Source organism: Rathayibacter sp. VKM Ac-2857 (assembly GCF_013205025.1).
Classification (GTDB): Bacteria; Actinomycetota; Actinomycetes; order Actinomycetales; family Microbacteriaceae; genus Rathayibacter.
Genome location: NZ_JABMLE010000002.1, coordinates 1189163 through 1246833 on the forward strand (window position 1 = coordinate 1189163; position 57671 = coordinate 1246833).

The window sequence follows — 57671 nt, forward strand, 5'->3', positions numbered from 1 at the left end:
TGGTCTTCCTCTCCACCTTCTCCGGCGGCGAGGTCTTCCGCTCCGGAATGACCTGGAAGCGCGGTCACGGGAGGATCTTCTTCTTCTCGCCCGGCGACCAGGACTTCCCCGTCTATCACCACACCGACGTCCGCCGCGTGATCGCGAACGGCGTCGAGTGGGCGCGCTCCGACCGGCCCGAGCGCTCGCTCCCGGTGCTGCAGCGCTACGAGTCCGGCGAGTTCTTCGCCGGCGAGGACTACCAGGGGGCGCTCGTCCGATGACCGTCCGTCTCGTCCAGGTCGGAGCGGGCGCCATGGGGCGCGCGTGGATCCGCACCATCCGCGATCACCCCGACGCCGAGCTGGTCGGCCTCGTCGACCTCGACGTCGAGCTCGCCGAGCGGGCCGCCGAGGAGGAGGGGGTCGGCCCGATCGCGGTCGGCAGCTCCGTCGCCGAGGTCGCCGCGCGCTCCGGCGCGGACGCGGTCGTCAACGTGACCGTGCCGCGCGCGCACCTGCCCGTCAGCAGCGAGGCGCTCTTCGCCGGGCTGCCGGTGCTGTCGGAGAAGCCGATCGCGCCGACGATCGCCGAGTCGCTGATCCTCGCCGCGACGAGCGAGGTCGCCGGGCGGCTGCTGATGACCAGCCAGTCGCGGCGGTACTACCCCGCGATCGCCGCGTTCCGCGAGCAGGTCGCCGGGCTCGGGCAGCTGGGGACGGCGTCGGTGACCTTCGCGAAGGCGCCGCACTTCGGCGGCTTCCGCGAGGAGATGCCGCACGTGCTGCTCGTCGACATGGCGATCCATGCGTTCGACGCGGCGCGCTACGTCCTCGACCGCGACCCGGTCGCCGTCTACTGCGAGGAGTACAACCCGGGCTGGAGCTGGTACGCCGACGGCGCCGCGGCGAGCGCCGTCTTCGAGTTCGGCGGCGGCGTCCGCTTCAGTTACACCGGCAGCTGGTGCGCCGACGGGCTCGAGACGTCCTGGAACGGCGACTGGCGCGTGACCGGCGCGGGCGGCACCGCGCACTGGGACGGCGAGGGCGCCCCCTCGTGGCAGGCGCGCGAGTCGGAGCCGGTGCAGACCGCGGCGCTCGAGCCCGGGCCGCAGGAGATCGCGGGCTCGCTCGCCGAGTTCGTGCGGGTGCTCGGCTCCGGCGCCGTGCCCTCCGGCGAGGTGCACGCGAACGTGCGGAGCCTCGCGATGGTCGAGGCCGCGGTGCGCTCGTCCGAGACGGGCGCGCGCATCCGGATCGACGACGTCCTCGAGGAGGGCTACGCCGAGGCCCTCGGCCTCGCGCGCGACGAGCGCGTGCGCGCGGCCCTGGCCGGCTGGGGCTCGGCGGCGGCGGGCCTCGCGGCCCGCTGAGCTCTGACGGCGAGGGCGCGCCGACCCATGCTGGTCGAGTAGCCGCGGCACGCGGCGTATCGAGACCCACCGTCACCAGCAGGGCGGCTCTGCAGACCTCACTTCTGACGCCTGTGGATCTACTTGGAAGAGACGCCCGCAGACATGCTGGTCGAGTAGCCGCGAAGCGGCGTATCGAGACCCTCCCACCCCAAGGACGTCGGTCTCTTCCCCGCCCTGCGCTGGCGCCGAAGGCGCCCCCTCCGCTCGATACGGCCGCTCCGCGCCCTACTCGGTCAGCATGCATCCGCCAATGGACCCGCGACGGGGCTCGAGCTCCGAGCAGCCCCCCGCACGCGTCCAGTCGCGAGCGCCGCCCCCCGCGAGTGGACGCACATCGGGCCCTGCGCTTCGGCCGGACCCCGTCCCGGGTCCACTCGCCCATGCTGGTCGAGTAGCCGCGGCACGCGGCGTATCGAGACCCACCGTCCTCAACAGGGCGGCTCTGCAGACTCCCCTTCTGACGCCGGTGGATCTCGATACGCCCGCTCCGCGGACTACTCGCCCGCGTCGGCAAGATCGGCATGCCCCCGCTCCATGCTGGTCGAGTAGCCGCGGCACGCGGCGTATCGAGACCCGGCGTCCTCAGCAGGGCGGGTCTGCAGACCACTGTTCTGACGCAGGTGGATCTCGATACGGCCGCTGCGCGGCCTACTCGATCAGCATGCTGGCGCCCGCGTCGGCAAGATCGGGATGCCCCGCTCCATGCTGGTCGAGTAGCCGCGGCACGCGGCGTATCGAGACCCGCCGCCCCCGGGCGTTCGCCCGCCGGACACCTGCGCGCGTCGGCGCGTTCACCCGGGGCGGCCAGCGTGGGCGGGTTCCTTCGAAACCGCTCAGGAGATCCGTGCCCCGTCACTTCGCCCCCCGCCGCACCGCCGGCGCCGCGCTCACCCTCGTCCTCGCGAGCTGCACGCTCGGCGCCGCACTGCCCGCCAGCGCCGCCGCCGGCGACTCCTTCTTCACCCGCGTCGCCACGGTACCCGCGTACCTCAACGCCGCCGACCCGGCCGTCGACTCCGCCGTCGCCGAGATCTCCAGCGCCTCGCCCGACGGCCGCCTGGTCTACTCCACCGACTCCGCGGGGCAGCGGATCACCGTCCTCGACATCAGCGACCCCGACGCACCGAAGCCCCTCGGCGGCGTCGGTGTCGGCGGCGAGCCCACCTCGGTCTACGCGACCGGCGAGTACGTGCTCGCGGTCGTCGACACCTCCGACGGCGACTTCGCCAACCCCTCCGGCCACGTCAGCGTGCTGCACGCGAGCGATCTCGCCCCGGTCGCGACGATCGAGCTCGGCGGCCAGCCCGACTCCATCGACGTCACAACCGCCGGCGACCTCGCCGTCATCGCGATCGAGAACCAGCGCGACGAGGAGTTCACCCCCGAGGGCGCCGAGGAGGGCGACCTCCCGCAGGCCCCCGCGGGCGAGCTCGTCGTGATGGACCTCACCGCCGACCCGTCCGCCTGGGTCGCCGAGCACATCGCGCTCACCGACCTCGCGGGCCTCGACACCCCGAGCGACCCGGAGCCCGAGTACGTCTCGATCAACCCGGCCGACACCGCCGTCGCGGTGACCCTGCAGGAGAACAACGCCGTCGCGATCCTCGACCTGGCCACCCGCACCGTCACCGCGTCCTACTCGGCCGGCACCGCCTCCGTCTCCGGCATCGACACGCTCGACGACGACCACATCGCGCTGACCGACTCGATCACCGACGTCCCCCGCGAGCCCGACGCGATCGGCTGGGTCGGCGACGACCACGTCGCGATCGCGAACGAGGGCGACTGGAAGGGCGGCACCCGCGGCTGGTCGATCCTCGACGCGGCCTCGGGCGACGTGGTCTGGGACGCCGGCAACACCTTCGACCACCTCGCGGTGAGCCTCGGCCTCTACCCCGACAAGCGCTCGGACGCGAAGGGCTCCGAGCCCGAGGGCCTGCTCTCGGCGACCTTCGACGGCGTGCCGTACGTCTTCGTCGGCGCCGAGCGCGCCAACTTCGTCGCGGTCTACGACGTCTCCGACCCCACCGCGCCGCGTCTCGTGCAGGCGCTGCCGTCCACGCCCGGGCCGGAGGGGCTGCTCGCCCTGCCCGAGCGCGACCTGCTGGTCGTCTCGAGCGAGACCGACGACGTCGAGGCCGCGGTGCGCGCGAGCGTGCAGCTCTACGCGCTCGGCGCCTCCTCCCCCGCCTTCCCGACGATCGCGTCGGCCGACGTCGACGGCTCGCCGCTGCCGTGGGGCGCGCTCTCCGGCCTCTCGGGCGACCCGGCCTCCGCTGATCGGCTCTACGCCGTGAGCGACAGCGCGTACGCGCCGAGCACGATCTACTCGGTCGACACGTCCGTCGTGCCGGCGCTGATCGACGCCTCGTTGACCGTCACCGAGGCGGGTGAGCCGGCCGCCCTCGACCTCGAGGGCATCGCCGCGCGCGAGGACGGCGGCTTCTGGGCCGTGACCGAGGGCGCGACCGGACCGGAGAACGCGCTGCTGCGCCTCGACGCCTCCGCCGCGGTGCTCGAGCGCATCGCGCTCCCCGCCGAGCTGGGCGACGCGCTCGGCTCGCAGGGCTTCGAGGGCGTCACCGTCGAGGCGAGCGAGGACGGCGAGATCGTCTGGACCGCGCTGCAGCGCGAGGCGTCGATCGACGCCGACGGGATCGTGCGGCTCGGCCGCTACGACGTCGCGGCCGGCACCTGGAGCTTCTTCGGCTACCCGCTGGAGGCTCCGTCCGGCGCCGAGGGCGACTGGAACGGCCTCTCCGAGATCACGCTGACGCCCGCCGGGACCCTCGCGGTCATCGAGCGCGACAAGCGCAACGGACCGGACGCGGCGCTCAAGGCCGTGTACACGGTGCCGCTGCCGACGGGGCCGGGCGCCGCGATCGGCGAGGAGCTCCCCGTGCTGGAGAAGACGCTCGCCGTCGACGTCCTGCCCGCGCTGGAGGCCGGCCACGGCTGGACGCAGGAGAAGCTCGAGGGCCTGGGCATCACCGGCGCCGGCGAGGTCTTCGCGGTGACCGACAACGACGGCGTCGACGACGCGAACGGCGAGACGGTGCTCGCGTCGCTCGGCTCCGCGGCGGACGTGTTCGGAGCGGCGGCGACGCCGACTCCGGTGCCGACGGCCGAGCCGACCGCGGTGCCGACGGCCGAGCCGACGGCGGAGCCCACGGCCGAGCCGACCGCTGCGCCCACCGCACAGCCCACGGCCGGACCCACGGCTGAGCCCACCACCGCGCCGACCGCGCAGCCGACCGTCGCGCCGACGCACCCCGCCAGTGCCGTGCCGCCGCGCGCAGGCTCGGGCTCGGGCTCCGGCTCGCTCGCCTCGACCGGCGTCGAGTCCGGCTGGCTCTCGGCCGCCGCGCTGTCGCTCCTCGCCGGCGGAGCCCTCGTGCTCGGCCTCGCCCGGAGGCGCCGCACCGCGCGCTGACCGGAGCGGATCCCGATGCGGCCGCTGCGCGGCCTACTCGATCAGCATGATTCGTCTGCTGGTCGAGCAGGCCGCGATACGCGGCCCCCATGCTGGTCGGGCAGCCGCGGCACGCGGCCCCACATGCGGGTCGAGTAGCCGCGGGACGCGGCGTATCGAGACCCACCGCCGTCAGCAGGCCGGTCTGCAGACTCCACTCGTGACGCGGGTGGATCTCGATACGGCCGCTCCGCGGCCTACTCGATCAGCATGATTCCTCTGCTGGGGAGCAGCCACGGGACGCGGCCGCACATGCTGGTCGAGTAGCCGCGGGACGCGGCGTATCGAGACCCACCGCCGTCAGCAGGCCGGGCTGCAGACTCCACTTCTGGCACGTACGGATCTCGATGCGCCCGCTGGGCGGTCTACTCGATCAGCACGCCTGCGCGGCCGCCGCTCGCCGAGGACCTCCGGCACGCAGAAACGCCTCCGGCTCGCCGGAATCCGTGGATTCGACGAGCCGGAGGTCGTTCCGCGAGCCGGAGGTCCGGCCCGGAGGTCAGCTGCCGGAGGGAGCGTCCGACTCCTCCGCGGAGGGGGCGTCGCTCGGGGCGTCGGGGGTTGAGCCGGCGTCGGGAGCGTCACCGGCGGCGGGGCCGGTGCCGGGTCGCGCGGGACCGGCGGGCGCCTCACCGGCGGCCGGCGGCGCGGGCGGGGTCGGCGCGGAGCCGTCCGCCGGGGGCGTCGGGAGCTCGCAGTCACCCGAGGGGGCAGTCGGCGGGGTCGGCGGGGTCACGGCGTCGCCGTCCGCGGGCGCGGCGGGCGGGTTCGGGAGCACTCCGTCGGCGGGCGGGGTCGCGGTCGCGCCGTCCGTGGGCGCGGCGGGAGGCGTGGGCGCCTCACCGTCAGCCGGCGCGGCGGGCGGGGTCGGCATCGCGCCGTCGGCGGGAGCGGCCGGAGGCGTCGGCGCCTCGCCGTCGGCAGGGGCGGCGGGCGGGGTCGGCATCTCGCCGTCGGCGGGAGCGGCCGGAGGCGTCGGCGCCTCGCCGTCGGCGGGCGCTGCCGGCGGGGTCGGCATCGAGCCGTCCGCACCGGGCGCCGGAGGCTTCGGCAGTCCGGCGCCCACGGGTCCGCAGGCGGCCGGGCCGGTCGAGGCCGGTCCGGTGAGGGTCGGCGCGTCGCTGGAGTCCGGGGTCGGCGTCGCACTGGCCGTCGCGCTCGGCGTCGTCTCGATCGTGCTCGAGCTCGTCGAGCCGGAGGTGGGCGCCGAGTCGGCGAAGGCGGCGGTCGAGCCGATCGCCGCGAAGCCGAGAGCGCCGGCGACGATGCAGAGCGCGATCGTGCGGGTCCGGGGGCGGCGCGGGCCGAAGCCCGAGCCCTGGGTCCCGGGGGTGCGGCTGTCGGGGGTCTTGCTCATGGGAGTCTCCTCGGTCCGGCCCGGTGCCGTTCCCGTTCGGGAGCGGTTGCGGCCGGTTCCTTTTCAGATTCCGAGCCGAGTCTGAAGCGGTCCTTAAGAACAGAGGCTCCCCAGCCGAGTGGCGGTCGACGCCGATCCGCGCCCCCTACGGTCGGAGCATGCTCCCCTCCGCCCGCGTGCTCCTCGTCGAGGACGACGACGCCATCCGCTCCTCCGTCGAGGCCGCCCTCCGCGGCGAGCGCTACACGGTGCGCGCCCTGCCGACCGGCGAGGACCTCGCCCGCGAGCTCGCCGACTTCGCGCCCGACCTGGTCGTGCTCGACTGGATGCTGCCGGGGCCGAGCGGCATCGTGCTCGCCGAGCGGATCCGGCGCACCAGCGACGCGGCCGTGATCATGCTGACCGCGCGCGACGCCGTCGACGACCGGCTCCGCGGCTTCGACGAGGGCGTCGACGACTACGTGGTGAAGCCGTTCGTGCTCGCCGAACTGGTCGCCCGGGTGACCGCGGTGCTCCGTCGGCGCGGCCGCGTCCCCTCGATCATCGAGATCGGCGACCTGGTCGTCGACCCCGACGCCGGCCGCGCCCGCCGCGGCGGCGAGCCCCTCGACCTCACCGCCACCGAGTTCCGGCTGCTCGCGTTCCTCGCCGGCAGCCGCGGTCGCACGCTCACCAAGACGCAGATCCTCACCCAGGTCTGGGGCTACGACCACGTCGACCCGAACCTCGTCGAGGTGCACCTCAGCTCCCTCCGCAAGAAGATGGAGGCGCACGGCGACCGCCTCATCCACACCGTCCGCGGCCTCGGCTACCGGGTGGAGGCATGAGCACCCCGGACGCGCGCCCCGCCGCCGCGCGCTCCACCTCCGCCCCACTGCGCACCGGCTCCCTCCGCCTGCGCACCGTGCTCGCCGTGCTCGCGCTGCTCGCGGTGCTGCTGCTGGCGCTGTCCGCGACCGTGCAGGTCGTGCTCGGCGAGCGCCTCCGCGACCAGATCGAGGAGCGCCTCGCCGATCGCGCCTCCGCCGCGGCCGCCCTGGTCGGCACGATCGCCGACGACGAGCTGGCCTCGCGGCTCTCGGCCCAGGGCGTCGCGGTGCGGATCGAGAGCCCCGACGGCGAGGCGGTCGTCGCCGGACCGAGCCCCGAGCAGCTGCGCCAGGGGCCCGGCGCGGCCGATCAGCTGGGCACGCCGCCGAGCCCGCCCGGGAGCTCCTCCGCCACCGTGCCCACCCCCCGCGACGCGACCGTCACCGTCGCGTCCAGCAGCGTCTCCGGCGACGACCGGCTGATCACCCTGCAGTCGGTCCTCAGCGACGGCACCGTGCTGACCCTCTCCAGCGAGGCGAGCTCCGTCGGCTCGACCCTCGGCTCGCTGAACGGCATCCTGCTCGGCGCCTCGGCCGCGTTCCTCCTGCTCGCCGCCGGCGCCCTGGTCCTGGTGGTGCGCGCGACCCTCCGCCCGCTCGAGCGGATGACGACCGTCGCCCGCTCGATCGCGCACGGCGACCGCGGACGTCGCCTGCGCCCCTCGCGGCCCGGCACCGAGCTCGGCCGCACCGCCGCCGCCTTCGACGAGATGCTCGACGACCTGGAGCAGGCCGAGCAGTCGGCGCTGGCCGCCGAGCGCCGGATGCGCGCCTTCGTCTCGGACGCCGCGCACGAGCTGCGCACCCCGGTCGCCGGCATCCAGGCCGCCGCCGACGCGCTGGTCCGCGCCGACGGCACCGAGGAGGAGCGCGAGCGGCTGTCGGTGCACGTGGTCCGCGAATCGCTGCGGGCCGGCCGCCTCATCCAGGACATGCTGCTGATGGCGCGGCTCGACGAGGGGCTCGCCCTCGACGCCCGGCCGCTGGACGCCGGGGCGGTGGCGGCCGCCGCGATCGAGCGGCAGCTGCTCCGCGGCGAGGGCCCCGGCTCCGGCCCCGAGATCGTCCTGCACCGCGACCCCACGGCGCCGCTCGTGCACGCCGACGCCGACCGGCTCGGCCAGATCGTCGGCAATCTGCTCGAGAACGCCGCCCGCTTCGCCCGCTCCCGGATCGACGTCACGCTCGCGCACGCCGACGGCCGGGTCACGGTCACGGTCGACGACGACGGCCCCGGCGTCCCCGAGGCCGACCGAGACCGGGTCTTCGACCGGCTCGTCCGCCTCGACGACGCCCGCAACCGCGCGGACGGCGGCTCGGGCCTCGGCCTGCCGATCGCCCGCGGCCTCGCGCGCGCCCTCGGCGGCGACCTGGTCTGCCTGCCCGGGGCCGCAGGAGCGCGCTTCCGCGTGATCCTGCCCGCCGGGGCGGGCTCGACCGCCGGCTCCGCGCAGAACGTCAGCTGAGAGCACGTCTCATCGCCCATCAGCGATGAGCGGCATTCCTGGCTGATGTTCTGCACGCAGGACCCCGCAGACCGCCCGCGTGCGCTCTCCGCGAGCCCTCCGCGCGCCCGCCGCGTGAGAACTCGCACAGCACATCCGGCGAATGCGCAAGTACGTGTTCAGGGGACGCCTCCCGCGCCACGATGAGCGGGATGGAGACGATCGACGAGCGCAACGCCCGGGTGGGCACGGTCGTCGAGCGCGAGTTCGGCGTCCGACTGGTCGACTTCCTGCCGATCATCGGCGGCCTCGACCACGGCGCCCAGGTCTGGTTCGCGACCGACGACGCCGGTGCCCCGTGGAGCGTCAAGGCCTCCCGCCGCGACGGCCGCTTCGGCCTCGCCCTCGCCTCCGCCCTCGGCGACGCGCGGGCGCCCGGCATCGCCGCGCCCACCCGCGCCCGCGACGGCCGCCCCTGGACCGAGGACTCCGGCCTCCTCGTCTCGCTCGCCCCCTGGATCGTCGGCGACGACGCGGTCGACTCCGGCGAGGACGCGCTGCCCTGGGAGCGGTTCGGCGCGGTCCTGCGCGGAGTCCACGACTCCGCCCCGCCCGCCGGCGCCGTCCCGCCGCGCCGGGGCATCCGCCGCGCCCAGCGCCCGCCTGCCGCGCTGCTCGCCGAGGTCGACGAGCACCTGACCCCCGAGCTCCGCGACCGCCTGCACGCCCTCGCCCGCGCCGAGCGGCGCCTCAAGCGCTCCCGCACTCCCACCGCCCGCGTCCCCGTGCACGGCGACCCGCACCCCGGCAACGTCGTGATCGACACCCACGGCAGCCCCTGGCTGATCGACTTCGACGAGGCCACCGTCGCCCCGCGCGAGGTCGACCTGCTCCTGGTCGAACTGGGCGTGATCTTCGCCCGCCCGATCACCGACGCCCAGCGCCGCGCCTTCCGGTCCGGCTACGGCGAGACCCTGATCGACGACGAGCGGATCGCCCGCTTCGGCTGCGTCCGCGCGATCGAGGACGTCGCGACCACGGTCCTCCGCTCGCTCGCTCCGGCTCGGAACCCGGACGAGGAGGAGGAGCGGCGAACGCTCCTCGAGGGCCAGCTCGGCCCGCACGGCCTGGTCTCGCTCGTCGAGACCGCCCTCGACCGGCTCGGGCAGCCGGCCGCCTAGACCCACCCCGCACCACCGGATCCACCACAGCACCAGCACCAGCACCAGCACCCGCAGCACCCAGCACCCGCAGAAATAAGGACCCGCCCCTCATGCGCAGACGACTCCTCCCCCTCGCCGCCCTCGCGGCCTCCACCCTCGCCCTCACCGCCTGCAGCGGCTTCGGCGGCGGCGGCGGCGACTCCGCCGACGGCGACTCGATCACCTTCACCACCTGGGCCAGCGAGTCGGAGCAGGCGGCCTTCGAATCGCTGATAACCGACTTCAAGGCCGCGAACGACGGCGCGAGCGTCGAGCTCAACGTCGTCCCCTACGACCAGATGTTCAGCAACATCGACGCGCAGCTCAGCTCGGGCGAGGCACCCGACGTCTTCCGCGTCGACTACGGCAACCTCGGCGTCTACTCCAGCCAGGGCCAGCTGCTCGACCTGACCGACCGCATCGACGAGTTCGACTCCTTCACCCCCGCCTTCCAGGAGGCCGTGTCGTTCGAGGGCACCCCCTACGGCGTCCCGCACCAGACCGACGTCTCGGCCCTGCTCGTCAACACCGAGCTGCTCGCCGCCGCGGGCGTCACCGACATCCCCACCACGGCCGCCGACGCCTGGACCTGGGAGGAGTTCGCCGACGTCTCGACCAAGCTCCGCGCCTCGCTCCCCGCCGAGCAGTACCCGTTCGCCGCCAACTGGCAGCTCGGCGGCACCCCGCGCTGGCTGAGCTGGCTGTTCGAGGCCGACGGCGCCCTGCTCGAGGAGGACGGCACCACGCCCGCCATCGACTCCGAGGCCGGCGCCAAGGCCCTCGACTTCACCAAGAGCTTCTTCGAGAACGACTGGGTCCCGCCGACCAGCTCGGTCAAGTCCGCCACCTACGCCGACTCCTTCTTCACCGAGCAGAGCGTCGCGATGTCCTTCGTCGGCTCCTTCCTCGTGCCGGACGTCAACAACCTCGCCGACTTCGAGTGGACCGCCACCCCGATGCCCGTCGACGCCCGCGGCGCGACCGACCTCGGCGGCAACGCCCTCGTCGCCACGGCCGAGACCGACAATCCCGACCTCGCGGCCGAGTTCCTCTCCTTCATGACGGAGGCCGAGAACATGGCCGAGTTCTGCGCCGCCACCAACGAGCTGCCGACCCGCACCGACATCGACCCCGCCTCGATCGACTTCGCGGTCCGCGCCGACGTGATGCCCGTCTTCGTCGAGCAGGCCGCCACGATCACCCCGCGCGACGTGCAGCAGCTCACCTCTCCCTTCCTCGCCCAGATCTCGGTCGCGATGCAGGACCAGCTCGAGGAGGCGTTCGTCGGCGGACGCAGCACCGAGGAGACGCTGTCCGGCCTGAGCGACGCGATCGCGCAGGCCACGAGCTGATGACCGCCGTCCCCCTCCGCGGGTCGCCGCCGCGCCGGCGCCGCACCGCCCGCACCCGCGAGGCGCTCGCGGGCTTCGGCTTCGTCGGCCCGAACCTGCTGCTGATGGCGCTGTTCCTGTTCGTGCCGATCCTCTGGGCGATCCAGCTGTCGTTCCAGGAGTCGCGCGGCTTCGGCACCCCGGAGTGGGTCGGCCTCGCCAACTACGCCCGGATGGGCGCCGACCCGGTGTTCTGGCAGAGCCTCGGCAACACGCTGATCTTCACCGCGGTGACGGTCCCGGTGGAGCTGCTCGGCGGCCTCGGGCTGGCGGTGCTGCTCAACTCGGTGCTGCCGGCCCGCGGGATCTTCCGCACGATCATCGTGCTGCCGCTGGTGATCTCCGGCGTCGCCTCCGGCATGATCGCGGTCACGATCTTCAGCGAGTCCTCCGGCATCGTCAACAAGGTCCTCTCCTCGCTCGGCGCCTCGCCGGTCTCCTGGCAGTCCGACGGCACCGCCGCGATGATCTCGGTGATGCTCACCGCGGTCTGGCTGCGGATCGGCTTCAACATGGTGATCTACATCGCCGGCCTGCAGGGCGTCTCGCCCGAGCTCTACGAGGCGGCACGGATCGACGGCGCGACCCGCTGGCAGCAGTTCCGCTCGCTGACGGTGCCGCTGGTCGGCCCGTCGACGTTCTTCCTGCTGATCATGAACGTGATCGCCTCGTTCCAGGTCTTCGACATCGTCTTCGTGATGACCGGCGGCGGGCCCGGCTTCTCCACCTCCGTGCTCGGCACCTACGCCTACCGCAACGGCTTCCAGGTGCGCGAGCAGGGCTACGGCGCCGCGCTCGGAGTCGTCATCCTGCTCGTCTCCCTCGCCTTCACCTACCTGCAGTGGCGCACGAGTCGCACCCGCGACCTCGTCGAATAGGAGCCTCCCGTGACGTCCTCCACCCTCACCACGCCCGCCGCCGTCGCCGCCGCGACCGTCCGCGATGCACCGAAGCGCCGCCGCTCGACCCGCGACGGCTCCCGCACAGGGCTCGTCCTGCGCATCGTCGTCGCGGTGATCGCCTCGGCGATCGTCTTCTTCCCGCTCTACTGGATGCTCGTCATCGCGTTCTCGCCGCGCGGCGAGGTCTTCTCGCCCGGGCCGCCCCGGTTCTGGCCGAGCGAGATCTCGCTGGAGAACTTCGCGACCGTCTTCGCCCGCTTCCCGGTCGGCGAGTGGTTCGTCAACTCCGTCGTCATCGGCGCCTTCGTCACCGCGTTCACGGTCGTGCTCAACCTGCTGGCCGGCTGGGGCTTCGCGCGACTGCGCTTCCCGGGCCGCAACCTGCTGTTCCTGCTGGCGCTCGCGACGATGATGATCCCCGTCCAGGCGATCATGGTCGCCCAGTTCAAGCTCGTCACCGGGCTGCAGATCTACGGCACCTACTGGTCGGTGATCCTGCCCGGAGCGGCGGCCGCCTTCGGGATCTTCCTCGCCCGGCAGTTCTTCCTCTCCATCCCGGAGGAGCTGATCGAGGCCGCGCGGATCGACGGGGCCGGCCACCTGCGGGTGTTCCTGCAGATCGTCCTGCCGCTGAGCAAGCCGCTGATCGCGGTGCTGATCCTGCTGACGCTGCTGGGCAGCTGGAACGACTTCGCCTGGCCGCTGATCGCCCTGAAGGACAACGAGCTGTTCACGCTGCCGATCGGGCTGCTCTACCTCAAGGGCCAGTCGACGCCGGACTACTCGGCGAGCATGGCGCTCGCGCTGATCTCGGTGCTGCCGATGGTGCTGCTGTTCCTCGCCTTCCAGCGCTACTTCGTCCAGGGCTTCGCCCGCAGCGGCATCCGCTGACGGCGCGCGTGTCACTCGACTAACGGAGCGGTCGCCCACCCATGCTGATCGAGTAGCCCGCACCGCGGGCGTATCGAGATCCCCAGAAGTCGAGTCCGCACACCCGCCCAGCTGACCACGCCGGGTCTCGATACGCCCCTCCGGGGCTACTCGACCAGCAAAGGGGTCGCCACCCATGCCGATTCAGCAAAGGGGTCGCCACCCATGCTGATCGAGTAGCCCGCGCAGCGGGCGTATCGAGATCCCCCACCCCCAGAAGTCGAGTCCGCAGGCCCACCCAGCTGACCACGCCGGGTCTCGATACGCCCCTGCGGGGCTACTCGACCAGCAAGGCCATGCTGATCGAGTAGCCCGCGCAGCGGGCGTATCGAGATCCCCCAGCCCCAGGAGTCCAGCCCGCAGAGGCGCCCGGCGGCACCGGCGGATCGTCGCCGGGCTCTCGGCCCGCCGCCTAGTCTGAGAGCGTCCGCCGCACGAACGAGGAGACCTGGGTGAACGTCCGCGAGCTGCTCGGCCACCCGGAGCTGCAGCTCACCCTCGTCGGCGGCGACGACGTCCAGCTGGCCCGCGCGATCTCGGGCACCTACACGATCGACCTGCCCGACCCCGGCCGCTTCCTCTCCCCCGGCGACGTGGTGCTGACCAGCGCGCTCTGGACCTCCGGCCGGGAGAGCGTCGAGCGCTTCGTCGGCGGCGTCGCCGACCGCGGGGTCGTCGCCATCGTCGTCGGCCTGATCGCGGTCGGCTCGCTGCCGGCCGGCATGCTCGAGGTCTGCCGTCGGCACGGCGTCGCCCTGCTGACGGTCGCCCCCGACGTGTCGTTCAAGACCATCGCGCAGACCGTCGCCGGAGTGATCGCGCAGGCCGACCTGCCGACGCTCGGCCGCGAGGCCCGGTTCGCGCGCCGCCTGCTCGCCGACCCCGCCTCGGGCGAGGGCGTCCAGGTCGCGCTGCGGGCCTTCTTCGAGGAGTTCGCGCACGGCAGCTGGGCCGTCGACCGCGCCGGCACCCTGGTCGCCTCCGCCGGCGGACTGCCCACGGCCGCCGACTACGGCGCCGCCTGGGAAGCCTCCCTCTCCTCCCCCGACAGCCGCTGGGAGGTCACCGAGCACGGCCGCTCGCTCTCCCGTCGCGCCCTCTTCTCCGCCGCCGGTGAGCGGCTCGGGGTGCTCGTCGTCACCGGCGATCAGCGCGGCTGGTCGGACGAGACCGCGGACGGCGTCGAGCTGCTCGCCGGTGCGGTCGCGGGCCGACTCGACCTCGCCCGGCAGCGCGAGCGCGCGTCGGCCGCGCCGCTGCTCGACCTGCTCCGGGCGCTCCTGCACGACGAGCTGCCCGAGTCCGAGACCGCCGTGCGGCTGCGGCTGCTCGGCTTCCGCCTCGGCGCGCCGCTCCGGGTGGTCGTCGCGCGCACCGATGATCCGTCGCTGCCGCCGGAGGCGCTGCTGCAGCCGCTGCGTGCGGCCGCGGAGCGCGAGCACGCTCTGACGCTGGGCGCGGTGCTCGACGGGGCTGCCGTGCTGCTGCTCGGCGATCCCGCGGACGGGACGGCGACCCCCGGCCCCGCGCTGCGCTCCGCCGTGGAGGCGGCGCCGTGGCTGCTGCACGAGCGCCGGATCGCGATCGGCGTTGGGGACGCCTCCCGTGAGGTCGCGCAGCTGGGGGTCTCGCTGCTCGCCGCCCGCGAGCGGGCGCGCGGCGCCTCCTCGGACGAGCCCGTCTCGATCGTCGAGCACACCGTCCCCGTCTCCAGCGACGCCCTGCTCGAGCTGGTCGCGCCGCGCACCCGCGCGGCCTTCGCGCTCGCCGTCCTCGGACCGCTGGTCCGCTACGACGACGAGCACCGCAGCGACATGGTCGAGACCCTGCGCGTCTTCCTCGAGAGCGGCGGCTCCTGGCGCCAGGCCGCCGACCGCCTGCACCTGCACGCCAGCACCCTCCGCTACCGGATGCAGCGGATCGAGGCGCTGACCGGCCGCGATCTCTCCGCGATGGCCGACCGCGTCGACCTGCACCTGGCGCTCCGCTTCCTCTAGTCGAGCGACTCGCGGAGCGGCTTCCGCCGCACCGCATCGCCTGCGCCACATGACCTTTCTGCGTCAGCGTGCGCTTCCGGCGCCACCTCTCGTCCTCCTCTGCCAGATGTTCGACGGTCGATGCGGCTGGATGCGAGCATTCGTCGTCCCCGCCGTCCATCCACTCCGAGGAGCCCCCGTGCATCGTCGTCCCGACTCCCTCCGCCCGCGCCGCTGCGCCGGCACCCCGTTCACCGTCGCCGCCTCCCTCGCCCTGACCGTCGGCCTGCTCGGCTCCGCCACCGCCGCCCATGCCGCCGAGGCGCCTCCGGCCTCCCCCACCCCCACTGCGAGCGCGACCGCCCAGCACCCCGCGCTGAAGGCGACCGCCCGCGGGGAGCTCGTCCTCAAGCCCGGCGAGAGTCCGAAGGTCGGCACCGAGGTGAAGTGGACCATCACGGTCATCAACTCTGGCGACGTCCCCCTCACCGACGTGGCCTACGTCCTCATCGGCCACCACCTCGACCTGCAACCCGGCCAGACCAGCGAGCTGACCACGTCGAGCACCCTCGACCAGAACGAGCTCGCGAACGGACACACCGCCGTAGACATCCCCATCGGCGGAACGACCCCCGACGGCGCACGGATCGAAGCATCCCTCACCGCCCGACTCGACCTCCCCAGCCCGACGCCCGCACCGACTCCGCCCACACCGGCGCCCACCCCGACTCCGACCCCACCGGCACCTTCGCCGACCCCGCCTGCTCCTTCGCCGGCGCCGACCCCGGCCGAGCACCCGTCGCTGAGGGCGACGGCTCACGGTGAAGTCGTCCTCAAGCGAGGCGAGACCCCGAAGGTCGGCACCCCGGTGCGGTGGACCATCACGGTCACCAACACCGGTGACGTCCGCGTCCAGGACATCACCGCCGACGACACCGGCGACCTCATCGACCTCGACCCCGGCCAGACCGGAAAGCTGAAACTGACGACCACGCTCAGCCAAGAGGACCTCACGAACGGCTACACCCTCCTCGACGCCCTCATCACCGGCAAGACCCCCGCCGGCACCGAAGCCATCACCTTCCTCGTGAGCAAGGTCACCTTCGCCGCCCCGACGCCTCCGACGCCGACCCCCACCCCCACGCCTCCCACCCCGACGCCCACGCCTCCCACGCCCACACCCCCGGCACCCACCCCGACCCCGACCACACCGGCACCGGTCACCCCGACACCCGCCCCCTCTCCCAGCACGTCAGCCGCCGTCCTGCCCGTGACCCCGGGCTCCTCAGGCCCGTCCGGCTCGTCCGGCTCGACCGCGAAGGTCTCGTCCGTGGCGGACACGGCCCAGCGCCGCCTCGCCTCGACCGGGTACGACGCATCGAGCGCTCTGCCCGCTGCCGGAATCCTCACCGCCCTCGGCGCGCTCGGCGTGCTCCTCGGCCGCCGCCGACGGCACCGCACAGCCGACTGACCGATCGCCGGCGAAGTCGACGCCCCGCGACACCGCCAGCGATCCACGACGGCCCGAGCCCGCCCTCCCGGCGAGTTCGGGCCGTTTCCTCGTCCCCGAACGATCACTGCTGCGTCGCCGCGAACGGAGGACCGCGCCGACGGCCGCCGTCGACATCGTCGGCCCGGAATCCGCACCACTTGCGCCACCCGACCACTCCGCGTCAGCGTGCGCTTCCAGCGCCACCTCTCCTCCTCCCGTGCCAGATCCTCGACGCTCGGATCGCCAGGATGCGAGCATTCGTCGTCCCCGCCATCCATCCATCCAGAGGAGCCCCCGTGCACCGTCATCCTGCCCCCCCCCCCGCCGTTGCGTCGGCACCCCTTCACCGTCGCTGCCTCCCTCGCCCTGACCGTCGGCCTGCTCGGCTCCGCCACCGCCGCCCACGCCGCTGTGACGCCCCCGGCCACCCCGACGCCCACCGCCAGCGCGACCGCCGCGCACGCTGAGCTCAAGGTGACCACCCGCGGCGAGCTCATCCTCAAGCCCGGCGAGAAGCCGAAGGCCGGCACCGAGGTGAAGTGGACCATCACGGTCACCAACACCGGTGACGTCGCCCTCAACGACCTCACCACGTGGACCACCGACACCTTCCTCGATTTAGAGCCCGGCCAGACCGGCGAGCTCAATGTCGAGTTGACCTACCTGACCCAGGACGACCTCACCAACGGCTACACCGTTCTCGACGGCGTCATCGGCGGGACGACCAGGACCGGCAAAATATTCACCACGCCCTTCACCGCCCGCCTCGCCCTCCCCAGCCCGACGCCGACCCCTGCTCCGAGCACGCCGGCTCCCACCCCGACGACACCGGCGCCCGCCCCGACGACACCGGCACCGGCACCGACTGCCGCGCGGGGCGCCTCCCTCAGTGCGACCGCGCGCGGCGAGCTCGTCCTCAAGCCCGGCGAGAAGCCGAAGGTCGGCACCGACGTGAAGTGGACCATCACCGTCACCAACACCGGCGACGTCCCCCTCGACAGAGTCGCCGAAGAATTCATCCAACCCGGCCTCCACTTGGAACCGGGCCAGGCCCGCGAGCTGACCACGTCGACAACCCTCAATGAGATGCAACTTCAGGTCGGCTTCGCCAACCTCGATATCTTCGTCACCGCAACGACACCCCCCGGCGCATCGGTCGGTGCACTCCTCAGCGGCCTGCTCGCGCTCCCCAGCCCGACGCCCGCACCGACCCCAACCACGCCGGCACCTACTCCGACGACGCCGGCACCCACCCCGACCACACCGGCGCCCGTCCCAGCCGGTCAGGGCGCCCTTGCAGCCACCGCCCGCGGCGAGCTCGTGCTCAAGCCGGGTAAGAAGCCGAAGGTCGGCACCCCCGTGCAGTGGACCATCACCGTCACCAACACCGGCGACGTCCGCATCGACTCCATCCGAAACGCAGTCATCGGGGGCCTCCTCGACCTGAAGCCCGGCCGGAGCGGAAAGCTCATCGGATCGATCGGCCTCACCCGGACCGACCTCACCAACGGCTACGCCGTCCTCGACGTCCCCGTCACCGGAAAGAACGCGAAGGGCGAAGAGATCATCGCCCCGCTCTCCGCCCGATTCGACTTCTCCACCCCGACGCCGACCCCCACTCCCCCCACCCCGACACCCACTCCGCCCACGCCGACGCCGACGCCTGGTCCCCCCACGCCGACCCCCACGCCGACGCCGACGCCGACGCCGACGCCGACGCCTGCTCCCCCCACGCCGACTCCCACGCCGACGACACCAGCACCCACCCCGACCACACCGGCACCCACGCCCACCCCTCCGGGCCCCACGCCGGCCACGCCGACGCCCGCCCCGGTCACTCCCGCACCGGCGCCCTCGCCGGGCACCCCCGCAGCCATCGCACCGGCCACTGTCGTACCCGCCACTTCCGGCACGACGGGCACGACCGCGAAGAGCCCGACCGCCGCTGAAACGTCGAAGCGCCGCCTCGCCGAGACCGGGTCCGACGCGGCGGGCGCGCTCTCCGCCGCCGGGATCCTCACCGCCCTCGGCGCGATCGGCGTGGTCGTCGGCCGCCGTCGCCGCCGCAACCGCTCGGCCACCGACCGAACGGCCCACTGACGGATCGCCGGTGGAGTCGACGCCCTCGACACCACCGGCGATCCGCTACGGCCCGAGCCCGCCCATCAGGCGAGCTCGGGCCGTTTCCTCGTTTCCGAGTGATCGCTCCCTCCGCCGTGCCCGACTGCATCGACCTGCACCTGGGGCTGCGCTTCCTGATGCCGGACGCCCCGCCGAGGAACACGACCTGCGCCAGACGGACGCCCCGCGTCAGCCTGCGCTCCGGGCGCCAGATGTTCTCTCGTCTGCCAGATGTTCGACGACCGATTCGGCCCGATGCGAGCATTCGTCGTCCTGCCTTCCATCCCACTTCTGAGGAGCCTCCGTGCACCGACGTCCCGACTCCGTCCGCCTGCGCCGCTGCGCCGGCACCCCGCTCACCGTCGCCGCCTCCCTCGCCCTGACCGTCGGACTCCTCGGCACAGCCTCGGCCGCCCACGCCGCCGTGGTGCCGACGGCCACCCCGACCCCCACCGCGAGCGCGACCGCGAAGGGCGCCGCTTTCAGCGCGACCGCGCGCGGCGAGCTCGTCCTCAAGCCCGGCGAGAAACCGGCGGTCGGCACCGAGGTGAAGTGGACCATCACCGCCACGAACACCGGCGACGTCCCCCTCGACGACGTCGCCCGAACGATCGTCGGACCCGGCCGCCATCTGGAACCCGGCGAGACCCTCGAGCTGACCTCGTCGACCACGCTCAACCAGAAGCAACTCGCGGAAGGCCTCGCCGTCCTCGACGAGTTCGCCGGCGCGAGGACACCTGACGGCGTCTCGGTCTACGCACGCGTCCGCGGCCGACTCGCCCTCCCGGCCCCGACTCCGACTCCGACTCCGACTCCGACTCCGACCACTCCGGCACCCACTCCGACGACACCGGCACCCACCCCGACGCCCACCCCACCCGCACCCTCACCGGCTCCGACTCCCGCACCGACGGCTGCCGAGCACCCTTCACTGAAAGCGACCGCCCGCGGCGAGCTCGTCCTGAAGCCCGACGAGAAGCCGACCATAGGCACCGAGGTGAAGTGGACCATCACGGTCACCGACACCGGCGACGTCGCCCTCTACGACGTCTCCGTCGGGGAGACGGGCGACGAGGTCGATCTCGCGCCCGGCCAGACCGAGGAACTGACGCTGAGCACGACCCTCGGACAGAAGGACCTCGACGACCGCGCCGCCGTGCTCACGACGTTCGCGGGCGGCGACACCGAGTACGGCGAGTTCATCAGCGTCGACGTGACCGGCAGACTCGCCCTGCCGACCCCGACCCCACCGGCACCGACTCCGACTCCCACTCCCACTCCCACCCCGCCGGCGCCCATCCCGACTCCGATCCCGACCCCTCCGGCGCCCACCCCGGCCCCCCAGGGCGCGCTGGAGGTGTCCGCCCGCGGCGAGCTCGTCCTCGAGCCCGGCGAGAAGCCCGCAGTCGGCACCGAGGTCGAATGGACCATCACGGTCACCAACACCCGCGCCGACACCATCTACGACATCGCCAGCAGGACCTCCGAGAACTTCTTCGACCTGCAGCCCGGCGAGACCAACGAGCTGACCTCCACGACCGAACTCACCCAGGCCGACCTCACCCACGGCTACACCGTGCTCGACGACATCGTCGCCGGATTCACCCTCACCGAGGACGAGGTCAGCGCACCCGTCACCGCCCGACTCACCCTCTCGACGCCCACCCCGACGCCCACGCCCACCCCGCCGGCGCCCACCCCAGCACCGGAGCCGTCACCGGCCACTCCGGCGATGGTCGCTCCCCCAGCCTCCGCCACGACGGGCTCCACCACGAAGAGCTCGAACGCCGCCGAGGCGTCGAAGAACCGCCTCGCGGAGACCGGGTCCGACGCGGCCGGCGCGCTCTCCGCCGCCGGGATCCTCACCGCCCTCGGCGCACTCGGCGTGCTCGTCGGGCGTCGTCGCCGGCGCAGCCGCTCGACCCACTGACCGCTCGCCGTCGGAGTCGACGCCCTTCGACGCTGCCGGCGAGCCACGACGGCCCGAATCCGCCCACCTGGTCGGGTTCGGGTCGTTCTCACTCGCCGGGTGATCGCTCCCTGCGGAACACCGAACGATCGATCCCGCGACCGGCCCCTTCTCGTCGCCGACCTGCCCGTTTCGACACAACGCCCACCACTACTGCGCATCAGTGCCATCACTCTCATCGGGCGCCTGATTGCCTACTTCACGCCATAAAGGTGGCAACCCCTCATCGCCGATGTGATCGTTTCCGAGCTCCGCTCAATATTCGAATCACCCATGCCTAGGAGTTCCCATGACCCCACGCCGCCCCGACGCCCAGGGACCCCGCCGGTCCCTCGGAGCACCGCTCAGCATCGCCGCCTCGCTCACCTTGAGCGCCTGCCTGCTCGGCTCCATCGCCCTCGTCGCCCACGCCGACGAGGCCGCCGTGCCCGTCGTCTCCGAGACCACCGCTCAGGCCGTCGTCGTCGACCCCACCGCGCAGGCCGTCGCCTCGGCGCCCACCGCACGCGAGGCCGCGCCCGCTCCGGCCGCGCAGACGTCCGCCCCAACGGTCTCCCCGGCGCCCGTCTCCCCGGCAGCCTCAGCGGCACCCGCTGCAACGGCGTCCGGCGAAGCGACGGTGCATGCCACAGCCGCTCCCGCCACCCCGGCGCCGACCGCGCCCGCGGCCGAGGCGCCGATCGCACCGGCCCCTGCGCTCCAGGATGCGCCGGCCGACGCGCCCGCGGCGGCGACCGAGACGCCGGTCTCAGCGCCTCAGCAGCAGCCCACTCCGGCCGCATCTGCATCGATGTCGGACGGCGTGACCGCGACGGTGAAGGGCGTCCTCGATCTGAAGCCCGGCGAGACGCCGACGGTCGGCACCCCGGTCAAGTGGACCATCACCCTCCACAACACCACGTCCCACCCGGTCGACGTCCTCAAAGCGCTCCTCCACCTCGAGCCCGGCGAGAGCGGCGACGTCGAGGACAACCTCGCACCGACCACGCTCACCCAGGCGGACCTCGACGCCGGCCGCGTCACCTACGCCAGCCGCTACGACGTCGTCTCCCACGACGGCCGCCAGATCATCCGCGCGCAGGGCGCACTCGAGCTGGCCAAGACTGCAACGACTTGGGCCACGACCCCTGCGCCGACCACCACCCCGACCACGCCCGCGCCCGACACCACCCCGAGCACCACCGCCGCCGACCAGGTGACGGCCTCCGTCCGCGGTGCCCTCGACCTCAAGCCCGGCGAGACGCCGACGGTCGGCACCCCGGTCAAGTGGACCATCACCCTCCACAACACCACGTCCCACCCGGTCGACGTCCTCAAAGCGCTCCTCCACCTCGAGCCCGGCGAGAGCGGCGACGTCGAGGACAACCTCGCACCGACCACGCTCACCCAGGCGGACCTCGACGCCGGCCGCGTCACCTACGCCAGCCGCTACGACGTCGTCTCCAACGACGTCCGCCAGATCATCCGCGCGCAGGGCGCACTCGAGCTGGCCAGCACGACCACGCCGACCACCCCGGCCGCCCCGACCGCCCCGACCACGCCGACCACGCCGACCTCGCCGGCCTCGCAGGCGCCGGACGCGCCCGCGCACGCAGCGCAGACGTCCTCGATCCGAGGCGAACTGCTCCTCACGCCCGGCGACAAGGTGACCGCGGACACCCGCGTGAAGTGGACGGTCACGATCACCAACACCGGCGAAGTCCCCCTCCACAACGTCGACAACGGCCACACCGGAGAACGCGTCGACCTCGCCGTCGGCCAATCCAAAGACCTCACCATCACCCTCCCCCTCGGACAGAGTGCACTCGCCAACGGCACCGCCACCCTCACCGCCCGCACCTCCGGCACCACCGACACGGGCGTCCTCGTCCACAGCCGAGCCACCGGCACCCTCACCCTCCCCACCACCACCACACCCACCAGCACACCCACCACCCCGGCCACGCCGACCGTCCCCACCACGCCGACCGCGCCGGCCTCGCAGGCACCCGACGCGCCCGCGCACGCAGCGCAGACGTCCTCTGATCGAACGGCACACTGACCGATCGCCGATGGACTCGACACCCCTCGGCATCACCGGCGGTCCACGACGGCCCGAGCCCGCCCTCCGGCGAGCTCGGGCCGTTTCATCGTTCCCGAGTGATCGCTGCGGGTGCGCCGCGGAGCGTGCGCAGCCGGCCGCCGTCGACCCAGTCGACCCGGATTTCGCCATGGTGCCGCATCAGCGTCATCTCTCTCATCGGGCGCCTGACTGCCTTATTTGCGCCACCGATGTGCGCACCGGATCGAAAAGTGTGAACATTTCCGAGCTTCACTCGACATTTGATTACCACCGCCTAGGAGTTCCCATGACCCCGCGCCGACCCGACGCCCCCTCCACCCGCCGATCCCCCGGCTCGCCCTTCACCATCGCCGCCGCCGTCACGCTGAGCGCCTGCCTGCTCGGTTCCGGCGCTCTCGTCGCGCACGCCGATGAAGGAGCCGCCCCCGCCGCTGCGGAGACGACCGCGACCGCCGCCGTGCCCGCGTCCGCCGCAGAGGCCTCCGCTCCCACGTCTGCTACGGCGGGGTCCACCCCGTCCCTCTCGACCGCCCCCCAGGACGTCGCACCCGCGCCGATCGCGCCGGCCGTTGCGCCGGCTCCCGTCCCTGCGGCTTCCACCCCGGTGAGCGCCCCGGAGGCCCCCGCCCGGACCACGCCCGACACCGCGACGACGCCCATCGCGGCCGCCTCCACTGTCGAGGTACCGACCGTCGCCGTCGAGGCGCCCGTCGCCCCCGCCCCCGTGACCCGGGAAGCGCCGGCCTTCGAGCCCGCCGCCGCGACGGAGACGCCGGTCTCTACTCCGCAGCAGCAGCCCACTCCCCCCGCCGCCGCCGCCACGACGGACGGCGTGACTGCGACGGTGACGGGCTCCCTCGACCTCAAGCCCGGCGAGAAGCCGAAGGTCGGCACCCCTGTCAAGTGGACCATCACCCTCCACAACAACACCCCCGACGCCATCGACGTCCTCACCGCCTTCCTCCACCTCGAACCCGGCGAGAGCCGCGAGGCCGAGGACAACCTCTCGCCGACCACCATCACCCAGGCCGACCTCAACGCCGGCCACATCACCTACCGAAGCCACTACGACATCGCCTCGCCCAGCGGAAAGCAGACCATCCGCGCCGAAGGCGACCTCCGCCTCCCCACGAACACACCGACCCCGCCGCCGTCACAGCCCGCGACTTCGACCACGACGCCCACCACCCCCGCCACTCCCGCCGTCACAGCGGCCCGCGTCACCGCCACCGTGCAAGGAGTGCTCGACCTCAAGCCCGGCGAGAAGCCGAAGGTCGGCACCCCTGTCAAGTGGACCATCACCCTCCACAACAACACCCCCGACGCCATCGACGTCCTCACCGCCTTCCTCCACCTCGAACCCGGCGAGAGCCGCGAGGCCGAGGACAACATCCCGCCGACCACCATCACCCAGGCCGACCTCAACGCCGGCCACATCACCTACCGAAGCCACTACGACATCGCCTCGCCCAGCGGAAAGCAGACCATCCGCGCCGAAGGCGACCTCCGCCTCCCCACGAACACACCGACCCCACCTGCCACTACTGGCGACCGTGTCACCGCGACGGTCCGGGGGTCCTTCAGCTCGCAGCCCGGCGAGCCGATCGAGGTCGGTACGAAGGTCAACTGGATCGTCACGTTCCATCACGACACCCCCGACCACATCAAGGTCCGCGGGACCACCCTCGACCTCGCGCCCGGCCGCAGCGGATACGTCGAGGACACCACCAAGCAGACGACCCTCACCCAGGCCGATCTGGACGCCGGCGTCGTCACGTACACGAGCGAGTTCAGCATCGACGGGGACGAAGGGTCCTACACGATCGCTGCGACCGGCGAGATGCGCCTCCGGAATGAAGACGGCCCCGTCGTCGCCGTCACCCCGGACGGACTCCCGATCGGCACGACGGCCGGCACGGAGACGACCACGGGAGCCATTGCGACCGCCGCACCCGGTTCGGCCACAGTCGGCGAGAGCATCACCGACGGGACGGGCTCGCCGGAGAACGCCGCTGCGCACTCCCGCGCGGGAGTCGCCTCCGTCGCGGCGCCGACTGCGGCGAACCAGGCCTCCGGCAGCACGAGCGCGAAGAGCTCGGCCACGAAGAGCGCCTCCGCCGCCCACCTCGCCCAGACCGGCGTGGACACGGCGGCCGCACTGCCCGCCGCCGGGATCCTCGGCCTGCTCGGCATGGTCGGCCTGCTCCTCGGCGCCCGTCGCCGTCGCAACCGCACCGCCGACTGACACAGCATCGTTCCCTGAAGCGCCGGTGGCGTCGACCCGACTCGACGCCGCCGGCGCTTCGCTGTGTCATCCCCTGCCGCAGGCGCGACCGCGCGATGCCGATCCGCGCTCCGCGCCACCTTCTCCCTCGAGCGCCTCACGGCCTCCGAGGGACGGTGGCCTCGACGCGCGTCGGAGCCACCGACCCTCGGTCGTCGCGCACCGTCACCGACGTCAGCGACTGCCGAAAGCCCGCTTCCGCGACAGAAATGCCCAGCTCCGACCAAACGCGTGTGATCATTCCCGGGTCCTTCTCGACCCCTTGCTGATCCCTGCCCAGGAGCCCCATGACCCCCTCTCGTCCCGACTCACGACGACCGCGCCGATCGCTCGCCGCTCCCCTCAGCATCGCCGCGTCCGTCGCGTTGAGCGCCTGCCTGCTCGGAGCCACCCCCCTCGTCGCGCACGCCGAAGGACACCCCGACGTCGCGACCGCGGCGCCGGAGCAGGACGCCGCTGCAGCGGTCGCCCTGCCGACGCCCACGTCCACTCCCGCACCGGACGATGCCGCGCCGCCGGCCGGCCCCGCTGCCCCGGACGCCGCCCCGGCGACCGCACCTGCCGCGCCGAGCAGCGCACCCGCCGCGCCGAGCACCACCCCCGCTGCCCAGGACGTCGCCCCCTCCCCCGCTCCCCCGGCTCCGACCCCCGCGACCGCCCCGCCGGCGGCCGATCCCGCCCCGGCACCGGCCGCGACCGACGTCACGGCGACGCCGACCGACGCGGCCGCACCGGAGACGCCGGTCCCCTCTCTCGCACCGGCCGCGCCCGACGCGATGCCGACACCGGCGGCCGAGGCGCCGGCCGCCGCGTCGGAGACGCCGGTCGCCGCCACCCAGCAGCAGCCCGCTCCACCGCCGACCGTGCCCATGACCGGGGACTCCCTCGTGAGCGCGACGGTGAGGGGGACGTTCGAGGTGAAGCCGGGCGAGAAGCCGGTGGTCGGCACGAAGGTGAAGTGGACCGTCACCTTCCGCAACAACGGCACGACCGCCGCCGCCGTCTACGGGACCGAGTTCTCCGTCCCGGCGGGGCAGAGCCGCGACGGTCGGGACGACGCGAGAGAGCAGACGGTCACTCAGGCCGATCTCGATGCCGGGGTGATGAGGTATGCGAACAGCTGGGGCGTCGTCACTCCGGCAGGAGTGCACTGGATCCCCGTGCGAGGCGAGCTGCCCATCCCGGCGGAGAACCCCGCCCTCGAGGTCGTCTACACCCCGAAGTTCGAGCTGGCGCCCGGCCAGCCGGTCGTCGTCGGCACCGTGGTGGACTCGACCATCACGGTGACCAACCGCGGGGAGGTGACCCTGCACGACATCATCTTGAATGACACCCCGCCGTTCAGCCTCGCGCCGGGTCAGCGCGCCGTCCTCTCCTCGAGGGTCGCGGTCGACCAGCTGGACGTGAACGCGGGCGAGTATCACCGCGACGGCGGCTACGTCTTCGCGCGCACCCCGAGGGGCGCCGTCTACAAGACCATCGCCTCCGTGCGGCTCCCGTTCCCGAAGCCGGACGCTCCCGGCGCGACGAGCACCGCCACACCGGCCCCCGCGCCGAGTGCCGGGGCGGGAGGGTCCCCCGCGGGCGGCACGACCGACGAGTCCTGGAGGTTCCGCGGCGAGTTCGTGCTGCAGCCCGGCGAGCAGGTGAAGGCCGGCACGAAGGTCCGCTGGACCTCGACGCTGACCAACACCGGCCCCGACGACCTCCGCGACCTCGTCGCCGTGCGGGTGGGCGCCGCCCCCGGCAGCCCCGGCAGCACCAGCGAGAAGCTGGCCGTCCTCGCCAAGGGCCGGACCGCGCAGCTGCACCTCGAGTCCACCGTCACGGAGGACGACCTGGTGAGCGGCATCACCCACATCGTCGTCGACGCGACCGCCGTGACGGGCGGACGGACGAACACGGTGCGCAGCGGTGCGACGCTCGCGATCCCCGTCGAGAATCCGCTCGTCGCCGTGACCACCACGACGACGCCGAGGCTCGGGCCGGGAGCACCCCTCGTCGCCGGCACCGTCCTCGACACCACCTTCACGATCGTCAACCGCGGCGACGTCGTGCTCACCGACGTCCGGTTGAACAGCTTGGCCCCGTTCACCCTCGCACCGGGCGAGAGCGCTGTCCGGATCCTCTCGGGCCCGCTCCCAGCGCGGGACGTGGAAGCCGGCGAGTACCGCCGCACGGCCAACGTCGCGGCGCGCACCCCCCGAGGTGTCCAGTACGTCTCACCCGACATCGTCGTCGTTCTGCCGATCCCCACGAGCAGCTCCCCCGGCACCGCGCCGGCTCCCGCACCCACCGGCGCCCCGACGACCCAGGCACCCGGCACGCCCGCGACTCCCGCGCCCACCGGCACACCGTCGGCCCCCGGAACCGTGCCCACCGGCACGCCGTCGGCCCCCGGAACCGTGCCCACCGGCACACCGTCCACTCCGGCACCGACCGCCACGCCGCCGATCCCCGCACCCACCGGCGCCCCGTCGACCCAGACACCCGGCACGCCGTCGACTCCTGTGCCTACCGGCACCCCGTCCGCTCCCGCGCCTACCGGCACCCCGTCCGCTCCCGCACCCACCGGCACCCCGTCGGCACCCGCACCCACCGGCACCCCGTCCGCTCCCGCACCCACCGGCACCCCGTCGGCACCCGCGCCTACCGGCACCCCGTCGGCACCCGCACCCACCGGCACCCCGTCGGCACCCGCACCCACCGGCACCCCGTCGGCACCCGCACCCACCGGCACCCCCGCACCCGGCCCCTCCGGCACGCCCGCCCCCGGCCCCAGCGCCACCCCGCAGACCCCCGCTCCGGCACCCGCCGGCGTGACCGGGACCGTGAGCGGATCGCTCGATCTCAAGCCGGGCGAGAAGCCGGTCGTCGGCACCCGGATCAACTGGGTCGTCACGTTCCGGAACCAGAGCTCCGCCCCGGTCTCCTTCTACAACACCCCCCTCGTCCTCGGACCCGGCGAGAGCCGCGACGCCCGGGACACCACGAAGACCTGGACGGTGACCCAGGCCGATCTCGATGCCGGCCGGGTATCGTACGCGACCACCTGGGGCGTGAAGACCGCGAGCGGCGACGGCTTCGTCACCGTGCGAGGCGAGCTTCCCCTGCCCAAGGACGCCCCGATCACCGCAGAGCATCCTCTCCTGGAGGTGACGCACGCACCCGCCCTCGACCTCGCACCGGGCACACCCGTCACCGTCGGCACCGTCGTCCGGGCGACCATCACGGTGACCAATCGCGGCGATGTCGCCCTCCGCGACATCCACCTCGGCAGCACTCCGCCGTTCACCCTCGCACCCGGCGAGCAGCACACGGAGCCCTTCACGGACTCGATCACCGAGCAGGATCTGCTCAACGGCCGGTACCTCCGCGAGGACGGCGTCCTCGTCGCGCTCACACCCAGCGGCACCCAGTACCGCCTGGACTTCACCCCCGCCACCTTCCCGATCCCGAAGGCCGCCACCACCGGCACGACGCCCGCCCCCTCGCCCGCGCCGACCGTCGCGCCGACATCGACCGCGACGCCCACACCGACCACACCGACCGCGACGCCTGCGGCCACCGGGACGCCCGCCACGGGGACCGCGACTCCCTCGCCCACCGGCACCGGCACCGGCACCGGCACTGGCACTGGCACTGGCACTGGCACTGGCACTGGCAGCACCCCCGCCCCGGGCACCGACACACCGACCACGGGCACGCCCTCGATCGGCACCGGCGGCTCGGGTACCACTGGCTCCGGCACCTCAGGCCCGAGCAAGCCCGGGACCGGAACCACCGGGTCCGGTACCACCGGATCCGGCACGGGGACCACCGGGTCCGGTACCACCGGATCCGGCACGGGGACCACCGGGTCCGGTACCACCGGATCCGGCACGGGCACCACCGGCTCCGGCGCCACAGGCTCCGGAACCGGCCCGACAGGCACAGGCACCGGAACCACCGGTTCAGGCGCCACAGGCACGGGTGCCGCAGGCACGACCTCCACTGGCGGAGCCGGCAGCGCGGGCACGGGTACCCCCGACATCACCGGCACGACCACGACCGACCCGGGCACTGGCGGCGCCGGTACCGGCACGACGGTCACCGGGACCCGCCCGACGATCACCGCCTCCACCGAGACGGGCAGCGGGGGTACCACCGGCTCGTACGCGAACGGCGTCGGCACGACGGTGGCGGGTACCGGCCCGAGCACCGCACGCAGCACAGCGACGGGCCCGACCGCCCCGGGCACGACCGGCACGACCACGGGCGGCACGGGCACGACCGGCTCCGGCGTCACGGGCACGCGGGCGGCGAAGGACGCGTCCGCTCCCCGTCTCGCCGAGACCGGCGTCGACCCGGCGCCCGCGCTGGCCGCCGGGGGCGTGCTGGCCCTCTTCGGCGCGCTCGGCGTCCTGATCGGTCGGCGCCGCCGACGGAACCGCACCGCCGACTGACCTGTCGACGAACCTCGGGAACGACGGAGGGCGCGGGGCTTCACGCCCCGCGCCCTCTCCTTCGTCCGTCCGTCAGCGCGCGGCGACCGCGATCTCGTTCGGAGTCACACCCAGCTCGGCGCTGGAGAGCACCTTCCCCGTGGTCAGGTCCAGCGCGTGGATGCTGTCCGCCGCGGGGTCGGTGACGTACGCGACGTCGCCGGCGACCGTGATGGCGGGGTGCGGGTCCTGCCACTCGACCGGGCTCTGCCAGGCGTCGACGACGGGGTACGACTCCGTGATCTCGCCGGACTCCGGGTCGATCACGTGGACCGCTCCGTCGGAGCCGATCAGGTAGGCGAGGTCCTCCGGGCCGCGGGCGACGCCGCGGAAGGTGTACTCGACGCCCTCGGGCAGGTCGGCGACGTCGAGGGTCTTGGCCTCGGTGTCGATCAGCGCGAGTCGGTGCAGGAGGTAGCCCTCGGCGTCCTGGTCGTCCTTGTAGTCGCCGACGACGATCGGGCTGGTCTCGCTGACCCAGGCATTGCCCATCCGTCCGTACGGCTGGTCGGGCGCCTCGAGCTTGGTGATCTCGCCGTCGTCGTAGACGAGCGCGCCGTTCTCGCAGCCGAAGACCACGACCTCGTTCTCGGCCGTGCCCTCGCCGTGGACGCCGGGGCACTGGTCGTTCGTGGCGACGACGGCACCGGAGGCGTCGCGCACCTCGATGCCGGTGCGGCCGTCGGCGTTCCCGACGGTGGTGAGGAAGGTGCCGTCCTCGAGGACGATCGAGACGCCGTGGTGCGCCTCGACGCCCGGGATGGTCTCGACCTCGGGCAGGCCCTCGGCTGTGGCGAGGTCGGCGGTCTCGATGACCGTCGTGTCGCTGGTGCCGTCGGCGTAGAGGATCGTCTTGCCGCCGTGGCGGACGACGTGGCCGGGTGTGTCGGCGGCGAAGACGACGTCGGTGAGCTCGGGCTCTCCGGTCGTGCCGGCGGCGGTGTCGAGGAGCTGGAAGCCCTCGCTCATGGTGACCATGACGTGCCGGCCGTCGCCCGCCGGGTTCAGGCGGGTGAACTCCTCGGAGTCCAGGTCGGCCACGGTCTCGAGGGTCTCGCCGTCGAGGACGAGGACACCGCCCTCGTAGGCGACGGCGACGCGGGTGCCGGCGGCGGCCGGGGTGGCGGAGGCGGTCGGATCGGCCGCGGGGGCGCTGCTGGACGAGCAGGCCGCGAGGGTCGCGATCGTGCCGAGGGCGAGCAGGCCGAGGCCGGCTCGACGGAGGGGTGCTCGCCGGAGGGGTGCTCGGCGGATGGGGCTGGTGCGCATGGGGATGTCGTTCTCCTGGTGCTGGTCGTGGGCGCTCACGGTGAGAGCCCGGTGGCGATGCGCTGCGTGTTCAGGCGCATCATGCTGAGGTAGTCGGGAGCGCCGCCCTCGGGCCCCGTGAGGGACTCCGTGAACAGCTCGACCACCTCGACGCGGATGTCGGCCTCGCTCGCGAGCGCCTGGACCAGGCGGTCGGGAGACGAGGACTCCGCGAAGATCGTGGGGACGCCGGTCTCCTCGACCGCGTCGACGAGGTCGGCGAGGTCGGAGGCGGACGGCGCCGCGAGGGTGGTGCCGCCGGGGATCACCGCGCCGACGACGTCGAAGTCGAAGCGGTCGGCGAGGTAGCCGAAGACGTGGTGGTTCGTGACGAGCGCGCGGCGCTCCTCCGGGATCGCGGCGAAGGCGGCCGTCATCTCGGCGTCCAGCGCCTCGAGCTCGGCGCGGTACTCGGCGGCGCTCCGCTCCAGGGCCGCGGGATCCGCTCCGTCGAGCTCCGCGAGCGCCGGTGCGAGCGCGTCGACGACGGCGAGCATGCGGGCCGGGTCGGTCCAGAAATGCGAGTCGGGGCTGCCCTCGGCGTCGCCCTCGCGGTAGTCGAGCACCTCGATCACGTCGCCGGCGACGAAGGTCGGCACGTCCTCGGCGGCGGCCGCGTCGAGGTGCTGCTGCAGTCCCTCCTCCAGGCCCAGGCCGTTGGAGACGACGAGGTCGGCCGAGCGGAGTCTCGCGGCCTCCTGCGCGGAGATCTCGAAGGAGTGCGGATCGGCGTTCGGCTTCATCAGCGTCACGACCTCGGCCTCGTCGCCGACCAGCCGCTCGACGACGTCGCCGAGGATGTTGGTCGAGACGATCACCAGCGGGCGGTCGTCGGCGCCGGCCGAGCAGCCGGAGAGCGCGAGCAGCGCGACGGCGGCCGCGGCGAGGGGCGCGCGGCGTCGGAGGTGGCGGAGGCGTCCCATGCTCAGCGCCCCGTCTCGGCGGTGAACGCCGGCTCGGTCGCCGTCTCGAAGCTGCGCGCGAGGCGGGCGTCGTCGGCGTAGTCGATCTCGTGCAGCCGCCGTTCGGCGGGCGCACTGAGGTAGGCGCGCTGCTGGTCGGCGACGAGGGTCGGGGCGAGGTCGGCGGCCAGCGACTCGGCCGCGAGGGGCTCGGTCTGGGCGAGCACCGCGCCGTCCGCGCCGTCGAGCACGAGCACCCGGCCGTCCTGCGCGAGCGCCAGCACGTGGTCGTCCTCGTCGTCGACGGCGGTCACCTGCGCCAGCGGCGCGGGAGCGGGGAGCAGCGACCACGAGCGGGCGCGGGTGTCCAGCAGCCAGATCCCCTCGCTTCCGGCGAGCCCGGCGACGGTCGGCCGGCCCTCGCGGTTCGCGAAGCCCGTCGCGGCGGGCGCGGTGGCGTCGGCCGGGTAGGGAATTCGCTCGATGACGAGCTCCTCGCCGTCGACGGTCGCGAGCAGCGCGCCGTCCGAGCAGCCGATCACCGCGCCGACGCGGGTGGTGATCGTCCCCGCGGGCTTCGGGCACTCCTCGACCAGGCCCGTTCGCTCGCCGTCGGCCGTATAGCCGGCGACCGAGGCCGACTCCCCCGCGCCCTCGGTGACGAGCGCGAACGAGCCGACCGGGACGACCATCCCGGGCCCCGGCTCGCCGTCGAGGCGGAAGGACTCGGTGATCTCGCCCTTCGACAGCGCCTCGGTGTCGAGGAGCACCGCCTCGCCCGAGTCGGGGAAGAACAGCCCGGTGCCGCCGGTGGTGGAGAGGTTGGTGGTGGCGACGACCGCCTCGCCCTCGCCCTCGACGGTGCCGAGCAGCCTCGGGTCGGCGCGGTAGTAGTGGAAGTGGTCGACGTGGTCCCAGGTCCAGACGCCGCTGTCGACGATCTCGACGCCGGCGGCGGTCTGCGCGAACAGGTAGCGGCCGTCGGTCGTCAGCGCCGAGGGAGCGCCGATCGTGCCCAGCTCGACGACGCTCTCGTCGAGGAGGTCCAGGTGCGAGACGGCGCCGGCCGGGTCGATCCAGGTGAGGCCGAGGGCGGGCTCGGCGAGCTCCGCGGCCCCGGAGATCGCGCCGTGGCCCTCGCCGGTCGCGTCATCGGCGGCGGGTGCGACGGGGTCGGCGGAGCAGGCCGCGAGGGCGAGGGCGAGGGCGCCCAGGAGGAGCGCCGGGGCGGTGCGGGAGGAGCGGGAGAGCACGGGGTCCTTTCGGAGGGAGACGAGGGTCAGGCGGGGACGGCGGCGGAGACCCGGCGCGGACGACGCGAGGCGGTCGCCGCCCGCAGCGCCCAGGACAGCCCGGACACGGCGAGGGCGGTCGCGGCGACGGAGGCGCCCGCCGCGGTCGCCGCATACCAGGAGACGAGCAGCCCGACGAGCACGGAGAGCACGCCGAGCACCGCGGCGAGCGCCATCCGGGTCGGGATCCGCGTCGTCCAGTGGCCCGCGGCGACGGCCGGCGCGAGGAGCAGCCCGACGACCAGGAGCGAGCCGACGGCCTGGTACGAGGCGACGACCGCGAGCGTCACCAGCCCGACCAGCGCGGCCTGGGCCGAGCGCGGGCCGAGCCCGAGGACGGCGGCGATCCGGTGATCGAGCGCGAGTGCCACCAGCGACCGGTGGAACACGGCCGCCACCGCGAGCCCGACTCCGGCAGCGACGGCCAGCAGCGCGAGATCGACCGGCGCGATGGCGAGGATGTCGCCGAACAGGATCGAGGTCGCGTCGGTCGCGAAGCTGCCGGAGTGGCTGATGATGATCACGCCGAGCGCGAGCATCGAGACGAAGAGCATGCCGATGCTGGTGTCGTAGGACAGTCGGCCTCGACGCTGCAGCGCGGCGATGCCGAGGCTCATCGCGACGGCGCTCGCCGCTCCACCGACCAGCACGGGCGCGCCGAGCACGGTCGCCAGCGCGACGCCGGGGAGCATCCCGTGGGCGAGCGCCTCGCCGAGGAAGGCCATGCCGCGGATGACGACCCAGGTCCCGACGACTCCGCAGAGGACGGCGACGAGCGCGCCGCCGAGGAGGGCGCGCTGGAGGAAGTCGAGCGTGAACGGCTCGAGGATCCCGGAGAGGAGGGCAAGCATGGTGCCCGACCGTAACGGATAATGAGAACGATTATCAAACTGGTACGCTCGGGGTCGTGTTCAGCAGCCAGCAGCCCTCCTCCCGCGTCAGTCTCCGCGGGATCGGAGTCGACTTCGGCGAGCGGACCGCGCTGGACGGCGTCGAGCTCGAGATTCCGGCGGGCACGCTGACCGTCATCGCTGGGCCGAACGGCGCGGGCAAGTCGACGCTGCTGGAGGTCATCGCCGGGACACGGCCGCCCACCCGGGGCGCGCGCTCGGTCTCGTCGGCGATCGCCTTCGTGCCCCAGCGCACCGCCGTCTCCGACCGCCTGCCCGTCACCGTCCGCGACGTCGTGACGGTCGGCGTCTGGGGGCGCACCGGTCGCTGGCGGCGCGTCGGGCAGGACCTGCGCGCGGTGGTCGCCGGCGCGATGGAGCGTCTCGAGATCTCCGCGCTCGCGGCCGAGCCGTTCGCCGTGCTGTCCGGGGGGCAGCGCCAGCGGACGCTGCTCGCACAGGGACTGGCGCGCGGCGCCGACCTGCTCCTCCTCGACGAGCCGACGACCGGACTCGATGCGGCGAGTGCCGAGCGCATCCGGGAGATCCTGCGCGCCGAGGCGGAGCGCGGCGTCGCCGTCGTCTGCGTCTCGCACGACCCCGCGGTGGTCGCCCTCGCCGACCGCGTCGTGCAGCTGGCCGACGGCCGCCTGCGGAGCGAGGGCGCCCTCGCCCACTGAGGCTCACGGCGGGTCTCGATACGCCCCTGCGGGGCACTCGACCAGCAAGGAATGCGCCCCTGCGGGACTGAGTCTGCAGTCCGCCCTGCTGAGGACGGCGGGTCTCGATACGCCCCTCCGGGGCTACTCGACCGACATAGGGGAAACCTCTTGCTGATCGAGGAGCTCGCGCAGCGGGCGTATCGAGATCCACCGACGTCAGAAGTCGAGCCTGCAGACCGCCCTACTAGGGATGGCGGGTCTCGATACGCCCCTCCGGGGCTACTCGACCAGCATGTTCTGCGGGCGTCTCTTCCCAGTAGATCCATCCCCGACCAGGAGGGGGCGAAGCGCGACGCATGCACGTCTGCTTGGATGAGCAGATGACGAGGAGGCGCCGATGACCGAGGATCTCGAGCCCGCTGCCGAGCTGTTCAAGGTGCTCTCCTCCTCCTCGCGGCTGCGCCTGCTGCGGGCGCTGGCGACCGAGCGGTCCACCGTCGGGCATCTCGCGGAGACCACCGGGCTCTCACAGCCCCTCGTCTCGCAGCACCTGCGCACCCTCCGCGCGGCCGGCCTGGTCGCCGTGGAGCGGATCGGGCGCGAGGCGCACTACTCCGTCGCCGACACCCATGTCAGCCACATCGTGGACGACGCGGTCCGGCACGCCCTCGAGGGCTGACCGCGGTCGGCACCCCGAGGGCGGCCCGCGCCTCAGCCCTGGCGCGCCTTGAACCTCGGGTTGAGCTTGTTGATGACGAAGACCCGGCCGCGGCGGCGCACCACCTGCGACCCCGGCATCGACTTCATGGACTTCAGCGAGTTGCGGACCTTCACGACTGCTCCTTCTAGTTGATAACGATTATCGTTTAGAGTAGCTGGTCATGGAGACTCCGCGCCCACTGCCCCGACCACCCGTCCTCGCCGTCACGCTGGTGAGTGCGACCGACGCGGCCGACAGCGCCCGGATCGCGCGGCAGCTCTCCGGTGGCGTCACGTCCGTCGAGAGCTTCGCCGTCGACCTGCCGGACTCGGACAGCGCGGAGTTCGCGGCGGAGCTGGCCGACGAGCTGGCCCGCCAGGCCGACGACGGCGAGAGCGGGATCACCGTGATCTCGCTCGACCCGGTCGCCGACCCGATGGAGGTCGCCCTCGTCCTCGAGCACCTCTGCTGCCGGCGGCACCCCGGCGACACCCGGATCGGCGTCCTCGACGTCGTCGCCGTCACCTCGGTCGACGAGGTGACCCGGGTGCTCCTCGGCGAGGGCGCCGAGGACCTCGGACCCCAGCAGTGGGACCGCGCCGAGCGGCTCGCGACGCGCCTCGAGTTCGCCGGCCTGATCATCCTGACCGACGGCGACGGCGCGGGAGCCTCGCCCGCCGTCGACCTGCTGCGGGTGCTCTCGCCCGGGGCGGAGATCCTCACCGAGCGCGACCTCGACCGCTACCGGCAGCGGCGCGCCGTCCTCGCCCCGCAGCGCGCGCACCGCCTCGCCTCGGACCTGGGCTGGCAGCGGGCCCTCCGCGGAGTCCCGAGCGACGCGGGAGCGGTGACCACGTTCGTCTTCCGCGACCCGCTGCCGTTCCACCCCGGCCGCCTGAACGCGGCGGTCGCCACGGACCTCGTCCCGCACCGCGTCGGCCGGATCCTCCGCTCGCGCGGTCTGGTCCGGCTCGCCAGCCGGGCGGATCGGGTGGCGTCCTGGTCGATCGCCGGCGACGTCGTGAGCCTCGACCCGACGTCGATCCGGAGCTGGAGCACCGATGCGCCCGTCGGCCAGGAGATCGTCTTCCTCGGCCGCGACCTCGACGTCGACGAGCTCACCCGCGTCCTGCACGCCTGCCTGCTCACGCCGCGCGAGCTCCTCGCCGGCCCGGACCTCTGGCGCACCCTCGCCGACCCGTTCCCCCGCTGGGAGGACGAGCACCAGCACTGAGCGGGCGGAGCGCGCGCCGAGCGCGACTGGACGCGGAACGGGCTCCGCCACCGCAGCAGGCCCCGAAACGCGTCCGCTCGAAGGGCTGCGAGCGCGCGACCGGACGCGAACGGGGCGCTGCGACCGGGTCAGGCCCCGAAACGCGTCCACTCGAAGAGCTGCGAGCGCACGACTGGACCCGAACGAGGCGCCACGGCCGAGTCAGGCCCCGGTCCGCGTCCACCCGAGCGGCCCCGCCCGAAGGTCAGCCCGCGTACGCGTCGATCCGCGCCAGCAGCTCCGTCTTCACCGCCTCGGACGCCCACGACCCCAGCACCGAGTTGCGCGCCAGCTGCACCAGCTCGTCGCGGGTGAAGCCCGCGTCGGCGAGCGCCGTGTAGTTGTCGGCGATGTAGCCGCCGAAGTAGGCCGGGTCGTCGGAGTTGACCGTCACCCGCACGCCGCGCCCGAGCAGCGCGCGCATCTCGGGCGCCTTCGAGTCGCTCGAGACGAAGGAGTTGGAGAGCGGGCAGCAGGTCAGCGCGAGACCGCGCTCGACCAGGACGTCGATCAGCTCGGGCGCCTCGACGATGTTCGTGCCGTGATCGATCCGGTCGACGCCGATCTCCTCGAGCACCTGGCGCAGGTGCTCGACGCCGTTGGGCTGGTCGACGTCGCAGTGCATCGTCAGCTTCAGTCCGGCCTCGCGGGCCCGCGCGAACACCTCGCGGAACTTCGCCGGCGGATTGCCGCGCTCGTCCGAGTCGAGGCCCACGCCGATCAGCCGGTCGGCGAACGGCAGCGCGCGCTCGAGCGTCTCCGCCGCGCTCTCGGCCGACAGGTCGCGGAGGAAGCAGAGGATCAGCGCGGCGTCCACGCCCAGCTGCGCGGCGTCCTGCGCGGCGCGGTGGTAGCCGCCGATCACCGCCTCGAACGGCACGCCCCGCGAGGTGTGCGCCTGCGGATCGAAGAACGCCTCGACGCGGACGACCCCGTCCGCCGCGGCCCGGCGGAAGTACGCCGTCGCGAGGTCGTAGAAGTCCTGCTCCTCGCGCAGCACGTCCATCGCCGGGTAGTAGACGGCGAGGAAGGAGGCGAGCGAGTCGAAGTCGTAGGCGAGCGCCTCGGGCACGGGCAGGCCGTTGCGCTCGGCGAGCCGCACGCGCAGCTCGGGCTCGAGCGCCCCCTCCAGGTGCACGTGCAGCTCGACCTTGGGCAGACCGAGGAGGAAGGAGTCGGAGGTCACGGGAGCCTTTCGTCGGTGCGTGCGGTGGTGCGTGCTGTAAGAAACGGGGAGCGGATCAGGGTCGCGCCGCGATGAAGTCCAGCGCCACGAGCGGCCCCGGCAGCACCGCGCCGATCACGGTGCGGGCCGGCGGATCGACGGCGAACCGCGCCCCGTAGACCTCGGACGCGGCCGCGAAGTCGCGCTCGAAGTCGCTGAGGATCATCGTGATCCGCACCACGTCGCCGAGCCCGAGGCCGAACTCCGTGGCGAGCAGCCGCTCGATGTTGTCGAGCGCGGCGCCCGTCTGCGCCGTGATCCCCTCCGGGACCGAGCCCTCCGGCACCGAGCCGTCGCCGGGCGCGAACGGCCCGATCGCCGAGCCGTAGACCACGCCGTGCGCCTCGACGGCGTGGCTGTACGCGCCGCGGGGAGCGCCGAGCGCCTCCGCGGTGACGAAGCGGCGGGTCGCGGTGGCGGTCATCGCGGCAGCTCCCCCGAGACGACGCGGCCGCGCGAGACGACGGCGACGATGCTCTCGGCGCGCAGGTCGTCGATGCTCACCCACGGGCGGCCGCGGAGCACGACGAAGTCGGCGCCGAAGCCGGGCGCGAGGCGGCCGACCTTCGCGCCGAGTCCGACGACCGCCGCGGCGTCCGAGGTCGCGGAGATCAGGGCGCGCTCGGAGCTCCAGCCGAACGACTCGCGCATCCGCCGCACCTCGTCGAGCTGCTCGCCCCAGTCGACGTAGACGCCGTTCGCGTCGGTGCCGAGCACGAAGCGCACGCCGGCCTGGCCCGCGGCGAGGAAACCCGCGTCGCGCACGGCGACCACGTCCTGCGCCTTGAGCGACGCCTCCGGCGAGGACGGTGCCCGGCCGGCCGCGATCACGTCGTTGATGAAGAGGGTCGGCGCGACGGGCAGGTTCCGCTCGACGAGCGTCGCCCAGTGCTGCGGGCCGATTGCGGTGCCGTGCTCGATCGAGTCGACGCCGAGCGCGAGGGCCCGGTCGAGGCCGACCACCGAGTGGGTGTGCGCGGCGACGGGCATCCCGAGCGCGTGCGCCTCGTCGATGGTCGCCGCGATCTCCTCGTCGGTCTGGTTCCGCCAGCCGACCTTGTCGCCCATCGAGAGCACGCCGCCGCTGGTGTAGATCTTGATGCCGTCGGCGCCGGCCCGTGCCCAGGTGCGCACCAGGCGGCGGCACTCGTCGGGGCTGTCGGCGACGCGGTCGCGGTGCGGGTAGTGCGGCGGCACGAAGAGGTCGCCGTGGCCGGCGGTCATGCCGACGGCGCCGTGCGTGACGATCCGCGGACCCTCCGCGATGCCCTGCTCGAACATCCGCGCCACGGTCATCTGCAGCTCGTCGGCGCCGAGGTCGCGGAGCGTCGTGACGCCCGCGCGGGCCGCCTTCCGCGCGTTGTTCGCGATGTGGAAGACGCGCTCCTCGCGCGGGGTGACCAGCGGCCAGGAGGCGAAGTCGGCCGTGCCCGCGCCGGAGTAGGCGCCGAGGTGCACGTGGGTGTCGACGAGGCCGGGGATGATCGAGAACTGCTCCGATCCGCGCTCGCCGACCGGGCCGTCCGTCGGCTCGACCGAGGCGATCGCGTCGCCGCTCCAGGCCAGGGTCGCCGTGCCGAGGGCGCGGGTGCCGTCCCAGACGGCGCCGGTGATGCTCGTGGTGGTGCTCATGTCCGTCCTCAGTTCTGTCCGCCGAAGCGGACGGCTGCCAGTCTCTCGCCGATCGCGACGACCGCGTAGGCGACGACTCCCAGCGCCGTGATCACCGCGAGCGACGCCCACAGCTCGTCGTAGCGGAACCCGGCGGAGGCGCGCTGCACCGCACCGCCGAGCCCCTGCCCCGTCGCCAGCCACTCGGCCAGCATCGCGCCGCTCAGCGCGGAGGGCACCGCGACCTTGGCGGCCGCGAAGATCGCCGGCACCGCGGTCGGCAGCGCCACCTTGAGCAGCACGTCCAGCGGCGAGCCGCCGTAGACCGAGACCAGCTCGAAGGACTCGCGCGAGAGCGAGCGGAGGCCGAAGCCGACCGTGACCAGCGCCGGGAAGAACACCGCGATCGCGCCGACGGTGGCGACGGCGCCGATCCCGTTGCCGATCGCCAGGGTCACCAGCGGCGTCACCACGATCAGCGGCATCGACTTCAGCAGCATCGCGATCGGCATCACCGTCGCCTCGAGCGAGCGGATCAGCACGAACAGCACCGCGATCGCCAGGGCGACCAGCAGGCCCGCGACGTAGCCGACGAGCGCGTCGACGGCCGTCACGCCGAGGTTGCCGAAGACGATCGCGCGGTTTTCCGCGGCGTCGGCCTCGACGAAGAGGTACTCGGCGACGTCGGTCGGCGTCTTGCCGAGCAGCGGCGAGATGTCGGTGATCGCGAGGAAGGCGTACCAGAACGCGAGCGCGAGGACCGCGGCGACGGCGAGCGGCACGAGCTCGCCGCGGACGATGCGGAGCACCATCCGGCCGGTGAGGTCGCTCGGCCGGCGAGCGGCGCGCGAGGCGGACTGCGGGCGGGTCGCGGTGCTCATACGACGCCTCCCGTGCCGCGGGCGACCTCGACGCGGGCGCGACGGCGAGCGGCGCGCGGGCGGCCGACGACCAGCGGCATCAGCCAGCGGCCGAGCGCCGCGATCAGCGCGTAGCCGATGATCGTGACCAGCCCGCTGGTGACGGCGAAGGCCCAGGCCCGCTCGACGTCCATCTGCCGCTGCGCGACCGCGAGGGCGACGCCGAGGCCCGTGGTCACTCCACCCAGGTACTCGCCGAGCACCGCGCCGAGGATGGCCGCCGGCACGCCGACCTGCAGCGCGGTGATCGTCGCGGGCACGGCCGCGATGGCCTGCACCTTGACGATCTTCGCCCAGCGGCCGCCGCGGTAGGCCGAGACGAGGTCGAGCGCGGTGCGCGGGGCCGAGCGGACGCCGAGCAGCGCGCCGATCAGCGTGGTGAAGAAGACGAGCAGAGCCGCGAGGAAGATCGAGGTGGTGCGGCCGCCGAAGATGACCAGGATGACCGGGCCGACCGCGGTCAGCGGCAGGCAGTGGCTGATCACACCGATCTGCTCGATCACGCGGTGGGTCCACGGGAGCAGCAGCGCGACGGCGGCCAGCGCCAGCGCCGCCAGGTTGCCCCAGAGATAGCCCTGGCCGGCCGCGAGCACGGTGTCGCCGACGTTGCGGAGGTAGAAGAGCGGTCCGTCGCGGACGAACGCGGCGATGATCGCGCCGGGGCTCGGCACGGCGCGGCTCTCGCGGTAGACGGTGTCGGCGAGGATCCACCAGACCGCCACGAAGACGGCGAGGCCGGCGAACACGCGCCAGTTGGTGCGGATCCAGGGCGTCACGCCTCGTCCTCCATCGCGACACCGTGCTGCGAGAACAGGATGTCGGTGATGCGGTCCTCGATCGCGTGGAACTCGGGGCTGCGCAGCATCTCGACGGTGCGCGGGCGCGGCAGGTCGATGTCGATCACCTCGACGATCCGGCCGGGCCGCGGCGACATCACCGCGACCGTGTCCGAGAGCAGGATCGCCTCGGCGATGCCGTGGGTGACCATCAGCGTGGTCGCGGGGCGCGCGGTCCAGATCCGCTGCAGCTCCAGGTTGAGCCGCTGCCGGGTCATGTCGTCGAGAGCGCCGAACGGCTCGTCGAGCAGCAGCAGATCGGGCTGCACGACCAGCGCGCGGGCGATCGAGGCGCGCTGGCGCATGCCGCCGGAGAGCTGCGAGGGGTAGGCGTCCTCGAACCCGGTCAGCCCGACGAGGTCGAGCAGGTCCGGGATGCTGTCGCGCTTCGCCGCCTGCCGGGTGAGCTCCAGCGGCAGCCGGACGTTCGAGCGCACCGAGCGCCAGGGCAGCAGGGCCGAGTCCTGGAAGGCGATGCCGAGCTCGGCCGAGCGCTTGGTGCCGAGCACGGGGGTGCCGTGGATCGAGACGGAGCCGGTGGTCGGCTTCTCCAGCCCGGCCAGCATCCGCAGGATCGTCGACTTCCCGCAGCCGGAGGGGCCGAGCAGCGAGAGGAAGGAGCCGCGCGGAGTGACGAGGTCGACCTCGGCGAGGGCCTGCACGGACCGGTTCCCCAGGTCGAAGCGCTTGCTCAGGCCCGACAGGCGGATGCCCTCGTCCTCGATGGTGGTCGCTTGCTCGGTCAACTGCTCGTCCTCTCCGCGCGGTCCGTGGTGGTCGTGGCCGGGCCCCTCTCAGGGCCCGGCCCGGTCGAGGGTCAGCCCTCGAGCAGCTCCGGGTGCTCCTCGTAGACCTCGTCGATCAGCGTGGTGTCGAAGAGCTCGTCGGCGTCGAGCTCGATGCCGGTGAGGGCGAGCGAGGCGACCGACTCGTCCTGCAGCTGCGGCGTGATGGTGAGCAGGCCGTTCGCGTCGGTGTCCGGGGTGCTGATCAGCTCGGTCTGGGTGACCATGACCTGCGCCTGCTCCTCGACCTTGTAGTTCTGGTCGGCGGCGTAGTCGGCGACGACGGTCGCGGCAGTCGCGTCCGGGTCGGCGACGGCGTCCTGCCAGCCGCGGGCGACCGCGTAGAGCAGCGCCTTGACCTTCTCGCGGTCGTCGTCGATGCTCTCCTGCGCCACGACGATGGTCTCACCGACCATCGGCAGGCCGGTGTCGGCGAGCAGGAACTGCTGCGCCGAGAAGCCGCGCTGGTTGAGCGTGTTCGCGCCGGCGGTCGCGTAGCCGATGTAGCCGTCGACCTGGCCGGTGGTGAGCAGCGTGGAGTCGGTGAGCGGCACGCGGGTGACGTCGTCCTCGTCGATCTCGTTCGCGGCGAGGAAGGCGCGCCAGACCAGGTCGTTGCTGTCGCTGACGCCGATGGTCTTGCCGACCATGTCCTCGGGGGTCTCGATCGGGGCGTCGGTCAGCGAGACGATCGCGAAGGGGTTCTTCTGGTAGGTCGCGCCGACGATCTTCATCTCGGCGCCCTCCGAGATCGCGGGGCCGGTGATCAGCGGCGAGGAGACGCCGGCGAAGGCCGAGCCGCTCGCGATGGCGGTCTCGGCGCCGGTCGCGCCGGTGCCGCCGGGGGTGAGGGTGACGGAGTCGAAGCCCGCGTCGGCGAAGTAGCCGTTCGCGTCGGCGAGGTACTCCCCCGCGAACTCGACGTGGGGGACCCAGGAGAGCTGCATCGTCGCCTCGCCGAACGAGCCGGCGTCGCCGGACTCGGCGGCGTCGGTGGTGCCCGAGCAGGCGGCGAGCGTGGTGCCGGCCACCACGACGACGGCGAGGGCGCCGAGCACGGAGCGGAGGCGGGACCGGGACGGGGCGGTGCGGGGCATGCGGGCTCCAAGGGACGTCGAGGGGTGGGGGTGGGGGTGGGGGGGACCCGATGGGGCGGACCCGGGGGAAGGCACGCGCCGAGGGGGCGGCGCTGACCCAGTCGACCGCAGCCGGGCACTCCTCCGCGTCGTCGCACGGAGGATTTCCGCGCCGCGGCGGCCCCGACTCCCCGATGCACGGACAAACCGTGTTGCGGTCAGGTTTCCAGCCTCGCATTCCGCGCGGCCCCTCCACGCATCATGGAGTCTCCGACGCCTCTTCCTGGCTGTAACTCCACTTTCCGTGAAGGGTCCTCAAACCGGCATGTTGATCGAGTAGCCCGCGGAGCGGGCGTATCGAGATCCACCACCGCCGGACGACGACCCTGCAGACCCGCCCTGCTGACGCCCCTGCGTGGCTCCTCGACCGGCATGGGTGCGCACAACATCAGCTGAGAGGAGGGTCCCTTCCCTGACAGCGGAGGCCACCCCTTCTCAGCTGATGTTGTGCGGCGCTCGAGCCGCTCCCCGCCGTTCGAGCGGCCTCTCTGCTGATCGATCAGCACGCGGAGTGGGCGCGTCGAGCGGAGGGGGCGCCTCCGGCGCCGGCGCAGGACGGGGAAGAGGCCCACGTCCTCGGGGTGGGAGGGTCCCGATACGCCCCTCCGGGGCTACTCGCGGAGCGGGCGTATCGAGACCCACCACCGTCCGAAGTGCAGTCTGCAGGCCCCGACCTCAGCGGGCGGCCACGCGGCGCAGCGCCGCCAGCACGGTGCGGACGGCGGTGCGGGCCAGCGCGTCCGGGCGGGCCAGGACGTCGACGTGGCGGACGAGGCCGGAGCCCTCGAGCGGGCGGAGGACCATGCCGTCGACCGCGAGGGGCGCCGCGGTGATCCGGGGCAGGATCGCGATCGCGGCGCCGGAGCGGACGACCTGCGCGGCGACGGAGAACTCGTTGATCCGATGCGCGACCCGCGGGGCGCGGCCGATCAGCGCGCCGAGGTGCTCGAGCACGCCGGTGAGCGGGAAGCCCTCGTGCGTCGAGATCCACTGCTCGTCGGCGAGCTGCTCCGGCCGGATGCTCGACTGCGCCGCGAGCGGATGCGCGGCCGGCAGCGCGATGTCGAGCGGCTCGACGAGGAGCGGGGTGACGACCAGCCGGGCGCGCGGCCACTCCGGATCCTGCGGCAGCCGGTGCGCGACGACGAGGTCGTGGTCGGCGGTGAGCCCGGCGAAGCGGCTCTGCGCGACGTCCGCATCGGCGAGCGCCACCCGCGGCCCGTCGGCGAGCGCCGCGAGCAGCGGGCCGAAGAGGGCGAGCCCCGCACTGTGGAACGCCGACACCCGCACCGCGCGATCGTCGTGCCGGAGGAACGAGCCGATCGTGTCCTCCGCCTCGGCGAGCGCCGCCTGCACCCGCGTCCCCGCGACCGCGAGCGCCTCGCCGGCCTCGGTCAGCACGAGCCGCCGCCCCTCCTTCACCGTGAGCGGCACCGGGACGCCGGCCTGCAGCGCGGCGAGCTGCTGCGAGACCGCGGAGGGGCTCACCCCGAGCGCCGCAGCGACGGCCGCCACGCTCCCCCGATCGCCGAGCTCGCGCAGCAAGCGGAGGCGGGCGGGGTCCATGGACGCGAGCCTAACCGGGAAGCGCAAGCTTCATCGTCGGTGAAGGAACAGCCGATCGCTCTTCCGCTTTCGGCCTGCGACGCTGTCCCCATGCCCCTCCGCTCCCGCCCCGACCTCGCCGTCGACCTGCTGCTGCTCGCCGTCGCCGCCGTCTGGGGCGCGAGCTTCGTCGCCGCGAAGGACGTCGCCGCCGACATCGGCGTCCCCTCGACCGTCGCGCTGCGCTTCCTCACCGCAGCCGCCGCGCTCGCCGTGCTCTGCCTCGCCTGCCGCGAGCGCCTCCCCCGCGGTCGCGGGCTCGCCGTCGCCGCCCTCCTCGGCGCCTCGCAGGCCGCGATCATCGGGCTCGAGACCTGGGGCGTCCACCTCACCTCGGCGACCAACGCGGGCCTGCTGATCAGCCTCGCCCTGGTGCTCACCCCCGCGCTCGAGGGCCTCGCCTCGCGCTCCTGGCTGCCGCGCTCCTTCTTCGTCACCGCCGTCGCGGCCGTCGTCGGGGTAGCCCTGCTCGTCTCCGACGGCGGCCTCCGCACACCGACCTGGGGCGACGCGCTCGTGCTCGCGGCGGCCGTGGTGCGCGCCGTGCACGTGACGGCCAGCGCCCGGCTCGTCCGCGGGCGCACGGAGGGCTCGCTCGGCGTGGTCCTCGTGCAGCTGGTCGTCTGCGCCGCCGTCTTCTCGCTGCTCGCCGGACCGGACCTGCCCGCCGCCGCCCTGGCGCTCGACGCCGGCGGCTGGGCCGGCGTCCTCTTCCTCGGGCTGCTCTGCTCGGTCTTCGCGTTCGTGGTGCAGCTCTGGGCCGTCCGGCGCACCTCGGCGGCGCGCGCCAGCATCCTGATGGGGACCGAGCCGGTCTGGGCGCTGCTCGTCGGCGTCGTCGTGGCGGGTGAGGCGATCGGCCCGCTCGGGGCGGTCGGCGCCGCACTGATCATCGCCGCGGGCTACGCGGGCCAGGCGATCGAGCGCCGGCACCGGCTCGGCGCGAGCACGCCCGACGACCGCTCGACCGACCCGGTCACTGCGCCACGAGCTCCTGCAGCCCCGTGACCCGGAGCAGGTCGAGCCGCGTCTGATCGGTCGAGCCGGGCGTGGCCGTGTAGACGACGATCCGCAGGTCACCGCCCGGCACGGCCAGCACGTCGCAGTCGATCGTGATCGGTCCGACCGGCGTCGAGGTCACCGTCTTCCGGCTGGAGCGGTGCTCGGCCACCCGGGCGAGCGCCCAGCGCCGCTCGAAGTCCGGCGAGGTCGCCCGCAGCCGCGCCACCAGGTGCGCGAGCGCCGCGTCGTCCGGGTAGCGCCCGACCGCCGCGCGCAGATCCGCGGCCAGGTCGTTCGCGAAGTCCTCCGCATGCTGGTCGTCGAACTCGGTGCCCTCGTGCCCCTGCGTGAAGTAGCGCCAGACGAGGTTGCGGTCCAGGCCCGTGTGCCGCGAGGGATCGCCGTTCAGCGCCGCCCAGAGCGGGTTCCAGAGCAGGATGTCGTGCGCGGCGCTGAAGACGGCGAGCGGCACGTCGCCGCAGCGGTCGACGATCCGCTGCACCCCCGGGGTGATGTGCTGCGGCACCTGCGTCGCGGTCGGCGGTGCGACGCCCGCGACCCGGTAGAGGTGATCGCGCTCCGCCTCCGTCACCCGCAGCGCGCAGGCCAGCGCGCCGAGCAGCTGCGCCGAGGGGTGCACGGCCCGGCCCTGCTCCAGCCGCACGATGTAGTCGACGCTCACGCCCGCCAGCGCGGCGAGCTCCTCGCGGCGCAGCCCCGCCGTCCGGCGGCTCGGGCCCGCGGGCAGGCCGACCTCGGCGGGCGTCACGCGCTCGCGCCAGGAGCGGAGGACGTCCGCGAATTCGCTCATGACCCCATGATCCCCCGGGGCGGCGGGTCGGTCCTGGTACTGCTGGTCCTCCCGTCGACCGGGGCCTGGGCGGGCGGGACAGCGGGGCGGAGCATGGAGCCATGACAACGACACTGATCACCGGGGCCAACAAGAGCCTCGGTCTCGAGACCGCCCGCCGCCTGATCGAGGCCGGCCACACCGTCTACGCCGGCATGCGCGACCCCGCGAAGGGCGACGCCGCCCGGGCGCTCGGCGCGCAGGTCGTGCAGCTCGACGTGACCGACCAGGCGAGCGTCGACGCCGCCCTCGCCTCGCTCCCCGCCCTCGACGTCCTCGTCAACAACGCCGGGATCCTCGGCACCTCCTTCGGCGTCGACGACCTCTCGGCGGAGGCGATGGCGAGCGTCCTCGAGACGAACGTGGTCGGCATCGTCCGCGTGACCCAGGCCGCGCTGCCGCTGCTGCGCCGCTCGGCCGCGCCCGTCGTCGTCAACGTGTCCTCCGGAGTCGGCTGGCCGCGCGCCCTCGTCACCCCGGGCCGCGACGAGTTCGGCGTCCCCGCGATCCCCTACGCCGCCTCGAAGGCCGCGGTGATCACCCTGACCGTGCAGTACGCGAAGAACCTGCCGGAGTTCCGGATCAACGCGAGCGACCCCGGCTACACCGCGACCGACTTCAACGGGCACGGCGGGCACCAGACCGTCACCGAGGGCACCGACGCGACCGTCGCCCTGGCGCTGCTCGGCCCCGACGGCCCGACCGGCGAGTTCCACGACCGGCACGGGCGCATCGAGTACTGAGCGCCACTGCAGGCTCGCCGCCGAGGGCTCGCCGCCGATTCGTTGGACACGGCAACAAACCGGCGGCGGGCCCGGCAGAATGGAGCCATGACGCAACGGAGCAACTGGGCGGGCACCTACGAGTACCACGCCGCCGACATCCTCGAGCCGGAGTCGATCGACGAGGTCCAGGCCCTCGTCCGCGGGAACGAGCGGGTCCGCGCGCTCGGCACCCGCCACTCCTTCAACGCCCTCCCCGACACCCCGGGGGCGCTGCTGCACCTCGGCCGCATCGCCGCCGACCCGGTGATCGACGCCGAGGCGAGCACGATCACGGTCGGCGGAGCCACCCGCTACGGCATCGTCGCCTCGCACCTGCAAAGCAACGGCTACGCCCTGCACAACATGGGCTCGCTCCCGCACATCTCGGTGGCCGGCGCGATCTCGACCGGCACGCACGGCTCGGGCGACCGCAACGCCAACCTCTCCTCCGCCGTCTCGGCGCTCGAGCTGGTCACGGCCGACGGCTCGCTGCGCACGATCCGCCGCGGCGAGCCGGGCTTCGAGGGCGTCGTCGTCGGCCTCGGCGCCTTCGGCGTCGTCACGCGGGTGACCCTCGACATCCAGCCGACCTTCGACGTCCGGCAGGACGCCTTCGTCGACCTGCCCTGGGACCGCGTGCTCGACGACTTCGACGCGATCACCTCCTCCGCCTACAGCGTGAGCCTGATGACGCACTGGTCGAGCCCCACCGTCGAGCAGCTCTGGCTGAAGACCAAGGTCGAGCAGGGCTCGGTCGCCGACGTCGACGCGACGCACCTCGGCGCCGTCGCCGCCTCCGCCTCGCTGTTCGCCGTCTCGGAGGGCGTCGACTCCAACCTCAACCCGTTCGGCGGCTCCGTCGGCCCGTGGTCGGAGCGGCTGCCGCACTTCCGCCTCGACCGCGAGCCGAGCGCCGGCGACGAGATCCAGAGCGAGTACATGGTGCCGCGCGAGAACATCCGCGAGGTGCTCGTCGCCCTGCGCGCGATCGGCGAGCGGATCGACGAGGTCCTGCTGATCACCGAGCTGCGCACCATGGCCGGCGACGACCAGTGGCTCTCCCCCGCCTCCGGTCGCGACAGCGTCGGCATCCACTTCACCTTCAAGAAGGACCGCGCCGGCGTCGACGCCGTGCTGCCCGCCGTCGAGGGCGCACTGCTGCCGCTCGGCGCCCGCCCGCACTGGGGCAAGCACTTCCTGGCGACCGCCGCCGACATCGCCCCGCTCTACCCGCACCTCGACGAGTGGCGCACCCTCCGCTCCGCCTGGGACCCCACCGGCCGCTTCGCCAGCGCCTTCGTCCAGGACCGCCTGCTCGGCTGACCCCCTCTTCCCCTTTCCGCGAGATGCCACTTATGAGCGCGACACGCCGCGAGAAGTGCGCACAAGTGGCATCTCGCGGCGGGGGACGGCGGGGGTAGCGTCGGAGGGACGAGAGGGAGGCAGCATGCCCGCGAAAGAGGAGATCCCGTCGACCATCGAGCGGTCGGACGAGCACGCGCAGAAGCTGTGGTCGGCCGCGCACGACTCGGCCGTCGACAGCTACGGCGAGGGTGAGCGCGCGCACCGCACCGCCTTCGCCGCACTGAAGCACGAGTACGAGAAGGTCGGCGACCACTGGGAGCGCAAGGCCGAGAGCGGCCCCTCCGACGACCGCGCCGCCCAGCGCGGCCCGGACGGCGACGGCGAGACAGCCGGCGGAGTCGACGCGAACGCCACGAAGGCGCACCTGCTCGACCTCGCCAAGCGCCTCGACGTCTCGGGCCGCTCCCGAATGACCAAGGCCGAGCTCGTCGACGCCCTGCAGCGCGCGAACGCGACGCAGACCCGCCGCGCCCGCGACTGACCCGCGCGGCCGTGCGCCCGCGCCCGCGCCCGCGCCCGCCTTCCACCCTCCAAAAGTTGCGGTAGTCGCGCTCGACTACCGCAACTTTTGAGGAGTGGGTGGAGTGGGTGGGCCCCGACCGGGACTCCGGCCCGCTCCCTGAGAAATCAACGAGCAGACGTGGAACCGGCGCGCACCTAGCGTCGAGGGCGACCCTCCCCGACCCGACCCCGGAGCGCCATGACCCCCTTCGCCCCCACCGCCCTCGCCGGCGGCACCGCCCTCGCCCGCCCCACCACGGAGGCGTCCGCATGAGGGTCACCGACACCAGCGACCTGTGGTGGCGCGCCGCCGTCTACTACAACCTCGACGTCAAGACCTTCATGGACTGGGACGACGACGGCGTCGGCGACCTCGAGGGTCTCGCGCACCGGATCGACTACCTCGCCGAGCTCGGCGTCAGCTGCCTCTGGCTCGCGCCGTTCTACTCCTCGCCCGGCAAGGACAACGGCTACGACATCAGCGACTTCTACGGTGTCGACGAGCGCTACGGCCACCACGGCGACGTCGTCGAGGTGATCCGCACCGCGCACGACCGCGGGATGCGCGTCATCGTCGACCTCGTCGTCAACCACACCAGCGACCAGCACCCGTGGTTCCAGGCCGCGCGCTCCTCCCCCGACAGCCCCTACCGCGACTACTACGTCTGGCGCGACGAGCCGCCGGCCGACCAGCCGGCCAACGTCTTCCCCGACGTCGAGGACGGCGTCTGGTTCTTCGACGAGGAGGCCGGGCAGTACTACCTGCACAACTTCTACCGGCACCAGCCCGACCTCAACACCGACAACCCGGCGGTGCGCGACGAGATCGCCAAGCTGGTCGGCTTCTGGCTGCAGCTCGGGGTCGACGGCTTCCGCGTCGACGCGGTGCCCTACCTGATCGAACCGGGCGCCCGCGACGAGCACGAGTGGCTGCGCCTGCTGCGCCGCTTCATCAGCCGTCGCTCGGGCGAGGCGATGCTGCTGGGCGAGGTCGACACCACCCGCGACGAGCAGCTCGCCTTCTTCGGCGGCGAGGACGCCGACGAGCTGTCGATGCAGTTCGACTTCATCGGCAACCAGTACCTCTACCTCGCGCTGGCGCGGGAGGACGCGACTCCGCTCGTCGAGGCCATCGCGAGCAGGCCGGAGATCCCGACCGGCAGCCAGTGGGCCAACTTCGTGCGCAACCACGACGAGCTCAACCTCTCGCAGCTGTCCGACGACGAGCGCGAGGAGGTCTTCACCGCGTTCGCGCCGGAGGAGTCGCAGCGGATCCACGGCCGCGGCATCGTCCGCCGCCTCCCGCCGATGCTGGACGGCGACCCGCGCCGCATCCGCATGGTCTACAGCCTGCTCTTCTCGCTGCCGGGCGCGCCGGTGCTCTACTACGGCGAGGAGATCGGGATGGGCGAGAACGCCGACATCCCGGGCCGCAGCGGCGTCCGCACGCCGATGCAGTGGACCTCGGCCGCGAACGGCGGCTTCTCGCGCGCCGACGCCGAGGACCTGGTCGCGGCGGTGACCGAGGGCGGCTTCGGACCGGAGCACGTCAACGCCGCCGCCCAGCTCCGCGACCCGGACTCGCTGCTCGCGCACATCAAGGGCCTCGCCTGGCTGTACCGCCGCTCGCCCGAGATCGGCTGGGGCGAGTACACCCACCTCCCGGCCGACCAGTCCTGCGTCTTCGCGCACCGGATGTCGGCGTCGACCGGCACGACCGTCGCCGTGCACAGCTTCGCCTCGAGCCCGCGCACGGTGACGATCACGCTGCCCGACTCGGAGCCGGGGTCGCGCCTGGTCGACTCCCTCGGCGGCGAGTCGCAGCCGATCGGCGACGACGGCACGGTGACCCTCGGGATCGACGGCTACGGCGCGCGCTGGTTCCGCGTGGTGACGGCGGAGTCGCGCCGCCTGGTCTGAGCGGGGATCACTGCAGAACATCAGCGGGGAGCGCATCTCGTCGCTCATCGCGGATGACGAGCTCTCTCGGCTGATCTTCTGCGCCACCGCCGGCCTTGACGGCGGCGTGGCGGCGGCCGTAGCGTCTAGGCGAAACGTTTCGTCTCCCGATCCCGAGGAGTGGCATGGACGCCGCCGTCACCGCCGCCAGCCCGACCACCGCCGCCCCGCCGGCGCACCGCACCCTCGCGAGCGGCCGCCGCATCCCCTCGATCGGCGCCGGCACCTTCGGCTCCGACCGCTACGACGCGGAGACGGTCGGCCTCGCCGTCGAGCACTCGCTCCGGGCCGGGTTCCGGCTGCTCGACTGCGCCACGGTGTACGGCAACGAGCCGCGCGTCGGCCGCGCGATCGCCGACTCCGGAGTGCCGCGCGACGACCTCTTCGTGATGTCGAAGATCTGGAACGACGCGCACGAGCCCGAGGCCGCCGTCGCCTCGGTCGAGCGCTCGCTCCAGGACCTCGGCCTCGAGGTGCTCGACGCCGTCTTCGTGCACTGGCCGTTCCCCAACCACCACCCGCCGCACGCCGAGACCGACGCCCGCGACCCGGAGGCGCGCCCGTACGAGCACGCCGCGTTCCTGCGCACCTGGGCGGCGCTCGAGTCGCTCGTCGATCGGGGTCTCGTCCGGCACCTGGGCACCTCGAACGTCACGATCGCCAAGCTCGAGCGGATCCTCGCCGACGTGCGCATCGCGCCCGCGCTGAACGAGATGGAGCTGCACCCCTGCTTCCAGCAGCCGGAGCTGTTCCGCTACTGCCTCGACCACGACATCCAGCCGATCGGCTACTCGCCGCTGGGCTCGCCGTCCCGCCCCGAGCGCGACCGCGTCGACGGCGACCTGGTCGACATCGAGCACCCGGCCGTGCAGGCGATCGCCCGCGAGCGCGGCGTGCACCCGGCCGTGGTCTGCCTCGCCTGGGGCGTCAACCGCGGCCAGATCCCGATCCCGTTCGCGGTGAAGCCCGAGCAGATCGAGGCCAACCTCGCCGCCGCCTCGCTCGCCCTCACCGCCGCCGAGCAGGAGTCGCTGCGCGGCGCCGAGCGCAACAGCCGGCTGATCAAGGGGCAGGTCTTCCTCTGGCCCGGCAGCACCGACTGGCTCGACCTCTGGGACGCCGACGGGACGATCCCGGGCTGGGACGGCTACGGCTCGCCCTCCCTGTGACATGGCGACCTACAAGGACCTGCAGCGGCTGACCGGCCTGTCCCTCTCGACGATCTCGAAGCACTACAACGGCCTGCCGGTGCGCCCCGAGAACGCCGTCGCGATCGAGGCGGCGGCCGAGCGGCTCGACTTCCGCGTCAACGGCTTCGCGCGCGGACTGCGCTCGCGGCGCTCCCGCACGGTCGGCGTGCTGCTGCCCGCGCTGGACAACGAGTTCCACCTGTCGATCATCGCTGGGCTCGAGCGGGCCCTGCGGAGCGACGGCATCGGCGTGCTGATCGGCGTCAGCCTGCCCGAGCCGGGCGCCGCGGTCGGGCTGCTGCTGGAGAAGATGGTCGACGGGATCGTCGCCGTTCCGACCGCGGGCGACGTCGCCGCGCTCCGCAGCGCCTCCGAGCAGGGCACCCCCGTCGTCACGGTGGACTGGGTCGACGACGCGCTCGCGACCGACCGCGTGGTGCTCGACAACCGCGCGGCCGGCGCCTCCGCCGCCCGGCACCTCACCGACCACGGCCACCGCTCGATCGCGGTGCTCGGCGGCGATCCGGACGTCTCGACCACCCGCGAGCGCACCGCGGGCGTCCTCGAGGAGCTGGCCTCCCGCGGCCTCGAGGCGCCTGTGGTCGAGCTCGGCCCGCTCACGCTCGAGAGCGGCGTGGCCGCGATGGAGCGGATCCTCGCCCGCCGCGACCGGCCGACCGCGGTCTTCGCGAGCAACCGCGAGCTGACGATCGGCGCACTGACCGCGCTCGGCGACTCCGGGCTCCGCCTCCCCGCCGACCTCTCGCTCGTCGGCTTCGACACGGTCGAGCTCGCGCGGGTGGTGCGGCCGCCGCTCACCATCGTCGTCCAGCCGACCGACGCGATCGCCGCCGAGGCCGCCGCGCTGGTCCGCCGCCGCCTCGACGGCGGCGCCGAGCCCTTCGAGACGCGCACCCTCCCCAGCCGGCTGATCGCCGGAGCCTCCGTCGCCCACCTCGACCCGATCCCGGGCGCCTCCGTCGCCCACCTCGACCCGATCCCCGGCGGCTCCGTCGCCCACCTCGACCCGATCCCCGGCGGCTCCGTCGCCCACCTCGACCCCCTCACCTAGGAGCACCATGCTGACCACGACCCTCCTGCACCCCGAGATCCTGCACGCGCTCGCCCGCGCCGGCCACGGCTCCCGCATCCTCATCGCCGACGGCAACTACCCGGTCGGCACCACACTCGGTCGCAACTCCGCGCTCGTCCACCTCAACCTGCGCCCGGACACCCTCACCGTCGACGAGATCCTCGAGGCGCTGCTGACCGCGATCGTCGTCGAGGAGGCGACCGTGATGACCCCGGCCCCCGGCCTCGACGTGCCCGCGCAGGACGCCTTCCGCGCCACCCTCGACGGCGTCCCCTTCACCTCCGTCGAGCGCCACGCCTTCTACGCCGAGGCCCGCACCGACGACGTCGCCCTCACCATCGCCAGCGGCGACCGCCGCATCTACGCGAACCTCATCCTGACGATCGGCGTGCGCCCGGCCGACGCCTGACCGCGGGGCCGCCCGCCGTCCCCACCCACCCTCCCGGGCTGGTTCACCCACCCCCCACCCTCCAAAAGTTGCGGTACTCGCCACCGACTACCGCAACTTCCGAGGGTTGTGGCAGGCCGGCTGCCGGAAAGGCGCCCAGCCTCGAAAAGTTGTCGTAGTCGGCCTACGGATACGACAACTTCTGGACAGCGAACGCACCTACCCGACGCGCGCCCGCCCACTCTCCAAAAGTTGCGGTAGTCGCCACCGACTACCGCAACTTCTGAGGAATGGATCCGTCCCCAGCGCGAGCGGCACTCCCCACCCTCCAACAGTTGCGGTAGTCGAGCGCGACTACCGCAACTTTCGCGGAGTGGGCAAGACGGTTGGCGGGCAGTCGCCATGCCTCCGAAAGTTGTCGCCGTCGGCACGCCAGTACGACAACTTCTGGCTAGCGGTCCCACCCCGCCCGACGCGCACGCGCCCACCCTCCAGAAGTTGCGGGAGTCGCCGCCGACTACCGCAACTTCGGAGGAGTGGAGTCGGCGGAAGGCACGCGCCCGCCTCCCTCCAGAAGTTGTCGTAGTCGGCACGCCAGTACGACAACTTCTGGAGGCTCGATGCGCCGCGGGCGCGGGCGGCCCGTCCACCCTCCAGAAGTTGCGGTAGTCGGGCGCGACTACCGCAACTTGTGAGGAGTGGGGCGCACGCACGCAAGTGCCCGCCGCCTGAGAGGGCGCGAGGCGTTCTCCGAGCGGGCGTCCGTACTCTGTCCTCCGTGGATCTGGACACTCTCCTCAACATCGGCCTCGTCGTGCTGTTCGTGCTCATCGGCGGGGTGTTCGCCGGCACCGAGATGGCGATCGTCAGCCTCCGCGAGAGCCAGGTGCGCGCGATCGAGGCGGGCAGCGAGCGGGGCCGGCGCATCGCCGAGCTGGTGCGGAACCCGAACACCTTCCTCTCGGCCGTGCAGATCGGCGTGACCCTCGCGGGCTTCTTCTCCTCGGCGTACGGCGCCTCGACGATCGCGCCGGACCTCGTGCCGCCGCTCGAGTCGCTCGGCCTGTCGAACGGCGCGGCCTCGACGGTCGCGCTGATCCTGATGACCCTCGTCATCGCCTACCTCTCGCTCGTGCTCGGCGAGCTCGTCCCCAAGCGCCTCGCCATGCAGAAGTCGGTCGCCTTCACGAAGGTGCTCGCCCCGCCGCTCAACACGCTCGCGCGCCTCATGCGCCCGATCATCTGGCTGCTGTCGGTCTCCACCGACGCCGTCGTCCGTCTGCTCGGCGCTGATCCGCGCGAGAAGGGCGAGAGCGTCTCGGCGGACGAGGTGCGCGACATGATCTCGAGCAACACCGAGATCGCCGAGGACAGCCGGCAGCTGCTCGCCGACGTCTTCCGCGCCGACGACCGGCGGGTGGCCGAGGTGATGCGCCCGCGTCCGGACGTCGACTTCCTGCGCGGCGATCTGCCCGTCGCCGAGGGCTACGCGGAGGTGCTCGGCCGGCCGCACTCGCGCTACCCGGTCGTCGGCGAGAACCGCGACGACGTCCTGGGCTTCGTGCATGTGCGCGACCTGATGGCCGCGTTCCCGGAGGCGGGCCGCGACGGCACCGCGAGCAGCGTCGCCGACATCACGCGCCCGATCCTGGCGGTGCCCGGCACGACGAAGGTGCTCGCGGCCCTGAGCACCATGCGGCAGGACGGCCACCAGATCGCGGTCGTCATCGACGAGTACGGCGGGACCGACGGCATCATCACCCTCGAGGACCTGCTCGAGGAGCTCGTCGGCGAGATCTACGACGAGTACGACGGCGCGCGCCAGGAGGTCGACGCGAAGGCGGCCGAGCAGCTGCAGGACCTCGACGGCGGCATGATCCTCGAGGACCTGGAGGAGCTGCTCGGCATCGAGCTGCCCGAGGGACCCTACGAGACCGTCGGCGGCTACGTGCTCGACCGGATCGGCCGCGTCGCCGTGGTGGGCGACACCCTCGTCGTCGGCGACCACGTGCTCCGGGTCGCCGAGACCGACCGCTACCGGATCTCGCGGGTCACGCTGACGCCGCAGCCCGCGTCGGAGCCGGCCGCGGCGGTCGACGCCGACTGACCGTCGGCGCAACGGCCCGAGCGCTTCAACGCAACCGAGTCGGGGCAACCGCGTCAGGAAGGCCGCTTCAGGGCGGCCTCGTCAGGGAGGCCGCTCCCGGGCGAGAGCGTCAGCGCAACCGCGTCAGGGAGGCCGCTCCAGGGCGAGAGCGTCAGCGCAACCGCGTCAGCGCACCCGCGTCAGCGCAACCGCCTCACGGCAGCCGCGTCTCGACCCACCGCGGCGCCGGCAGCCCGGTCGCCCCCGGCCGCGCGAGCCACAGCCCGCCCGCGAACGGATGCGCGGCCCGCTCGTCCGCCGACAGGTCGCGCGACGCCGACGACACCACGGCGATGTCGAGAGCCTCGCCCGCGAACGCGATGCTCGAGGAGTGCGGCGCGTCGATCGCGATCCCCTCGCCCTCGAGTCGGCGGCCCTCGGAGTCGTAGACCCGCACGCCGCTCCCGCCCCAGACCGAGCACCACAGCCGGCCCTCGGAGTCGACGGTCATGCCGTCGATGAAGACGCCCTCCTCCGGCTCGAGGAAGGTCTCGCGCGGGCCGTTCACCCCGTCCAGGTACGGCCGGCGGTAGATCACGCCCGACTCCGTGTCGACCGAGTACATCACCGCGCCGTCGGGCGACCAGGCGAGTCCGTTCGAGAGCCGCAGGTCGTGGTCGAGGACGGTGACCGCTCCGTCGTGCTCGAGTCGCAGCAGCACGTCGTCGCCGACCGACTCGCCGAGCGTCAGCGACCCGACGACGAGCCGGCCCTGCGGGTCGATCGAGCCGTCGTTGAAGCGGTGCCCCTCGGGCAGCAGCTCGGAGCCGCGGGTGAGCGAGCCGTCGACCTCGAGGATCGCGAGACGGCGGGTGAGCGCGACGAGCATCCGGCCGTCGCCGAGCGGCAGCGCGCAGCCGACCTGCTCACCGACGTCCGTGCGGGTGATCGCCCCGAGCCCGTCCGCGGTGAGCGGCGCCGACAGCACCGCCCCCGCCTCGATGTCCACCCAGGTGAGCCGGCCGGTCTCCCCGTCCCAGACGGGCCCCTCACTCAAGACGTAGGCGGGCGTTCCAGCGGGTGTCGCATCGATCATCCCCCCACGCTACCCACCCCCTCGGCGCCCCGCCCGTCCCCCTCCGCGAGATGCCACTTGTGCACACGACACGCCGAGAAGGGCGTGCACAAGTGGCATCTCGCGGAAGGGGGCGGACGCGCACGTCGCCGGATACACCCGGCAGAGGCACGGTGGCAAGGGGTGCATAGCCCGGCGATGCTCGGGTCTATCGTCGTCTCGCCGTGTCCGGGACCGCGCGCATCAGCAGCGCAGCCGGGGCGACAGGAAGGCGCGAGCCATGTCGACCGACACCGAAGAGCGCGGCCCCGTCCGGAGCCTCGTCCCCGCCCGTATCGACCGGCTGCCGTGGACGCGGTTCCACTGGTCGATCGTCGTCGGCCTCGGCTTCTCCTGGGTGCTCGACGGCCTCGAGATCCAGATCGTCGCGAGCGCCGGCTTCGCGAAGGAGTTCGACCTCTCGGCCGCGCAGGTCGGCGTGCTCGGCACGGTTTACCTGGTCGGCCAGATCGTCGGCGCCCTGATCTTCGGGCGGCTGAGCGACCGGCTCGGGCGGCGGAAGCTCTTCATCCTGACGCTGGTGATCTACCTGGTCGCGAGCGGCCTCGCGGGCCTCGCGCCGAACTACCTCTTCCTCGCCGTCTTCCGCTTCTTCGCGGGGATGGGCATCGGCGGCGAGTACGCGGCGATCAACTCCGCCATCGACGAGCTGATCCCCTCGAAGTACCGCGGACGCGTCGACATCGCCATCAACGGCACCTACTGGGGCGGCGCGGCGCTCGGCTCCGCGGCGAACCTCTTCTTCCTCAATGACGAGCTCTTCGCCGAGAACGTCGGCTGGCGCCTGGGCTTCTTCCTCGGTCCGATCCTCGGACTCGCGATCATCTACCTCCGCCGGCACATC

Annotated in this window: 44 protein-coding genes and 2 pseudogenes (2 of these 46 running past the window's edge); 29 read left to right on the plus strand and 17 right to left on the minus strand. The window is 73.3% G+C overall.

Features of this window, described 5'->3' with window-relative positions:
* From HQQ86_RS12610 to HQQ86_RS12620, 3 genes and pseudogenes are all read left to right on the plus strand, one after another.
* Positions 1–263: the end of a ThuA domain-containing protein gene (locus HQQ86_RS12610; RefSeq protein ID WP_173288504.1), read on the plus strand. 517 nt of this gene lie to the left of the window's left edge; the window shows 263 of its 780 coding nt (coding positions 518–780); the start codon falls outside the window, past its left edge; it ends in the stop codon at positions 261–263.
* Positions 260–1351 (plus strand): Gfo/Idh/MocA family protein, encoded by a 1092-nt coding sequence (locus tag HQQ86_RS12615; protein ID WP_173288506.1) that lies wholly within the window; start codon positions 260–262, stop codon positions 1349–1351. The genes HQQ86_RS12610 and HQQ86_RS12615 overlap by 4 nt, the downstream gene beginning before the upstream one ends.
* Positions 1352–2831: 1480 nt before the next feature.
* A pseudogene (locus HQQ86_RS12620) lies at positions 2832–4409 on the plus strand (esterase-like activity of phytase family protein); the annotation flags it as partial.
* Between the two features lie 191 nt (positions 4410–4600).
* On the opposite strand, the pseudogene HQQ86_RS22065 reads toward HQQ86_RS12620, so the two are convergent.
* Positions 4601–4816, minus strand: a pseudogene (locus HQQ86_RS22065) (hypothetical protein); the annotation flags it as partial.
* 548 nt (positions 4817–5364) lie between these two features.
* Entirely contained in the window at positions 5365–6222 is an 858-nt protein-coding gene (locus tag HQQ86_RS12630) for a hypothetical protein (RefSeq protein ID WP_173288508.1), read from the minus strand.
* 158 nt (positions 6223–6380) lie between these two features.
* Here HQQ86_RS12630 and HQQ86_RS12635 point away from each other — a divergent pair, with 158 nt between their 5' ends.
* The 13 genes from HQQ86_RS12635 to HQQ86_RS12715 all read left to right on the plus strand — a co-directional run bounded on the left by HQQ86_RS12635 (position 6381) and on the right by HQQ86_RS12715 (position 29310).
* Complete coding sequence (locus HQQ86_RS12635; RefSeq protein WP_123446969.1) at positions 6381–7049, plus strand: response regulator transcription factor; 669 nt, start codon at positions 6381–6383, stop codon at positions 7047–7049.
* Positions 7046–8557, plus strand: coding sequence for a HAMP domain-containing sensor histidine kinase (locus HQQ86_RS12640; RefSeq protein WP_173288510.1), 1512 nt, complete (start codon positions 7046–7048; stop codon positions 8555–8557). Before HQQ86_RS12635 ends, HQQ86_RS12640 begins: the two co-directional genes overlap by 4 nt.
* 191 nt (positions 8558–8748) lie before the next feature.
* Entirely contained in the window at positions 8749–9717 is a 969-nt protein-coding gene (locus HQQ86_RS12645) for a phosphotransferase enzyme family protein (protein WP_173288512.1), read from the plus strand.
* Positions 9718–9809: 92 nt separating this feature from the next.
* Positions 9810–11090 carry a sugar ABC transporter substrate-binding protein gene (locus tag HQQ86_RS12650; protein ID WP_173288514.1) on the plus strand — a complete coding sequence of 427 codons (1281 nt, stop codon included), beginning with the start codon at positions 9810–9812 and terminating at the stop codon, positions 11088–11090.
* Positions 11090–12007: a carbohydrate ABC transporter permease gene (locus tag HQQ86_RS12655; RefSeq protein ID WP_173288516.1), complete on the plus strand. Its 918-nt coding sequence runs from the start codon at positions 11090–11092 to the stop codon at positions 12005–12007. Before HQQ86_RS12650 ends, HQQ86_RS12655 begins: the two co-directional genes overlap by 1 nt.
* Positions 12008–12016: 9 nt before the next feature.
* Positions 12017–12922 carry a carbohydrate ABC transporter permease gene (locus HQQ86_RS12660; protein WP_367948637.1) on the plus strand — a complete coding sequence of 302 codons (906 nt, stop codon included), beginning with the start codon at positions 12017–12019 and terminating at the stop codon, positions 12920–12922.
* 491 nt (positions 12923–13413) lie between these two features.
* Positions 13414–14958 carry a PucR family transcriptional regulator gene (locus HQQ86_RS12665; protein WP_173288518.1) on the plus strand — a complete coding sequence of 515 codons (1545 nt, stop codon included), beginning with the start codon at positions 13414–13416 and terminating at the stop codon, positions 14956–14958.
* A gap of 178 nt (positions 14959–15136) precedes the next feature.
* Complete coding sequence (locus HQQ86_RS21790; protein WP_173288520.1) at positions 15137–16408, plus strand: LPXTG cell wall anchor domain-containing protein; 1272 nt, start codon at positions 15137–15139, stop codon at positions 16406–16408.
* A 348-nt stretch (positions 16409–16756) separates the two neighbouring features.
* Complete coding sequence (locus HQQ86_RS20935) at positions 16757–18529, plus strand: LPXTG cell wall anchor domain-containing protein (RefSeq protein WP_216845358.1); 1773 nt, start codon at positions 16757–16759, stop codon at positions 18527–18529.
* A 325-nt stretch (positions 18530–18854) separates the two neighbouring features.
* A complete protein-coding gene (locus HQQ86_RS22070) occupies positions 18855–20480 on the plus strand; it encodes an LPXTG cell wall anchor domain-containing protein (RefSeq protein WP_216845359.1) in 1626 nt (541 codons plus the stop codon).
* Between the two features lie 328 nt (positions 20481–20808).
* The gene (locus HQQ86_RS12705) at positions 20809–22560 is read left to right on the plus strand and encodes a hypothetical protein (RefSeq protein ID WP_173288522.1); all 1752 of its coding nucleotides are present in this window, start codon (positions 20809–20811) and stop codon (positions 22558–22560) included.
* A gap of 307 nt (positions 22561–22867) precedes the next feature.
* Positions 22868–24826: an LPXTG cell wall anchor domain-containing protein gene (locus HQQ86_RS12710; RefSeq protein ID WP_173288524.1), complete on the plus strand. Its 1959-nt coding sequence runs from the start codon at positions 22868–22870 to the stop codon at positions 24824–24826.
* A gap of 326 nt (positions 24827–25152) precedes the next feature.
* Positions 25153–29310 (plus strand): hypothetical protein, encoded by a 4158-nt coding sequence (locus HQQ86_RS12715; RefSeq protein ID WP_173288526.1) that lies wholly within the window; start codon positions 25153–25155, stop codon positions 29308–29310.
* Positions 29311–29382: 72 nt separating this feature from the next.
* Here HQQ86_RS12715 and aztD read toward each other — a convergent pair whose 3' ends face one another.
* Genes aztD through aztB form a run of 4 tightly spaced genes read right to left on the minus strand, consistent with a single transcriptional unit; the run spans position 29383 to position 33702 of the window.
* Positions 29383–30618 (minus strand): zinc metallochaperone AztD, encoded by a 1236-nt coding sequence (gene aztD, locus HQQ86_RS12720; protein WP_173288528.1) that lies wholly within the window; start codon positions 30616–30618, stop codon positions 29383–29385.
* A 35-nt stretch (positions 30619–30653) separates the two neighbouring features.
* Positions 30654–31580: a zinc ABC transporter substrate-binding protein AztC gene (aztC, locus tag HQQ86_RS12725; protein ID WP_173288530.1), complete on the minus strand. Its 927-nt coding sequence runs from the start codon at positions 31578–31580 to the stop codon at positions 30654–30656.
* A 2-nt stretch (positions 31581–31582) separates the two neighbouring features.
* Positions 31583–32812, minus strand: a complete 1230-nt coding sequence (locus tag HQQ86_RS12730; RefSeq protein WP_173288532.1) for an ABC transporter — start codon at positions 32810–32812, stop codon at positions 31583–31585.
* 26 nt (positions 32813–32838) lie between these two features.
* Positions 32839–33702 carry a zinc ABC transporter permease AztB gene (aztB, locus tag HQQ86_RS12735; protein ID WP_173288534.1) on the minus strand — a complete coding sequence of 288 codons (864 nt, stop codon included), beginning with the start codon at positions 33700–33702 and terminating at the stop codon, positions 32839–32841.
* A gap of 56 nt (positions 33703–33758) precedes the next feature.
* Here aztB and aztA point away from each other — a divergent pair, with 56 nt between their 5' ends.
* Both aztA and HQQ86_RS12745 read left to right on the plus strand, forming a co-directional pair.
* Positions 33759–34421, plus strand: coding sequence for a zinc ABC transporter ATP-binding protein AztA (gene aztA, locus HQQ86_RS12740; RefSeq protein WP_173288536.1), 663 nt, complete (start codon positions 33759–33761; stop codon positions 34419–34421).
* A 379-nt stretch (positions 34422–34800) separates the two neighbouring features.
* Complete coding sequence (locus HQQ86_RS12745; protein ID WP_173288538.1) at positions 34801–35082, plus strand: helix-turn-helix transcriptional regulator; 282 nt, start codon at positions 34801–34803, stop codon at positions 35080–35082.
* Between the two features lie 32 nt (positions 35083–35114).
* Here the strand turns inward: HQQ86_RS12745 and ykgO are convergent, their stop codons facing one another.
* Positions 35115–35237 (minus strand): type B 50S ribosomal protein L36, encoded by a 123-nt coding sequence (gene ykgO, locus HQQ86_RS12750; protein WP_123446985.1) that lies wholly within the window; start codon positions 35235–35237, stop codon positions 35115–35117.
* 47 nt (positions 35238–35284) lie between these two features.
* Between ykgO and HQQ86_RS12755 the strand changes: the two genes are divergently transcribed.
* Entirely contained in the window at positions 35285–36337 is a 1053-nt protein-coding gene (locus HQQ86_RS12755) for a GTP-binding protein (RefSeq protein WP_173288540.1), read from the plus strand.
* A gap of 244 nt (positions 36338–36581) precedes the next feature.
* On the opposite strand, the gene add is transcribed toward HQQ86_RS12755, so the two are convergent.
* The 8 genes from add to HQQ86_RS12795 all read right to left on the minus strand — a co-directional run bounded on the left by add (position 36582) and on the right by HQQ86_RS12795 (position 44455).
* Positions 36582–37562, minus strand: coding sequence for an adenosine deaminase (add, locus tag HQQ86_RS12760; RefSeq protein WP_173288542.1), 981 nt, complete (start codon positions 37560–37562; stop codon positions 36582–36584).
* Between the two features lie 55 nt (positions 37563–37617).
* Positions 37618–38025: a RidA family protein gene (locus HQQ86_RS12765; protein WP_173288544.1), complete on the minus strand. Its 408-nt coding sequence runs from the start codon at positions 38023–38025 to the stop codon at positions 37618–37620.
* On the minus strand, positions 38022–39233 hold the full coding sequence (locus tag HQQ86_RS12770; protein WP_173288546.1) for an amidohydrolase family protein: 1212 nt from the start codon (positions 39231–39233) through the stop codon (positions 38022–38024). Before HQQ86_RS12770 ends, HQQ86_RS12765 begins: the two co-directional genes overlap by 4 nt.
* An 8-nt stretch (positions 39234–39241) precedes the next feature.
* Positions 39242–40093, minus strand: a complete 852-nt coding sequence (locus tag HQQ86_RS12775; RefSeq protein WP_173288548.1) for an ABC transporter permease — start codon at positions 40091–40093, stop codon at positions 39242–39244.
* Positions 40090–40908 (minus strand): ABC transporter permease, encoded by an 819-nt coding sequence (locus HQQ86_RS12780; protein WP_216845360.1) that lies wholly within the window; start codon positions 40906–40908, stop codon positions 40090–40092. The genes HQQ86_RS12775 and HQQ86_RS12780 overlap by 4 nt, the downstream gene beginning before the upstream one ends.
* Positions 40905–41714 (minus strand): ABC transporter ATP-binding protein, encoded by an 810-nt coding sequence (locus HQQ86_RS12785; RefSeq protein WP_173288550.1) that lies wholly within the window; start codon positions 41712–41714, stop codon positions 40905–40907. Before HQQ86_RS12785 ends, HQQ86_RS12780 begins: the two co-directional genes overlap by 4 nt.
* Before the next feature lie 71 nt (positions 41715–41785).
* A complete protein-coding gene (locus HQQ86_RS12790; RefSeq protein WP_173288552.1) occupies positions 41786–42850 on the minus strand; it encodes an ABC transporter substrate-binding protein in 1065 nt (354 codons plus the stop codon).
* Positions 42851–43564: 714 nt separating this feature from the next.
* Positions 43565–44455, minus strand: coding sequence for a LysR family transcriptional regulator (locus HQQ86_RS12795; RefSeq protein WP_173288553.1), 891 nt, complete (start codon positions 44453–44455; stop codon positions 43565–43567).
* A 90-nt stretch (positions 44456–44545) separates the two neighbouring features.
* Here HQQ86_RS12795 and HQQ86_RS12800 point away from each other — a divergent pair, with 90 nt between their 5' ends.
* On the plus strand, positions 44546–45502 hold the full coding sequence (locus HQQ86_RS12800; RefSeq protein ID WP_173288555.1) for a DMT family transporter: 957 nt from the start codon (positions 44546–44548) through the stop codon (positions 45500–45502).
* Here HQQ86_RS12800 and HQQ86_RS12805 read toward each other — a convergent pair.
* Complete coding sequence (locus HQQ86_RS12805) at positions 45471–46307, minus strand: helix-turn-helix transcriptional regulator (RefSeq protein ID WP_173288557.1); 837 nt, start codon at positions 46305–46307, stop codon at positions 45471–45473. The genes HQQ86_RS12800 and HQQ86_RS12805 overlap by 32 nt on opposite strands.
* 101 nt (positions 46308–46408) lie before the next feature.
* Here HQQ86_RS12805 and HQQ86_RS12810 point away from each other — a divergent pair, with 101 nt between their 5' ends.
* The 8 genes from HQQ86_RS12810 to HQQ86_RS12845 all read left to right on the plus strand — a co-directional run bounded on the left by HQQ86_RS12810 (position 46409) and on the right by HQQ86_RS12845 (position 55713).
* The gene (locus HQQ86_RS12810) at positions 46409–47089 is read left to right on the plus strand and encodes an SDR family NAD(P)-dependent oxidoreductase (protein WP_173251114.1); all 681 of its coding nucleotides are present in this window, start codon (positions 46409–46411) and stop codon (positions 47087–47089) included.
* An 87-nt stretch (positions 47090–47176) separates the two neighbouring features.
* Entirely contained in the window at positions 47177–48433 is a 1257-nt protein-coding gene (locus tag HQQ86_RS12815; RefSeq protein ID WP_173288559.1) for a D-arabinono-1,4-lactone oxidase, read from the plus strand.
* A gap of 124 nt (positions 48434–48557) precedes the next feature.
* A complete protein-coding gene (locus HQQ86_RS12820) occupies positions 48558–48956 on the plus strand; it encodes a ChaB family protein (RefSeq protein ID WP_173288561.1) in 399 nt (132 codons plus the stop codon).
* 290 nt (positions 48957–49246) lie between these two features.
* The gene (locus tag HQQ86_RS12825; protein WP_173288563.1) at positions 49247–50896 is read left to right on the plus strand and encodes an alpha-amylase family protein; all 1650 of its coding nucleotides are present in this window, start codon (positions 49247–49249) and stop codon (positions 50894–50896) included.
* A 164-nt stretch (positions 50897–51060) separates the two neighbouring features.
* Positions 51061–52104 (plus strand): aldo/keto reductase, encoded by a 1044-nt coding sequence (locus HQQ86_RS12830; RefSeq protein WP_173288565.1) that lies wholly within the window; start codon positions 51061–51063, stop codon positions 52102–52104.
* 1 nt (position 52105) lies between these two features.
* Complete coding sequence (locus HQQ86_RS12835; RefSeq protein WP_173288567.1) at positions 52106–53197, plus strand: LacI family DNA-binding transcriptional regulator; 1092 nt, start codon at positions 52106–52108, stop codon at positions 53195–53197.
* Between the two features lie 7 nt (positions 53198–53204).
* On the plus strand, positions 53205–53627 hold the full coding sequence (locus tag HQQ86_RS12840; RefSeq protein ID WP_173288569.1) for an RbsD/FucU family protein: 423 nt from the start codon (positions 53205–53207) through the stop codon (positions 53625–53627).
* Positions 53628–54384: 757 nt separating this feature from the next.
* A complete protein-coding gene (locus tag HQQ86_RS12845) occupies positions 54385–55713 on the plus strand; it encodes a hemolysin family protein (protein WP_173288571.1) in 1329 nt (442 codons plus the stop codon).
* A 193-nt stretch (positions 55714–55906) separates the two neighbouring features.
* Here HQQ86_RS12845 and HQQ86_RS12850 read toward each other — a convergent pair whose 3' ends face one another.
* Positions 55907–56788 (minus strand): SMP-30/gluconolactonase/LRE family protein, encoded by an 882-nt coding sequence (locus HQQ86_RS12850; RefSeq protein ID WP_173288573.1) that lies wholly within the window; start codon positions 56786–56788, stop codon positions 55907–55909.
* A gap of 259 nt (positions 56789–57047) precedes the next feature.
* On the opposite strand from HQQ86_RS12850, the gene HQQ86_RS12855 reads away from it, so the two are divergent.
* Positions 57048–57671 carry the beginning of an MFS transporter gene (locus HQQ86_RS12855; RefSeq protein WP_173288575.1) on the plus strand. The gene runs 816 nt beyond the window's last position, so only the first 624 of its 1440 coding nucleotides appear in the window; the start codon lies at positions 57048–57050; its stop codon lies off the right edge, out of view.

Bases quoted from the DNA above. Each gene is read 5' to 3' on its own strand.
- HQQ86_RS12830 (WP_173288565.1), top strand. From the start codon at position 51,061: ATGGACGCCGCCGTCACCGCCGCCAGCCCGACCACCGCCGCCCCGCCG.
- HQQ86_RS12800 (WP_173288555.1), top strand. From the start codon at position 44,546: ATGCCCCTCCGCTCCCGCCCCGACCTCGCCGTCGACCTGCTGCTGCTC.
- HQQ86_RS12715 (WP_173288526.1), top strand. From the start codon at position 25,153: ATGACCCCCTCTCGTCCCGACTCACGACGACCGCGCCGATCGCTCGCC.
- HQQ86_RS12650 (WP_173288514.1), top strand. From the start codon at position 9,810: ATGCGCAGACGACTCCTCCCCCTCGCCGCCCTCGCGGCCTCCACCCTC.
- HQQ86_RS12765 (WP_173288544.1), bottom strand. From the start codon at position 38,025: ATGACCGCCACCGCGACCCGCCGCTTCGTCACCGCGGAGGCGCTCGGC.
- HQQ86_RS12795 (WP_173288553.1), bottom strand. From the start codon at position 44,455: ATGGACCCCGCCCGCCTCCGCTTGCTGCGCGAGCTCGGCGATCGGGGG.
- HQQ86_RS12745 (WP_173288538.1), top strand. From the start codon at position 34,801: ATGACCGAGGATCTCGAGCCCGCTGCCGAGCTGTTCAAGGTGCTCTCC.
- HQQ86_RS12635 (WP_123446969.1), top strand. From the start codon at position 6,381: ATGCTCCCCTCCGCCCGCGTGCTCCTCGTCGAGGACGACGACGCCATC.
- HQQ86_RS12850 (WP_173288573.1), bottom strand. From the start codon at position 56,788: ATGATCGATGCGACACCCGCTGGAACGCCCGCCTACGTCTTGAGTGAG.
- HQQ86_RS12790 (WP_173288552.1), bottom strand. From the start codon at position 42,850: ATGCCCCGCACCGCCCCGTCCCGGTCCCGCCTCCGCTCCGTGCTCGGC.
- HQQ86_RS12755 (WP_173288540.1), top strand. From the start codon at position 35,285: ATGGAGACTCCGCGCCCACTGCCCCGACCACCCGTCCTCGCCGTCACG.
- HQQ86_RS12815 (WP_173288559.1), top strand. From the start codon at position 47,177: ATGACGCAACGGAGCAACTGGGCGGGCACCTACGAGTACCACGCCGCC.
- aztC (WP_173288530.1), bottom strand. From the start codon at position 31,580: ATGGGACGCCTCCGCCACCTCCGACGCCGCGCGCCCCTCGCCGCGGCC.
- aztB (WP_173288534.1), bottom strand. From the start codon at position 33,702: ATGCTTGCCCTCCTCTCCGGGATCCTCGAGCCGTTCACGCTCGACTTC.
- HQQ86_RS12705 (WP_173288522.1), top strand. From the start codon at position 20,809: ATGACCCCACGCCGCCCCGACGCCCAGGGACCCCGCCGGTCCCTCGGA.
- HQQ86_RS12630 (WP_173288508.1), bottom strand. From the start codon at position 6,222: ATGAGCAAGACCCCCGACAGCCGCACCCCCGGGACCCAGGGCTCGGGC.
- HQQ86_RS12820 (WP_173288561.1), top strand. From the start codon at position 48,558: ATGCCCGCGAAAGAGGAGATCCCGTCGACCATCGAGCGGTCGGACGAG.
- HQQ86_RS12810 (WP_173251114.1), top strand. From the start codon at position 46,409: ATGACAACGACACTGATCACCGGGGCCAACAAGAGCCTCGGTCTCGAG.
- HQQ86_RS12805 (WP_173288557.1), bottom strand. From the start codon at position 46,307: ATGAGCGAATTCGCGGACGTCCTCCGCTCCTGGCGCGAGCGCGTGACG.
- HQQ86_RS12710 (WP_173288524.1), top strand. From the start codon at position 22,868: ATGACCCCGCGCCGACCCGACGCCCCCTCCACCCGCCGATCCCCCGGC.
- HQQ86_RS12825 (WP_173288563.1), top strand. From the start codon at position 49,247: ATGAGGGTCACCGACACCAGCGACCTGTGGTGGCGCGCCGCCGTCTAC.
- HQQ86_RS12835 (WP_173288567.1), top strand. From the start codon at position 52,106: ATGGCGACCTACAAGGACCTGCAGCGGCTGACCGGCCTGTCCCTCTCG.
- HQQ86_RS12770 (WP_173288546.1), bottom strand. From the start codon at position 39,233: ATGAGCACCACCACGAGCATCACCGGCGCCGTCTGGGACGGCACCCGC.
- HQQ86_RS12645 (WP_173288512.1), top strand. From the start codon at position 8,749: ATGGAGACGATCGACGAGCGCAACGCCCGGGTGGGCACGGTCGTCGAG.
- aztD (WP_173288528.1), bottom strand. From the start codon at position 30,618: ATGCGCACCAGCCCCATCCGCCGAGCACCCCTCCGGCGAGCACCCCTC.
- HQQ86_RS12775 (WP_173288548.1), bottom strand. From the start codon at position 40,093: ATGAGCACCGCGACCCGCCCGCAGTCCGCCTCGCGCGCCGCTCGCCGG.
- HQQ86_RS12655 (WP_173288516.1), top strand. From the start codon at position 11,090: ATGACCGCCGTCCCCCTCCGCGGGTCGCCGCCGCGCCGGCGCCGCACC.
- HQQ86_RS12640 (WP_173288510.1), top strand. From the start codon at position 7,046: ATGAGCACCCCGGACGCGCGCCCCGCCGCCGCGCGCTCCACCTCCGCC.
- HQQ86_RS12840 (WP_173288569.1), top strand. From the start codon at position 53,205: ATGCTGACCACGACCCTCCTGCACCCCGAGATCCTGCACGCGCTCGCC.
- HQQ86_RS12615 (WP_173288506.1), top strand. From the start codon at position 260: ATGACCGTCCGTCTCGTCCAGGTCGGAGCGGGCGCCATGGGGCGCGCG.